Source organism: Stenotrophomonas sp. YJH_SMC_37, from assembly GCF_059370035.1.
In genome coordinates, this window is the sequence record NZ_JCAFTG010000005.1 from 115,343 (window position 1) to 171,016 (window position 55,674).

54 protein-coding genes, 1 tRNA gene and 1 other RNA gene (2 of these 56 only partly in view) are annotated in these 55,674 nt (G+C 67.0%); 31 read left to right on the top strand and 25 right to left on the bottom strand.

All coding sequences use genetic code 11. From position 1 onward, the window contains the following. The 10 genes from AC5P8J_RS09355 to gmk form a co-directional block, all read right to left on the bottom strand. Window positions 1-59, bottom strand: partial view of a NirD/YgiW/YdeI family stress tolerance protein gene (locus AC5P8J_RS09355; protein WP_021203707.1) — the start only. The gene continues 304 nt to the left of window position 1, outside the view; the window shows 59 of its 363 coding nt (coding positions 1-59); the start codon lies at window positions 57-59; its stop codon lies off the left edge, out of view. A gap of 350 nt (window positions 60-409) precedes the next feature. Continuing rightward, window positions 410-1,474, bottom strand: a complete 1,065-nt coding sequence (locus tag AC5P8J_RS09360) for a hypothetical protein (RefSeq protein WP_227854031.1) — start codon at window positions 1,472-1,474, stop codon at window positions 410-412. 292 nt (window positions 1,475-1,766) lie between these two features. Next, window positions 1,767-3,044 carry a citrate synthase gene (locus AC5P8J_RS09365; RefSeq protein ID WP_049453347.1) on the bottom strand — a complete coding sequence of 426 codons (1,278 nt, stop codon included), beginning with the start codon at window positions 3,042-3,044 and terminating at the stop codon, window positions 1,767-1,769. A gap of 296 nt (window positions 3,045-3,340) precedes the next feature. Then, the gene (locus AC5P8J_RS09370; RefSeq protein ID WP_005410871.1) at window positions 3,341-3,583 is read right to left on the bottom strand and encodes a type B 50S ribosomal protein L31; all 243 of its coding nucleotides are present in this window, start codon (window positions 3,581-3,583) and stop codon (window positions 3,341-3,343) included. A gap of 88 nt (window positions 3,584-3,671) precedes the next feature. After that, window positions 3,672-4,610 carry a nucleoside hydrolase gene (locus AC5P8J_RS09375; protein WP_021203710.1) on the bottom strand — a complete coding sequence of 313 codons (939 nt, stop codon included), beginning with the start codon at window positions 4,608-4,610 and terminating at the stop codon, window positions 3,672-3,674. 337 nt (window positions 4,611-4,947) lie between these two features. Next, window positions 4,948-7,059, bottom strand: coding sequence for an ATP-dependent DNA helicase RecG (recG, locus tag AC5P8J_RS09380; protein ID WP_021203711.1), 2,112 nt, complete (start codon window positions 7,057-7,059; stop codon window positions 4,948-4,950). A gap of 7 nt (window positions 7,060-7,066) precedes the next feature. Then, window positions 7,067-7,453, bottom strand: coding sequence for a RidA family protein (locus AC5P8J_RS09385; RefSeq protein ID WP_005410875.1), 387 nt, complete (start codon window positions 7,451-7,453; stop codon window positions 7,067-7,069). 177 nt (window positions 7,454-7,630) lie between these two features. Beyond that, on the bottom strand, window positions 7,631-9,793 hold the full coding sequence (locus AC5P8J_RS09390) for a RelA/SpoT family protein (protein WP_010484045.1): 2,163 nt from the start codon (window positions 9,791-9,793) through the stop codon (window positions 7,631-7,633). A 105-nt stretch (window positions 9,794-9,898) separates the two neighbouring features. After that, complete coding sequence (gene rpoZ, locus AC5P8J_RS09395; RefSeq protein WP_005410877.1) at window positions 9,899-10,198, bottom strand: DNA-directed RNA polymerase subunit omega; 300 nt, start codon at window positions 10,196-10,198, stop codon at window positions 9,899-9,901. A gap of 110 nt (window positions 10,199-10,308) precedes the next feature. Further along, entirely contained in the window at window positions 10,309-10,974 is a 666-nt protein-coding gene (gene gmk, locus AC5P8J_RS09400) for a guanylate kinase (RefSeq protein WP_019661981.1), read from the bottom strand. Window positions 10,975-11,265: 291 nt separating this feature from the next. Between gmk and fdnG the strand changes: the two genes are divergently transcribed. The 8 genes from fdnG (at window position 11,266) to selD (ending at window position 22,022) form a co-directional block, all read left to right on the top strand. After that, on the top strand, window positions 11,266-14,334 hold the full coding sequence (fdnG, locus tag AC5P8J_RS09405; protein WP_146256820.1) for a formate dehydrogenase-N subunit alpha: 3,069 nt from the start codon (window positions 11,266-11,268) through the stop codon (window positions 14,332-14,334). A 10-nt stretch (window positions 14,335-14,344) separates the two neighbouring features. Then, window positions 14,345-15,262 (top strand): formate dehydrogenase subunit beta, encoded by a 918-nt coding sequence (fdxH, locus tag AC5P8J_RS09410; RefSeq protein WP_134731821.1) that lies wholly within the window; start codon window positions 14,345-14,347, stop codon window positions 15,260-15,262. Then, window positions 15,259-15,906, top strand: a complete 648-nt coding sequence (locus AC5P8J_RS09415) for a formate dehydrogenase subunit gamma (protein WP_021203714.1) — start codon at window positions 15,259-15,261, stop codon at window positions 15,904-15,906. Before fdxH ends, AC5P8J_RS09415 begins: the two co-directional genes overlap by 4 nt. Before the next feature lie 549 nt (window positions 15,907-16,455). After that, window positions 16,456-17,439 (top strand): formate dehydrogenase accessory protein FdhE, encoded by a 984-nt coding sequence (fdhE, locus tag AC5P8J_RS09420; RefSeq protein ID WP_134731817.1) that lies wholly within the window; start codon window positions 16,456-16,458, stop codon window positions 17,437-17,439. 4 nt (window positions 17,440-17,443) lie between these two features. Next, the gene (selA, locus tag AC5P8J_RS09425) at window positions 17,444-18,868 is read left to right on the top strand and encodes an L-seryl-tRNA(Sec) selenium transferase (RefSeq protein WP_134731815.1); all 1,425 of its coding nucleotides are present in this window, start codon (window positions 17,444-17,446) and stop codon (window positions 18,866-18,868) included. Next, window positions 18,865-20,796, top strand: a complete 1,932-nt coding sequence (selB, locus tag AC5P8J_RS09430) for a selenocysteine-specific translation elongation factor (protein WP_134731813.1) — start codon at window positions 18,865-18,867, stop codon at window positions 20,794-20,796. The genes selA and selB overlap by 4 nt, the downstream gene beginning before the upstream one ends. Window positions 20,797-20,820: 24 nt before the next feature. After that, window positions 20,821-20,916 (top strand) — tRNA-Sec (locus tag AC5P8J_RS09435). A 26-nt stretch (window positions 20,917-20,942) separates the two neighbouring features. Beyond that, on the top strand, window positions 20,943-22,022 hold the full coding sequence (selD, locus tag AC5P8J_RS09440) for a selenide, water dikinase SelD (protein WP_495216772.1): 1,080 nt from the start codon (window positions 20,943-20,945) through the stop codon (window positions 22,020-22,022). 57 nt (window positions 22,023-22,079) lie between these two features. Here the strand turns inward: selD and AC5P8J_RS09445 are convergent, their stop codons facing one another. Beyond that, on the bottom strand, window positions 22,080-22,940 hold the full coding sequence (locus AC5P8J_RS09445) for a YicC/YloC family endoribonuclease (protein WP_021203951.1): 861 nt from the start codon (window positions 22,938-22,940) through the stop codon (window positions 22,080-22,082). Between the two features lie 124 nt (window positions 22,941-23,064). Here AC5P8J_RS09445 and rph point away from each other — a divergent pair, with 124 nt between their 5' ends. From rph to pepQ, 7 genes are all read left to right on the top strand, one after another. Continuing rightward, window positions 23,065-23,790, top strand: a complete 726-nt coding sequence (rph, locus tag AC5P8J_RS09450; protein WP_014648280.1) for a ribonuclease PH — start codon at window positions 23,065-23,067, stop codon at window positions 23,788-23,790. Next, window positions 23,787-24,176 carry a VOC family protein gene (locus AC5P8J_RS09455; RefSeq protein ID WP_188250306.1) on the top strand — a complete coding sequence of 130 codons (390 nt, stop codon included), beginning with the start codon at window positions 23,787-23,789 and terminating at the stop codon, window positions 24,174-24,176. Before rph ends, AC5P8J_RS09455 begins: the two co-directional genes overlap by 4 nt. Further along, window positions 24,173-24,769: an RdgB/HAM1 family non-canonical purine NTP pyrophosphatase gene (gene rdgB, locus AC5P8J_RS09460; RefSeq protein ID WP_005410891.1), complete on the top strand. Its 597-nt coding sequence runs from the start codon at window positions 24,173-24,175 to the stop codon at window positions 24,767-24,769. The genes AC5P8J_RS09455 and rdgB overlap by 4 nt, the downstream gene beginning before the upstream one ends. A 56-nt stretch (window positions 24,770-24,825) precedes the next feature. Further along, complete coding sequence (gene hemW, locus AC5P8J_RS09465; protein ID WP_227852094.1) at window positions 24,826-26,052, top strand: radical SAM family heme chaperone HemW; 1,227 nt, start codon at window positions 24,826-24,828, stop codon at window positions 26,050-26,052. Between the two features lie 195 nt (window positions 26,053-26,247). Further along, window positions 26,248-28,527 carry a DUF1631 family protein gene (locus AC5P8J_RS09470; protein ID WP_495216773.1) on the top strand — a complete coding sequence of 760 codons (2,280 nt, stop codon included), beginning with the start codon at window positions 26,248-26,250 and terminating at the stop codon, window positions 28,525-28,527. Further along, window positions 28,524-28,898: a PilZ domain-containing protein gene (locus AC5P8J_RS09475; protein WP_010484030.1), complete on the top strand. Its 375-nt coding sequence runs from the start codon at window positions 28,524-28,526 to the stop codon at window positions 28,896-28,898. The genes AC5P8J_RS09470 and AC5P8J_RS09475 overlap by 4 nt, the downstream gene beginning before the upstream one ends. A gap of 75 nt (window positions 28,899-28,973) precedes the next feature. Beyond that, on the top strand, window positions 28,974-30,305 hold the full coding sequence (gene pepQ, locus AC5P8J_RS09480; RefSeq protein WP_495216774.1) for a Xaa-Pro dipeptidase: 1,332 nt from the start codon (window positions 28,974-28,976) through the stop codon (window positions 30,303-30,305). A gap of 585 nt (window positions 30,306-30,890) precedes the next feature. On the opposite strand, the gene AC5P8J_RS09485 is transcribed toward pepQ, so the two are convergent. Both AC5P8J_RS09485 and AC5P8J_RS09490 read right to left on the bottom strand, forming a co-directional pair. Beyond that, window positions 30,891-32,213: an aminopeptidase P N-terminal domain-containing protein gene (locus AC5P8J_RS09485; RefSeq protein WP_029379908.1), complete on the bottom strand. Its 1,323-nt coding sequence runs from the start codon at window positions 32,211-32,213 to the stop codon at window positions 30,891-30,893. Window positions 32,214-32,218: 5 nt separating this feature from the next. Continuing rightward, window positions 32,219-32,767 carry a YecA/YgfB family protein gene (locus AC5P8J_RS09490; protein WP_138969839.1) on the bottom strand — a complete coding sequence of 183 codons (549 nt, stop codon included), beginning with the start codon at window positions 32,765-32,767 and terminating at the stop codon, window positions 32,219-32,221. A gap of 153 nt (window positions 32,768-32,920) precedes the next feature. On the opposite strand from AC5P8J_RS09490, the gene AC5P8J_RS09495 reads away from it, so the two are divergent. From AC5P8J_RS09495 to AC5P8J_RS09530, 8 genes are all read left to right on the top strand, one after another. Continuing rightward, window positions 32,921-33,142: a TIGR02449 family protein gene (locus AC5P8J_RS09495; protein ID WP_005410898.1), complete on the top strand. Its 222-nt coding sequence runs from the start codon at window positions 32,921-32,923 to the stop codon at window positions 33,140-33,142. After that, the gene (locus AC5P8J_RS09500; RefSeq protein ID WP_010484026.1) at window positions 33,139-33,435 is read left to right on the top strand and encodes a cell division protein ZapA; all 297 of its coding nucleotides are present in this window, start codon (window positions 33,139-33,141) and stop codon (window positions 33,433-33,435) included. Before AC5P8J_RS09495 ends, AC5P8J_RS09500 begins: the two co-directional genes overlap by 4 nt. Before the next feature lie 97 nt (window positions 33,436-33,532). Next, window positions 33,533-33,718, top strand: a non-coding RNA gene (gene ssrS / locus AC5P8J_RS09505) — 6S RNA. An 83-nt stretch (window positions 33,719-33,801) separates the two neighbouring features. Further along, window positions 33,802-34,395 carry a 5-formyltetrahydrofolate cyclo-ligase gene (locus AC5P8J_RS09510; protein WP_478436030.1) on the top strand — a complete coding sequence of 198 codons (594 nt, stop codon included), beginning with the start codon at window positions 33,802-33,804 and terminating at the stop codon, window positions 34,393-34,395. Next, entirely contained in the window at window positions 34,392-34,871 is a 480-nt protein-coding gene (locus AC5P8J_RS09515) for an EVE domain-containing protein (protein WP_227854037.1), read from the top strand. Before AC5P8J_RS09510 ends, AC5P8J_RS09515 begins: the two co-directional genes overlap by 4 nt. Before the next feature lie 22 nt (window positions 34,872-34,893). Next, window positions 34,894-35,541 carry a ribose-5-phosphate isomerase RpiA gene (rpiA, locus tag AC5P8J_RS09520; RefSeq protein ID WP_227854038.1) on the top strand — a complete coding sequence of 216 codons (648 nt, stop codon included), beginning with the start codon at window positions 34,894-34,896 and terminating at the stop codon, window positions 35,539-35,541. A 21-nt stretch (window positions 35,542-35,562) separates the two neighbouring features. After that, window positions 35,563-36,009 (top strand): DUF192 domain-containing protein, encoded by a 447-nt coding sequence (locus AC5P8J_RS09525; protein ID WP_014648292.1) that lies wholly within the window; start codon window positions 35,563-35,565, stop codon window positions 36,007-36,009. Between the two features lie 157 nt (window positions 36,010-36,166). After that, window positions 36,167-37,012: a SirB1 family protein gene (locus tag AC5P8J_RS09530; RefSeq protein WP_019662001.1), complete on the top strand. Its 846-nt coding sequence runs from the start codon at window positions 36,167-36,169 to the stop codon at window positions 37,010-37,012. Window positions 37,013-37,071: 59 nt separating this feature from the next. Here the strand turns inward: AC5P8J_RS09530 and AC5P8J_RS09535 are convergent, their stop codons facing one another. Beyond that, complete coding sequence (locus AC5P8J_RS09535) at window positions 37,072-37,263, bottom strand: rubredoxin (protein ID WP_012512010.1); 192 nt, start codon at window positions 37,261-37,263, stop codon at window positions 37,072-37,074. Window positions 37,264-37,330: 67 nt separating this feature from the next. Here AC5P8J_RS09535 and thiE point away from each other — a divergent pair, with 67 nt between their 5' ends. Beyond that, window positions 37,331-37,957: a thiamine phosphate synthase gene (thiE, locus tag AC5P8J_RS09540; protein ID WP_021204574.1), complete on the top strand. Its 627-nt coding sequence runs from the start codon at window positions 37,331-37,333 to the stop codon at window positions 37,955-37,957. Window positions 37,958-37,973: 16 nt separating this feature from the next. Continuing rightward, on the top strand, window positions 37,974-39,263 hold the full coding sequence (hemL, locus tag AC5P8J_RS09545; RefSeq protein ID WP_019662003.1) for a glutamate-1-semialdehyde 2,1-aminomutase: 1,290 nt from the start codon (window positions 37,974-37,976) through the stop codon (window positions 39,261-39,263). 71 nt (window positions 39,264-39,334) lie between these two features. On the opposite strand, the gene azu is transcribed toward hemL, so the two are convergent. Continuing rightward, window positions 39,335-39,784, bottom strand: a complete 450-nt coding sequence (gene azu / locus AC5P8J_RS09550) for an azurin (RefSeq protein ID WP_111098760.1) — start codon at window positions 39,782-39,784, stop codon at window positions 39,335-39,337. A 123-nt stretch (window positions 39,785-39,907) separates the two neighbouring features. Here azu and AC5P8J_RS09555 point away from each other — a divergent pair, with 123 nt between their 5' ends. After that, on the top strand, window positions 39,908-40,510 hold the full coding sequence (locus AC5P8J_RS09555; RefSeq protein WP_111101884.1) for an HAD-IA family hydrolase: 603 nt from the start codon (window positions 39,908-39,910) through the stop codon (window positions 40,508-40,510). Window positions 40,511-40,603: 93 nt separating this feature from the next. On the opposite strand, the gene AC5P8J_RS09560 is transcribed toward AC5P8J_RS09555, so the two are convergent. Next, a complete protein-coding gene (locus tag AC5P8J_RS09560) occupies window positions 40,604-41,830 on the bottom strand; it encodes an acetylornithine transaminase (protein WP_227854039.1) in 1,227 nt (408 codons plus the stop codon). 63 nt (window positions 41,831-41,893) lie between these two features. On the opposite strand from AC5P8J_RS09560, the gene AC5P8J_RS09565 reads away from it, so the two are divergent. Next, window positions 41,894-42,766 carry an ion transporter gene (locus AC5P8J_RS09565; RefSeq protein ID WP_021203637.1) on the top strand — a complete coding sequence of 291 codons (873 nt, stop codon included), beginning with the start codon at window positions 41,894-41,896 and terminating at the stop codon, window positions 42,764-42,766. Window positions 42,767-42,868: 102 nt separating this feature from the next. Here the strand turns inward: AC5P8J_RS09565 and AC5P8J_RS09570 are convergent, their stop codons facing one another. The 3 genes from AC5P8J_RS09570 to AC5P8J_RS09580 form a co-directional block, all read right to left on the bottom strand. Next, entirely contained in the window at window positions 42,869-43,810 is a 942-nt protein-coding gene (locus AC5P8J_RS09570; protein ID WP_021203636.1) for a YiiG family protein, read from the bottom strand. Between the two features lie 160 nt (window positions 43,811-43,970). Then, window positions 43,971-44,963 (bottom strand): YiiG family protein, encoded by a 993-nt coding sequence (locus tag AC5P8J_RS09575; RefSeq protein ID WP_021203635.1) that lies wholly within the window; start codon window positions 44,961-44,963, stop codon window positions 43,971-43,973. 93 nt (window positions 44,964-45,056) lie between these two features. Beyond that, window positions 45,057-45,875: an SDR family oxidoreductase gene (locus AC5P8J_RS09580; RefSeq protein WP_207048897.1), complete on the bottom strand. Its 819-nt coding sequence runs from the start codon at window positions 45,873-45,875 to the stop codon at window positions 45,057-45,059. 108 nt (window positions 45,876-45,983) lie between these two features. On the opposite strand from AC5P8J_RS09580, the gene AC5P8J_RS09585 reads away from it, so the two are divergent. Then, complete coding sequence (locus tag AC5P8J_RS09585) at window positions 45,984-46,667, top strand: hypothetical protein (RefSeq protein WP_483698192.1); 684 nt, start codon at window positions 45,984-45,986, stop codon at window positions 46,665-46,667. Here the strand turns inward: AC5P8J_RS09585 and AC5P8J_RS09590 are convergent. From AC5P8J_RS09590 to AC5P8J_RS09600, 3 genes are all read right to left on the bottom strand, one after another. Continuing rightward, window positions 46,607-47,104 (bottom strand): DUF4288 domain-containing protein, encoded by a 498-nt coding sequence (locus AC5P8J_RS09590; protein ID WP_242542406.1) that lies wholly within the window; start codon window positions 47,102-47,104, stop codon window positions 46,607-46,609. The genes AC5P8J_RS09585 and AC5P8J_RS09590 overlap by 61 nt on opposite strands. 157 nt (window positions 47,105-47,261) lie before the next feature. Further along, complete coding sequence (locus AC5P8J_RS09595) at window positions 47,262-47,750, bottom strand: DUF2867 domain-containing protein (RefSeq protein ID WP_456115445.1); 489 nt, start codon at window positions 47,748-47,750, stop codon at window positions 47,262-47,264. A 14-nt stretch (window positions 47,751-47,764) separates the two neighbouring features. Beyond that, window positions 47,765-48,427: a serine/threonine-protein kinase gene (locus AC5P8J_RS09600; protein WP_019662012.1), complete on the bottom strand. Its 663-nt coding sequence runs from the start codon at window positions 48,425-48,427 to the stop codon at window positions 47,765-47,767. 85 nt (window positions 48,428-48,512) lie between these two features. On the opposite strand from AC5P8J_RS09600, the gene AC5P8J_RS09605 reads away from it, so the two are divergent. Next, complete coding sequence (locus AC5P8J_RS09605; protein ID WP_227854040.1) at window positions 48,513-50,540, top strand: bifunctional DedA family/phosphatase PAP2 family protein; 2,028 nt, start codon at window positions 48,513-48,515, stop codon at window positions 50,538-50,540. A gap of 145 nt (window positions 50,541-50,685) precedes the next feature. Here the strand turns inward: AC5P8J_RS09605 and AC5P8J_RS09610 are convergent, their stop codons facing one another. The 3 genes from AC5P8J_RS09610 to AC5P8J_RS09620 all read right to left on the bottom strand — a co-directional run bounded on the left by AC5P8J_RS09610 (window position 50,686) and on the right by AC5P8J_RS09620 (window position 53,519). After that, complete coding sequence (locus AC5P8J_RS09610) at window positions 50,686-51,264, bottom strand: LON peptidase substrate-binding domain-containing protein (protein WP_021203629.1); 579 nt, start codon at window positions 51,262-51,264, stop codon at window positions 50,686-50,688. Then, entirely contained in the window at window positions 51,261-52,625 is a 1,365-nt protein-coding gene (gene mpl / locus AC5P8J_RS09615) for a UDP-N-acetylmuramate:L-alanyl-gamma-D-glutamyl-meso-diaminopimelate ligase (RefSeq protein ID WP_191863595.1), read from the bottom strand. Before mpl ends, AC5P8J_RS09610 begins: the two co-directional genes overlap by 4 nt. Window positions 52,626-52,955: 330 nt before the next feature. Next, a complete protein-coding gene (locus tag AC5P8J_RS09620; protein WP_019662016.1) occupies window positions 52,956-53,519 on the bottom strand; it encodes an adenylate kinase in 564 nt (187 codons plus the stop codon). Window positions 53,520-53,655: 136 nt separating this feature from the next. On the opposite strand from AC5P8J_RS09620, the gene AC5P8J_RS09625 reads away from it, so the two are divergent. After that, the gene (locus AC5P8J_RS09625; RefSeq protein WP_494540076.1) at window positions 53,656-54,912 is read left to right on the top strand and encodes a 6-phosphofructokinase; all 1,257 of its coding nucleotides are present in this window, start codon (window positions 53,656-53,658) and stop codon (window positions 54,910-54,912) included. Between the two features lie 164 nt (window positions 54,913-55,076). Further along, window positions 55,077-55,674, top strand: the 5' portion of a protein-coding gene (locus tag AC5P8J_RS09630; RefSeq protein WP_021203626.1) for a hypothetical protein. The gene runs 197 nt beyond the window's last position; 598 of the gene's 795 nt are visible here — the first part of the coding sequence; the start codon lies at window positions 55,077-55,079; the stop codon falls past the right edge of the window.

Genomic DNA, 55,674 nt, shown 5'->3' on the forward strand with positions numbered 1-55,674 from the left:
TGCGGGCTCAGCAGGGCAAGCGGCGTGGCGATGAGGGCGATGGCAAGCAATCGGTTCATGGTGTTCTCCGCGAAGGGATGAGTACCCTCAGGTTCTATCGCCCTCCGTGTGATGCCCATGCAATAGATCCGAAAAGATGTGAACGCGACATCCATTGTCAGAATGCATTCAGATCCTGAAGCGAGTCCCTGTGGAACCGCGCCCGGGCGCGGCTGCTGTCCGCGCTGCGCACGGGAGTCGAGCATGGGTCGACTCTACAGATATCAGGCCGCCTTTCGGCGGCCTGATGAGACATCGCGTTGGCGCCCGATCAGAAGAAGATCGCGTACAGGATCAGCAGCGGAATCGGCACGCCCAACAGCCAGAGCAGAATCATTTTCATGGCAGGTCTCCTTGCACGGTAGGCGGGTTACAGGTCGCGGCGGCGGCCGCCCCAGGTGGCGCTGAGGCTGGCGAAGAACGCGCCGATCAGCAAGGTGATGAACAGCCACAGCGCGGCATACGCTGCTGCCTTGCGGGCATCGTCGGCCGCCTGCTTGGCGGTGCTCTTCGCCTTCTCCAGCGCGGCACGCATGCGCGTCTGCACATCGGTCACACGGGCCTGCGCTTCGGCCTGGCTCATGCCGGTTTCGCGCGCGATCAGCTGCGACAGGTACTGGGTGTCGGCCGGATCCAGGCCATCGCCCTGCAGGCTGTTGACGATGATGCGGTTCACTTCGGCACGGACTTCGCGGCGGTCGCCCATCAGGCCGTTGCCCGGCATAGGGCGCGGCGGCGGGCCCATGCGCGCGTCGCGTGGGCCGACGCTTGCGGCCGGCGGCGGTGGGGCATTCGGATCCATCGGTGCACCCGGCGGCGGCACTGCAGGATCAGACGGCCCTGCGCTGGTGGTGCTGCGGAACAGCGAATCGACCCAGTAGTTGAGGTCGCCTTCCGGAGCCGCGGCGGCAGCGCTGCCGGCGCCCGCAGCGGCAACACCGGCCGTGGATGCGGCAGCGCCTGCGGTGGCGCCCGCCACCTTTGCACCGGCGCCCAGCACGCCACCGATGGTGGAGGTGAGCAGGCCCGCAGTCAGCAGCGTGGCCACCGCCCACGATACGAAGCCGTGTGCGGTGTCGCGGAAGTAGGTTTCATCGCCATGGATCTGCGTCCACTTGGTGCGCAGGCGGCCGGCCAGATAGCCACCCAGGCCGGACGCGGCCAATGCGGTGAAGGTGAGCCAGATGATGCTGGACCAGCCGAAGGTTTCCTTGCTGACGCCTTCGAACGACCACGGCGACACCGACGACAGGCCGAGGCCAACGCCCAGGATCAGCAGGATGAGGGAGAGCGCAGCGGCAGCGGCGGCACCGGCGAAGATCGCGCCCCAGGACACGGCGCTTTCGCTGGGAGGGGTGACGATAGGGGCGGTGACGACAGTGGCGACGTCGGGACCAAGCGGGCCGCGCTCGGGTGGGTCGAATCGGGTACTCATCGGGATGGACGCTCCATTTCAGGTGCTGCGGATGCAGCTGGCGTCCTGAGGCTGCGCGAGCGCTTGTGAAGCTGGTGAGACCCTTGAATCACGCGGTCTTGGCGCGGTGAAGCGCGTGCCAACCAAGGTTGGCACCTACCGAAGGCGGATGCGGTGGTAGATCCACGCCATGCGTGGATGATTTTTCGCAGGCGCCGAAATCGTGCGGACCAACGGTCCGCACCTACCAAGTCCGCGCAAAAAAAAACGCCCCGCGGATGCGGGGCGTTCTCGGCACAACCTACGCGGGCGATCAGCCCTGATAGTCGCGCACGTCGCTGCCGGTGTAGACCTGGCGCGGACGGCCGATCTTCATTTCCGGGTCGACCTGCTGTTCCAGCCAATGCGACACCCAGCCGGAGGTACGGCCCAGGGCGAACATGACGGTGAACATCTCGGTCGGGATCTGCAGCGCCTTGTAGATGATGCCGCTGTAGAAATCGACGTTCGGGTACAGCTTGCGGGCGACGAAGTACTCGTCCTGCAGCGCGGCCTGCTCCAGCTTCACGGCCACGTCCAGCAGCGGATCCTGCACGCCCAGCTGCTTGAGCACCTTGCTGGTCATCTCGCCGATGACCTTGGCGCGCGGGTCGAAGTTCTTGTAGACGCGGTGGCCGAAGCCCATCAGGCGGAAGCCGGAGGTCTTGTCCTTGGCCTTGACCACGGCAGACTCGACGTTGTCGGCAGTGCCGATTTCTTCCAGCATCTTCAGCACGGCTTCGTTGGCACCGCCGTGGGCCGGACCCCACAGCGCGGTGACGCCCGCAGCGACCGACGCGTACGGGTTGGCACCGGTCGAACCGACCAGGCGCACGGTCGAGGTCGAGGCGTTCTGCTCGTGGTCGGCGTGCAGGATGAACAGCAGGTCCAGCGCCTTGACCACGTCCGGGTTCAGATCGTACTGGCCGTCAGCCGACTCGAAGGTCTGCTTCAGGAAACGGCTGACGTAGTCCAGGGAGGTGTCCGGCTTGTTGGCCGGCAGGCCCTTGCCGTGGCGGTAGATCAGCGCCGACAGGGTCGGCACCTTGGCGATCAGGCGCACGGCGGCCTGGCGGCGCTGTTCGGCGTCGGACAGGTCCAGCGAGTCGTGATAGATGGCCGACAGCTGCGCGATCGCAGCGGCCAGGATGGCCATCGGGTGGGCATCCTTGGCGAAGCTGCCGATCAGGGTGTTGATCGACTCATCGACGTTGGCTTCGGCGGTCAGCTCATCGGTGAAGGCCTTCAGCTGCTCGGCGCTCGGGCGCTCGCCGTTGATCAGCAGGTAGGCCACTTCGACGTAGCTCGACTTTTCCGACAGCTGTTCGATCGGGTAGCCGCGGTACAGCAGCACGCCCTTGTCGCCGTCGATGTAGGTGATGGCGGACTTGCAGCTGGCCGTCGCGGTGAAGCCGGAATCGTAGGTGAAATACCCCGTTTCCTTGGTCAGCTTCGCGATGTCGACGCAGTCGTTGCCAAGGGTGGGTTTGATGACGGGCAGAACGACCGACTTGTCGCCGGCGTTGAGCGTGACCTGATCAAGATCGGACACTGTGTGCGCTCCTTCATGGGAAGGCGCCTGCCCAAGCGCATTGGTCAGGCACGTGAATGACGTCCTCGGCCTGTGCCGGGGATCAGGTCATTATCGCACAGCAGCATTTGCCCGGCGCTAGACAGAAGTCGTATACGACAGGCAGCCAGACGCCGGCCGTTGAGCGGCCCGGATCGGCAAAAGCCTTGTCACACGAACGCAGTGTTCCGTCCATCCAAACGCCCGTTGGGTTGGCGTTGGGGAAAAACAAACGGCCGCGCAGAGCGCGGCCGTTGGTTCGAAGCTGGATCGACAGATCAGCGCGCGTAGCGCTTCTGGAACTTGTCGATACGGCCCGAGGTGTCGATGACCTTGTGCTTGCCCGTGTAGAACGGGTGCGAAGCCGAGGAAATTTCAACCTTGACCAGCGGGTATTCGTTGCCGTCTTCCCACTGGATGGTTTCCTTCGTCGCCATGGTGGAGCGGGTCAGGATCTTGAAATCGGAGGTGACGTCATGGAAGACGACGTCGCGGTAGTTCGGATGGATATCGGCCTTCATGGGCTCACACCGTAAATGGGCTGGTGGTCAAGAGCGGCATTATAAGCACCGGTTGCCGCCCGGGGCAACCGGTGCCGGGTAATGGACGTCAGTCCGCGCCCAGGGCCTGGCGCACCAGGGCCTCGAAACGCTGCTGGTCGTAGGCCATCAGCAGATCGCAGTTGTCCGGCTGGCCGGTCTGGCGGTTCCAGTCGACGATGGTGGCGCCGCGGCTGAACGTGCCGTTCAGCTCCACGTTCAGCGGGCGCGACTCGACCCGCAGCTGCCCTTCGGGGTTCAGCGCCCAGGCCATGGCCACCGCATCGGCGGTGTACCAGCGGCCGCCCTTGCTGTCTTCGGACAGGCCCCGGGTCTTGCGCGAGATCAACTCGTAGAAGCGGGCGCGATCGGAATCGGCCTGCAGCCACTTCTCGGCGTCCTGCAGCGGCAGGCCATGGGCGACGGTGGCCTCCCAGTCCGACACCAGCAGGTGCTTGAACGAGGTGAACACCACGTGCGCCGCTTCCGGGTCGAACGCAATGTTGAATTCGGCCGCCGGGGTAATGTTGCCGTGGCAGGTGACCGCGCCGCCCATCACCACGATGCGCTTGATGCGCTCGGGCAGGGTCGGGTCCAGCTTCAGTGCCAGGGCCAGATTGGTCAGCGGGCCCAGCATCACCAGCATCAGTTCGCCGGCGTGCTCGTGCGACAGGCGCAGGATGGCCAGTGCGGCGTGCTCGGCTTCGGCCTGGCGGCTGGGCGGCGGCAGGTCCACGTCGCCGTAGCCGTCACGGCCATGCACGTGGGCAGCGTCGACGGAGGGATGCAGCAGCGGATCCGGGCTGCCGGCAAACACCGGCACGTCGGCGCGGCCGACGATGTCGCAGAGCTTGAGGGCGTTGCGAACGGTGTACTCGAGGCCGACATTGCCGGCGGCGATGGTCAGGGCGACCACGTCGTGCCGTTCATCGGCGAAGGCCATCAGCAGGGCCAGGGCGTCGTCCACACCGGGGTCGGTGTCGATCAACAGCGGGATCTTGTGGGTCATCGTTGCCGTCTTCAGATCGGCAACGAAGTGTGGACCGGGTTGATGACCGTTGCAAGTACGGGGTGTTGGGGTTCTGGCAGGGCTGCGTTCTGCACCCGCCGAAGCGGTAGTGCCGGCCGCTGGCCGGCAACTTCAACAGCAACGTCAAAAGCGGGTCTCCCGCGGATGGCGGGGAAGAGCTCTCTGTAGAGTCGGGCCATGCTCAACTCCCGCGCGCAGCGCGCACAGCAGCCGAGCGTGGGCTCGGCTCTACAGTGGATCCACGCCGTGCGTGGATGTGCGTCCCCGAAATGGGGTTAGAGCCCTTTGCTGTGCAAAGGGATCCGCCCCCCGGCACTTACGCCGAGGCGTAACGCACGGCGGTGCCGATCCAGCGCTGCACCACACGATCAGCCAGCGCGGGTTGCTGGTCCAGCAGGCGCTCCGCCAGGTCATGCACGCCGGGCAGCAGGCCGGCGTCGCGGGCCAGATCCGCGATGCGGAAGCCGGCCAGGCCGGTCTGCCGCGTACCCAGCAGTTCGCCGGGGCCACGCAGCTCCAGATCTTTTTCGGCGATGACGAAACCATCGTTGGTTTCGCGCATGGTCTGCAGGCGCTCGCGTGCCATCTGCGAGAGCGGTGCCTGGTACAACAGCACGCAGCGCGACACCGCCGAACCGCGGCCAACACGGCCGCGCAGCTGGTGCAGCTGGGCCAGGCCGAGGCGTTCGGCGTTCTCGATCACCATCAACGAGGCGTTCGGTACGTCCACGCCCACTTCGATCACGGTGGTGGCCACCAGCAGGTCGATGTCGCCCGCCTTGAACGCCACCATCGTCGCCAGCTTTTCGGCGGCTTTCAGGCGGCCATGCACCAGCCCGACGCGTACGCCGGGCAGCAGTGCCTGCAGTGATTCGTAAGTGGCCTGCGCGGGGGTTGCATCCAGCTCTTCGCTTTCCTCGATGAGCGTGCACACCCAATACACCTGCCGCCCTTCCTGGCAGGCCAGCGCAATGCGCTCGATCAGCTCCGGGCGACGGTCATTGTTCAGTGCGACGGTCTGCACAGGCGTGCGGCCCGGTGGCAGCTCGTCGATGGCCGAGACATCCAGGTCCGCGTATTCGGACATCGCCAGCGTGCGCGGAATCGGTGTTGCGGTCATCACCAGCTGGTGCGGCACGCTGTTGCCGCCTGCGCCCTTGTCACGCAGCGCCAGCCGCTGGTGCACGCCGAAGCGATGCTGCTCGTCGACGATGGCCAGTGCCAGATCCTGGAACACCACCGCCTCCTGCATCAGCGCGTGGGTACCCACCACCACCTGCGCTTCGCCGCTGGCGACCTGCTCCATCACCTTGGCGCGCGCCTTGCCGGTGACCTTGCCGGCCAGCCAGGCGATGCGCACGCCGAGCGGTTCCAACCAACCGCGCAGGTTGTTGAGGTGTTGCTCGGCCAGCAGCTCAGTCGGTGCTGCCAGCGCAACCTGTTTGCCCTGCTCCACCGCCAGCATCGCCGCCAATGCGGCGACCACGGTCTTGCCGGAGCCGACATCGCCCTGCACCAGCCGCAGCATCGGGCTGGGGCGCGCGAGGTCCTCGCGGATCTGCTTGAACACCCGCGCCTGCGCGCCGGTCAGCGCGAACGGCAATTGCTTCAGCAGCGCCTTGGCCAGCTTGCCGGGGCCGGCCAGCGGCGGTGCATGGTGCGCCTGCAGCGCGATACGCTGGCGACGCAGGCTGAGGTGGTGGGCCAGCAGCTCTTCCATTGCCAGGCGACGCTGCGCTGGATGAGTGCCGGCCGCCAGCGCGGCCAGGTCGGCATCGGGCGGCGGCCGGTGCACGGTCAGCAGCGCGCTGCGCAGCGACGGCAGGCCGAGGCCATCGAGCCAGCCGCTGGGCAGCAGTTCCAGCGTGCTTTCCTCCGGCAGGCGGTCCAGGGCCTGGCCGATCAGCTTGCGCATCGTCATCGGGCCCACGCCTTCGACGGAGGGATACACCGGGTCGAGGCGGTCGCCGAGTTCGGGATCGTCGTTGCGGCCCAGCACCTGGTAGCTGGGATGGACGATTTCTAGGCCGAGGTGGCCCGGCTTGGGCGTGCCGAAGCAGCGCAGCCGGTTGCCGACCGCGAACTGGCCGACCTGCTGCTGGCGGAAATGGAAGAAGCGCAGCACCAGGGTGCCCTGCCCTTCGTCTTCCACCGCTACTTTCAGCATCGGCCGGTGGCGCATGCCGCGCTCGACCGCGACCACCCGCCCTTCCACCTGCGCCGGCACGCCGTTGCGCAGGTCTTCGATGCGGGTCAGCCGGGTCCGGTCTTCATAGCGCAACGGCAGATGAAGCCAGAGATCCTGCAGGGTGGCCAGGCCACGCGCCTGCAGTTTGGCGGCCACGGCCGGACCGACGCCCGCGAGCATCGCCAGGGATGCTTCGCCGGACGGTGACAGGACCGGGGTGACCGCCGCCTTGCGTGCCACGTGGCGGTCAGTCGATGACCATCACCGCGTCGACCTCGAAGTTGGCGCCCTTCGGCAGGCCGGAGACTTCGATGGTGGAACGGGCCGGGTACGGGGCCTGGAAGTAGTCCTGCATGACCGCGTTGACCTTGGCGAACTCGCCCAGGTCGGTCAGGTACAGGCCCAGGCGCACGACCTTGTCCAGCGAGCCGCCGGCGGCTTCGGCCACGGCCTTGAGGTTGTCGAAGGCGCGGCGGGCCTGTGCTTCGACGTCACCGGCGCCGACGATGTCGCCGGTGGCCGGGTCGAGCGGGATCTGGCCGGAGAAGTACACGGTGTTGCCGGCGCGCACGGCCTGCGAGTACGGGCCGATGGCAGCGGGGGCCTTTTCGGTGTTGATGATCTGGCGGGACATGGGTCGCTCCGGTGCTTGGGGGAAAACAGAGCGGTGATTGTACCGGGTGGGGGTGCATCCACGCATGGCGTGGATCTACCGCGCCGCTCCGGTAGTGCCGGCCGCTGGCCGGCAACCTCATGAACGTCGGAAGCACCGCGAAATTGCCGGCCAGCGGCCGGCACTACCGGGTTCGCGTTACTGGCGGCGTACCGACTGCACGACCGACAGACGGCGCAGGCGGCGCATCACTTCGGCCAGGTGGTTGCGGTCGCGTACCTGGATGTTGAACGCCAGCACGGCGGCGTTGAAGTCGCGGTCCAGGTAGTCCACGCGCTCGATGTTGGAATGGCTCTGCGCGATGGCAGCAGCCAGCTGCGCCAGCACACCGGTGCCGTTCTCTACTTCCACCACCAGCGAAGTGTCGTAGTCGCCGGAAACGGTGGTGTCCCAGCCGATCGGCACCCAGCGCTCGGGCGACTTGCGCAGCTCGGCCAGGTTCGGGCAGTCCATGCGGTGCACCACGATGCCCTTGCCGGCGGTGTGGTAGCCCATGATCTCGTCGCCGGGAATCGGCTGGCAGCAGCCGGCGAAGGTGACCACGCCGCGCTCGCTGCCGTTGATCAGGATCTTTTCCTGCGAGTGGTGGCGCGAATGCGGGCCGCCACGCAGTTCGGCGTAGGCCATCAGCGCCTGCGCGGCCTGGGTCGGCATCCAGTTGCCCAGTGCGACCTCGGCCAGCAGCGCCTCCAGGCGTGGGAAACGATGCTCGGCCAGGAACGCATCCAGGCGCCCCTTCGGCAACCGTTCCAGCGACGAATCCATCGCCTCCAGCGCACGGTCGAGCATGCGGTGGCCGAGCTGCACGGCGTCCTCGTGCTCCAGCTGCTTGAGCTGGTGGCGGATGGCAGTGCGCGCCTTGCTGGTGACCACGAATTCCAGCCACTGCGGTTTCGGCGTGGCCGAGCGTGCGGTGATGATCTCCACCGACTGCCCCGACACCAGCTTGGTGCGCAGCGGCACCAGTTTCTTGTCCACGCGGGAGGCCACCGCCATGTTGCCGACGTCGGTATGCACGGCGTAGGCGAAATCGAGCGCGGTGGAATTGCGCGGCAGGGCCAGGATCTTGCCCTTCGGCGTGAACAGGTAGACCTCGTCCGGGAACAGGTCGACCTTGACGTTGTCGAGGAACTCCAGCGAGGACCCGGCGGCACGCTGCGAGTCGATCAGCTCGACGATCCACGCGTGGGCACGGCTCTGTGCGCTGTTGGGCGAATCGCCGCCGAACTTGTAGGTCCAGTGCGCGGCCACACCGCGTTCGGCGATCAGGTCCATTTCCTCGGTGCGGATCTGCACTTCGATCGGCGAGCCATACGGCCCGAACAGCACGGTGTGCAGCGACTGGTACCCGTTGGCCTTGGGAATGGCGATGAAATCGCGGAAGCGGCCATCCAGCGGCTTGAAGGTGGCATGCACCGAACCCAGCGCGTGGTAGCAGCTGGGTACGCTGCGCACCACCAGGCGGAAGCCGAACACGTCCATCACCTGGTCGAACGATTTGTTCTCGTCGCGCATCTTGTTGTAGATGCTCCACGGCGTCTTGATGCGGCTGACCAGGCGATGCTCGATGCCTTCCTTCGCCAGCCGCTGCGACAGCTGCACTTCCACCTGTGCCAGCGCTTCACGGCGTACCACCGGCTGGCTGCGGATGTGCTTTTCCAGGATCGCGTGGCGCCACGGATACAGCGCCTTGAAGCCCAGGTTCTGCAGTTCGCTCTTGACCAGGCTCATGCCCAGGCGCTGGGCGATGGGCGCGTAGATCTCCAGCGTCTCGCGGGCGATGCGGCCGCGCGCTTCGCGGCTCTGCGCGCCCAGCGTGCGCATGTTGTGCAGGCGATCGGCCAGCTTGATCATGATCACGCGCAGGTCGCGCGACATTGCCAGCAGCATCTTGCGGAAGCTCTCGGCGGCCGCTTCCTGGCGGTCGCGGAACTTCAGCTTGTCCAGCTTGGTCACGCCGTCGACCAGCTCGGCCACGGCTTCGCCGAACTCGGCGGCCAGCGCCTCACGGGTCAGCGGTGTGTCTTCGATGGTGTCGTGCAGGATCGCCGCGATCAACGCTTCCACGTCCAGGCCAAGCTCGGCCAGCACCTGGGCCACGGCCACCGGATGGGTGATATAGGGCTCGCCCGACTTGCGCGTCTGCCCGGCGTGCGCGGCGGCTCCGACTTCCCAGGCGCGGCGCAGCAGCGGCAGCTGTTCCGGCGGCAGGTAATGGGCGGCGCGTTCAAGCTGGAGGACGTAGTCGGGTACGGCGGCAGCGGGGGCTGCGGCGACCTTGGCAGTGGGGCCTGGGTTCATGCCCGAAGCCTATTCCAGCGCGACGTTTACGGCAAATCCTGAATGCGAAACAGCCCGCACGGGGCGGGCTGTTCGGCGATCCAGCAACGACGTTGATCGATGCGATCAATCGTCGTTCTTGGACATGTCTTCGTCGGCGACCACTTCGGCGGCGGCCCACTCCAGCGCTTCGCGCTCGGCGCGCTCACGCTCGGCCTTCTCGACTTCGTCGATCAGCGCGTTGTCGATCTTGCGGGCGGCGATTTCGCGCAGCGCCAGCACGGTCGGCTTGTCCTCGGTCTCGCTGTTGTCCAGCGTGGCCTGCACGCCGTTGGCGAGCTGGCGGGCACGCTTGGATGCCATCATGACCAGTTCGAAACGGTTGTTAACGACTTCCAGGCAATCTTCTACGGTGATGCGGGCCATACGGGCTCCCGGCGACCGGTCGGCCGCTCAGTCGAATGAGGGAAAGGGGACGGAGTGTACTGGCAGGAGCTGGACAAAATCAAGCCAACCCCCACCCGATTCTTTTGGAATCAGTCAGTTGCACCCGGATCGGGGGTCAGCAACGCCTGGATCAGGCTGGCGTGGCGGACCTTCTGGGCCTCCCGTCGCAGGCGGCTGGCGGTGAAGATGGCGCACAGCTCGTCCACGGCAGTGTCGAACACCTCGTTGACGATGACGTAGTCGAACTCGTTGAAGTGCAGCATCTCGTCCCGGGCCGCGCCCAGGCGCTGGGCGATGACGGCTTCGCTGTCCTGGCCGCGCTTGCGCATGCGGTCCTGCAGGGCCTGCTTGGACGGCGGCAGGATGAACACGGTGACCGTGCCCGGCACCAGCTGGCGCACCTGCTGCGCGCCCTGCCAGTCGATCTCCAGCAGCACGTCCTGGCCGGCGGCCAGCTGCGGCTCCACCGATTGGCGGGCCGTGCCCTTCCAGTCGCCGTGCACCCAGGCGTGTTCGAAGAAGTCGCCGGCGGCGATCATCTGCTCGAACTTCTCGGCACTGACGAAGTGGTAGTGCTGGCCATTCACCTCACCGGGGCGCATTGCGCGCGAGGTGAAGGAAATCGACAGGGCGATCTGCGGGTCACGCGCCAGGGTGGCATTGACGATGCTGCTCTTGCCGGCGCCAGACGGGGCGGCCACGATGTACAGCGTGCCGCGCGCAACGGTGTCCGACGGTTTCGACGGGGCGCTCATGCGGGGGATCCAACGGGTTGATTTCGCAAACTTTTTTCCTCGGTGTTCCAGGTCCGGCGCGGCGGATCGCGCCAGGACGGCGGGGGCTGCGCGGAACATCCTGGAACCAGGCCCGGCAGACGCTTCCCCGGGGTGCGGGCACGCAACTTTACCAGAGGCGCCCGTTTGCGCGCCTGCCCGGCAGGCGCCGGGCCTTGTGCCACATGGGTATGCGGGTGCCTGTGCTATAACCGGGCCGTACCCAACGACAGCCCGGAGGCCTGCGCCTCCCCGCCATCCCAGGAGAACGGCATGCCATCGATGAGCCGCCGCCAGTTCCTGAAAGTGACCGGGACAACCCTGGTCGGCTCCAGCCTGGCACTGATGGGCTTCGCGCCCGGCATCGCGCTCGCGGAGGTCAGGCAATACAAGCTGACCCGCGCGACCGAGACCCGCAACACCTGTACCTACTGTTCGGTGGCCTGCGGCATCCTGATGTACAGCCTCGGCGATGGCGCCAAGAACGCCGAGCCGAGCATCTTCCATATCGAGGGCGACCCGGACCATCCGGTCAACCGCGGCACGCTGTGCCCGAAGGGTGCCGGCCTGGCCGACATCATCCACAGCAAGTCGCGCCTGCTCTACCCCGAGTACCGGGCACCGGGCTCGAACGAGTGGAAGCGGCTGAGCTGGGACGATGCGCTGGATCGCATCGCGCGGCTGATGAAGGAAGACCGCGACGCCAACTTCGTGCAGAAGAACGAGGCCGGGCAGACGGTCAACCGCTGGCTGACCACCGGCATGCTGGCGGCCTCGGCCACCAGCAATGAAACCGCGGTGCTGACCCACAAGGTCGTCCGCTCCCTGGGCATGCTGGCATTCGACAACCAGGCACGTGTCTGACACGGCCCGACGGTGGCAGGTCTTGCCCCGACGCTAGGCCGTGGTGCGATGACGAATCACTGGGTCGACATCAAGAATGCCGACCTGATCCTGATCATGGGTGGCAATGCCGCCGAGGCACACCCGTGCGGGTTCAAATGGGTGACCGAGGCCAAGGCACACAACAAGGCCCGGCTGATCGTGGTCGATCCGCGCTTCAACCGCTCGGCCGCGGTGGCCGACGTGTACGCGCCGATCCGCACCGGTACCGATATCGTGTTCCTGGGGGGTCTGATCAACTACCTGTTGACCGAGGACCGCATCCAGCACGAGTACGTGCTGAACTACACCGACATGTCGTTCCTGGTGAAGGACGAGTTCGCCTTCAAGGACGGCCTGTATTCGGGCTACAACGAAGAGAAGCGCAGCTACGACCGCTCCAGCTGGGACTACGCCTACGGTGACGATGGCTTCGTGCGCAGCGACCCGACGCTGAAGGACCCGCGTTGCGTCTACAACCTGCTCAAGCAGCACTACGCGCGCTACACCGTGGAGATGGTCGAACGCATCTGCGGCACGCCGGCCGACAGCATCCGCCAGATCTGGGACATGATCGCGTCCACCGCCGTCAAGGACAAGGCGATGACCATCCTGTACGCGCTGGGCTGGACGCAACACTCGATCGGTGCGCAGAACGTGCGTGCCGGCACCATGGTGCAGCTGCTGCTGGGCAACATCGGCGTGGCCGGTGGTGGCATGAACGCGCTGCGCGGGCACTCCAACATCCAGGGCCTGACCGACATCGGCCTGATGTCCGACCTGCTGCCCGGCTACCTGACGCTGCCGAAACAGGACGAACAGGACTACGACGCCTACATCGCCAAGCGCACGCAGAAGCCGCTGCGCGCCAACCAGATGTCGTTCTGGCAGAACTACCCGAAGTTCCACGTCAGCCTGATGAAGTCGTGGTGGGGCGACGCTGCCACCGCCGACAACAACTGGTGCTTTGATTACCTGCCCAAGCTGGACAAGCCGTACGACATGCTGCAGGCGTACGAGCTGATGAACGAGGGCAAGATCCATGGCTACATCTGCCAGGGCTTCAACCCCCTGGCCTCGGCGCCGAACAAGGGCAAGCTGATCAGTGCGTTCTCCAAGCTGAAGTTCATGGTCAGCATGGACCCGCTGGAAACCGAGACCATCGCCTTCTGGCAGAACCACGGCGCACTGAACGACGTCGACCCGAGCACGATCCAGACCGAAGTGTTCCGCCTGCCCACCACTTCCTTCGCCGAGGAGAACGGCGCGGTGGTGAATTCCTCGCGCTGGCTGCAGTGGCACTGGAAGGGGGCCAACCCACCGGGCGAAGCACGCAGCGACATCGAGATCATGTCCGAGCTGTTCCATCGCATCAAAGCGTTGTACGAGAAGGACGGCGGTGCGTGGTGGGAGCCGGTGCGCGACCTGGCTTGGAACTACGCCAACCCTGAGGTACCCACGCCCGAAGAACTGGCGATGGAATACAACGGCAAGGCGCTGGCCGACGTGTTCGATCCGAAGGACCCGACCAGGCTGGTGCGCAAGGCCGGCGAGCAGCTGGCCGCATTCGGCGACCTGCGCGACGACGGCAGCACCGCCTGCGGCTGCTGGATCTACATCGGTGCCTGGGGCCCGACCGGCAACATGATGGCGCGGCGTGACAACAGCGACCCCACCGGCATCGGCAACACGCTGGGCTGGGCCTGGGCGTGGCCGGCCAACCGCCGCGTGATGTACAACCGCGCCTCGTGCGACGTGGCCGGCCAACCGTTCGATCCGCGCCGCACGCTGCTGGCCTGGAACGGGAAGAACTGGGGCAACGTGGACGTGCCGGACTTCAAGGCCGACGAAGATCCTGCCGGTGGCATGGGCCCGTTCATCATGAACCCGGAAGGCATCGCCCGCTTCTTCGCCAAGGCCGGCATGGCCGAAGGCCCGTTCCCGGAGCACTACGAACCGTTCGATACCCCGCTGCGCAGCAACCCGCTCAGCCCCGGCCAGGCACTGACGCTGAACAACCCGGCAGCGCGCGTATTCGCCAGCGATCGTGCACAGATCGGTTCGCCGGACGAGTTCCCGCATGTGGCCACCACCTACCGCCTGACCGAGCATTTCCACTTCTGGACCAAGCACGGCAAGCTCAACGCCATCATCCAGCCCGAGCAGTTCGTCGAGATCGGCGCGGCGTTGGCCGACGAGCTGGGCATCAACAACGGCAGCCGCGTGCGGGTCAGTTCCAAGCGCGGCCACATCGAAGCGGTCGCCATGGTGACCAAGCGCATCAAGGCCCTGCAGATCGATGGCCGGACCGTGCACCAGGTGGGCGTGCCGATCCACTGGGGCTTCCTCGGTGCGGCCAAGCCCGGATACATCGCCAATACGCTGACCAACGCCATCGGTGACGGCAACTCGCAGACGCCCGAATCGAAGTGCATCCTGGTCAAGGTCGAGAAGGTGTAGGAGACACGCCATGTCACTGCAATCGCTGGACATCATCCGCCGCTCGGCCACCACCACGCCCTCGCCGGAGGCGCGTGGTGCGCACACCGGCCAGGTCGCCAAGCTGATCGATGTGAGCAAGTGCATCGGCTGCAAGGCCTGCCAGGTCGCCTGCATGGAGTGGAACGATCTGCGCGACGAGGTCGGTAGCTGCGTTGGCAGCTACGACAACCCACCCGACCTGAGCGAACAGTCGTGGACGGTGATGAAATTCCGCGAGTACGAGGACGAGAAGGGCAAGCTGGAGTGGCTGATCCGCAAGGAAGGCTGCATGCACTGCAGCGATCCGGGCTGCCTGAAGGCCTGCCCGTCGCCCGGTGCCATCATCCAGTACGCCAACGGCATCGTCGACTTCCAGGAAGAGAACTGCATCGGCTGCGGCTACTGCGTGACCGGTTGTCCGTTCGACGTGCCGCGCATCTCCAAGAAGGACCACAAGGCCTACAAGTGCACGCTGTGTTCGGACCGGGTGGCGGCGGGCCAGGAACCGGCCTGCGTGAAGACCTGCCCGACCGGCGCGATCACCTTCGGCAGCAAGCAGGCGATGACCGAGCACGCGGCCGGACGCGTGGAAGACCTGAAATCGCGCGGCTACGAGAATGCTGGCCTGTACGATCCGCAGGGCGTCGGCGGCACCCACGTGATGTACGTGCTGCAGCATGTGGACAAGCCCGAGCTGTACGCCGATCTGCCCAAGGACCCACGCATCAGCCCGATGGTGGAGGTCTGGAAGGGCGTGGCCAAGCCGCTGGGCGTGCTGGCGATCGCCGCCACCGCCTTCGCCGGCTTCCTGCATTACATCGGCATCGGCCGCAATACGGTCAATGACGAGGAAGAAGAGGAAGCCGAGCACGAGGCGAAGAAGATCGAAGAGGAGCAGCGGCCATGAAGTACGCCCCGCACCCGCGCCAGATCATCCGCTACCGCGCGCCGACCCGCATCAACCACTGGATCGTGGCGATCTGCTTCGTGCTGACCGCCTTGTCAGGGTTGGCCCTGTTCCACCCTGCCCTGTTTCCGCTGACCCAGCTGTTCGGCGGTGGACCGTGGACGCGCATCCTGCATCCGTTCATCGGCTTGGCCATGGTGGTGGGCTTTGCAATGCTGGCGTTCCGCATGTGGCGCGACAATCTGCCGACCGCTGACGATCGCGCGTGGATGCGCGGCATGCGCGATGTGCTGCGCAACGAGGATGAGAAGTTGCCGCCGGTGGGCCGCTTCAATGCGGGCCAGAAGCTGCTGTTCTGGGCCATCATCGGCTGCCTGTCGGCGCTGCTGCTGACCGGCTTCGTGATCTGGCGGCAGTATTTCAGCCACTTCTTCCCGATCGGGGTGATCCGCTTCTCGGTGCTGGCCCATGCGCTGTTCGGCTGGGTGCTGATCTGCGCGATCGTGGTGCACATCTATGCGGCGATCTGGATCAAGGGGTCGGTGCGGGCGATGACCCAGGGCAAGGTGACCTATGGGTGGGCGTACAAGCATCACCGGCAGTGGTTCCGGGACATCCTGCGCGGACGTCGGGAAGAGGGGTAGCGGCAGGGCCTGCGGCCCTGCACCCACTTCAAGCCAAGGCAACAGCAACAGCGGCTATCCGTGGGATGGCGGGGTGGATCCGGTTGCGGGGGACGCTGCAAGTACCCCTCCGGGGCCCGGCCCAGCCGCTGGCGGCTGTGCGTTCGGGCGCTTGCGAAGCAGTGCTTCGCAAGCAAAGCGCCCTCACCCATGTAAGCTCGGTCGCCGCTTGCTCGTGTGCGCTGTCCTGCGCACACGGCAAGACCGGGGTTGGGCGTCCTGCCCAACCCGCCCGAAGCATGCCTCGGGCCCATGCGGCTCACGCCCCCGCAACCGGCTCCACCCCGCCCTCGACAGTTGGCCGCGATCTGTCGGTGGGTGCCGACCGTTGGTCGGCACTGATCGAATCCCGACCAACGCTCGGGATCCACTTTCAACCAACCGATGGGGTCAGATCCGTTTTCCTGTGGAAAACGGATCTGACCCCAACCTTTCAAATGGCCGGCAACACGCTGGACGCCAGCACTGACAACGGCGAGGATGGAGCCTGGTTCTTCTGGCTGGCCCTGCATGGCGCAACGCATCCTTGAACCCGGTGAGATCGAGACGCTCGCCTCGCGCGATGTTCCGCGCATCATCCTGCCCGATGTCACATCACTGTTCGCTGAGCGCGCGACGCGCCTGCGCAGCCTGGCCGCGCACAGTGCCATCGGCGGCTACCTGCAGCTGCTGGCGGCGTTGGCCGATGCACAGCAGGCGCTGCTGGACGGGCTGACACCGCAACAGCGCGAGGCACTGCAATGGCAGGCACGTGCGCAGCAGTCGAGTGCGGCGGCCGGTGCCGGCATGCCGTTGCGGCCGGCCAACACGCTTCAGCTGGATGGATGCTGGCGCGACTGGCTGCGCACGCTGTGCCAGCACTGTGCCGACGAGGCCGGGCTTCCGGTGGAAACCCGCCAGGAGCTGCATCGCGTCGCCGCGGCCGACGATGCCTGGCTGGATGCGCAGGCCCATGCCGTGCTGGAGCGTGATGACGCGCCATCGGTGGATGCGGTCGCTGCACTGCTGGTGATGAACGCACTGCAGGTTTACTGGGCGGTGCTCGCAGCCAGCTTCCGCCCTACCGACCTGAAGCCGCTGGCTGATGCGCCAGGGCTGTGCCCGCTGTGCGGCACGTTGCCGGTGACCAGCGTGGTGCAGGCACGCCCACCCTATGCATCCTACCGTTACCTGTCGTGCTCGCTGTGCGCCTGCCAGTGGCACTACGTGCGCGTGCAGTGCAGCCAGTGTGGTGCCGCCGGCAAGGACATCGCCTATCGCGCCCTGGCCGATGTGGACGGCGACAGCGGCGAGGCGGTGCGCGAGAGCGCGGTGCGTGCCGAGACCTGCGACCACTGCCACAGCTATCGCAAGATCCTGTATCTGGAGAAAGACCCGTCACTGGAGCCGGTGGCCGATGACCTCGGCACGCTGGCGCTGGATCTGCTGCTGGCCGAGGAAGGCTATGCGCGTGCCAGCCAGAATCCGCTGCTATGGCAATCCGACGGCGATTGAGGCGATGACAGCCATGCCCCCCGCCCCGGCATCGGCCGCCGCCCTGCCCTCGCTGGACCGGGTGCTGCGCCTGCCTGCACTGGCGCCACTGATCGAAGGCCACGGTCGAAGCCGCATCACCCAGCTGCTGCGTTCGCACCTGCAGGTGCTGCGCGACCGTATCAGCGCCGGTCAGTTGTCGACCGCGCAGCTGCAGGAAGCGGTCGACGGCCCGGCGCTGGCGACGGCAGTCGAGGCCGCACTGGCAGCCGATGCACGGCTGGACCTGCAACCGATGTTCAACCTGACCGGCACCGTACTGCATACCAACCTGGGTCGCGCATTGCTGCCCGAGGCTGCGGTGCAGGCCGTCACCCGCGCGATGACCGCGCCGGTGGATCTTGAGTTCGACGTCATCCGTGGCCGTCGCGGTGACCGCGATGCGCGGGTGCAGGCATTGATCTGCGAACTGACCGGCGCCGAAGCCGCCACCGTGGTCAACAACAATGCGGCGGCGGTCCTGCTGCTGCTCAACAGCCTGGCCAACCGCCGCGAGGTGGTGGTGTCGCGCGGCGAACTGGTGGAGATCGGCGGTGCCTTCCGCATCCCCGATGTGATGCGCAGCGCGGGCGCGCGGCTGCTGGAAGTGGGTACCACCAACCGTACCCATCCGGCCGACTTCACCAACGCCATCGGCGCGCGCACAGCGCTGCTGATGGAGGTGCATGCCAGCAACTACGCGATCACCGGATTCACTGCCAAGGTCGACACTGCGGCAATGGCTGCGATCGCGCACGAACATGGCCTGCCGCTGGTGGTGGACCTGGGCAGTGGCAGCCTGTGCGAGCTGGCGGCCTTCGGCCTGCCGCACGAGCCCACCGTGCAGGAAGCACTGGCGGCCGGCGCCGATCTGGTTTCGTTCAGTGGCGACAAACTGCTGGGCGGGCCCCAGGCCGGGATCATCGCCGGCCGCGCCGACCTGATTGCACGGATCAACCGCAACCCGCTGAAGCGGGCACTGCGCATGGACAAGATGGGCCTGGCCGCACTGGAAGCGGTGCTGGCCCTGTACCGCGAACCCGAGCTGCTGGCACAGCGGCTGCCGACACTACGCACGCTCTCGCGCACGCAGGAGCATATCGATGCGCAGGCCCAGCGCCTGCTGCAGCCGATGCGTGCCTCGCTGGCGGCGGACTACACCCTCGAGCCTGCTTCGATGCACAGCCAGATCGGCAGCGGCGCGCAGCCACAGGCGCAGCTTGCCAGCGCCGGACTGCGCATTGCCAGCGCACGCCGGGGCGGACTGGATCGCCTGGCCAAGCGCTTGCGTCAGCTACCGCGCCCGGTGCTGGGCCGCATTGCCGATGACGCGTTGTGGCTGGACTTGCGCTGCCTGGAACCCGCCGACGAAGCGGCCTTCTTGGCCCAATGGAGCATGCTGCAGGCATGATCGTCGGCACCGCCGGGCATATCGACCATGGCAAAACAAGCTTGGTACGCGCACTGACCGGCATCGAAACCGATCGCCTGCGGGAAGAGCGTACGCGCGGCATATCGATCGAACTGGGCTACGCCTATGTCCCGGTGGAAAGCGGGGACGTCGAAGGTCCGGCCGCGACGCTGGGCTTCGTCGACGTTCCGGGCCATGAGCGCTTCGTGCACACGATGGTGGCCGGCGCCACGGGTATCGATGTCGCCCTGCTGGTGATCGCTGCCGACGACGGCGTGATGCCACAGACCCGCGAGCATCTGGCCATCCTGCAACTGCTGGGCGTGGACCGCGGTGCGGTGGCGCTCACCAAGATCGACCGTGTGGATGCGGCGCGCCTGGCCCGGGTCGAGATCGAGGTCGCTGCCCTGCTGGCCGGCACGCCGCTGCAGGATTCCCCTGTGTTCACCTGCAACAGCACCGCACCCGACGATGCTGGCACCAACGCGCTGCGTACCCAGCTGCACGCTTGGGCGGCGGACGACGCCAGCACGCGCCAGGCCGAACTGCGCAGCGAGCTGTTCCGCATGCCGGTGGACCGCGTGTTCTCGCTGGCCGGCCACGGCACGCTGGTGACCGGCGCAGTGCACGGCGGCATCGCCGCGGTGGGTGAGCATCTGCAGCTGATGCCGGCCGCCACTGAAGTGCGCATACGCAGCATCCACGCGCAGAACCAGGCCAGTGACCACGCGATGGCCGGGCAGCGCTGCGCGCTGAACCTGGCGGCCATCGCCCGTGATGACATCCGCCGCGGTGACTGGATCGCCGACGCACGCGCACTGCTGGCCACCACCCGCGTTGATGTGCGGTTGCGGCTGTCCGCGTTGGCCGCACCGTTGCGCGACTGGGCACCGCTGCATATCCACTGGGGCACGATGCACCGGCAGGCCCATGTGGTGCTGCTGGAGAACCATGACCACGGTGATGGGCAGTTGGTGCAGCTGGTGTTCGATGCTCCGGTCTGCGCGATGTGTGGCGACCGCTTCATTGCCCGCGATTCAGCGGCCACCCACACGCTGGGCGGCGGCCTCGTGCTCGATCCGGACCCGCCACAGCGGCGCCGACGCAGTCCTGCACGGCTCGCATGGCTGGGAGCACTGGAGCAACTGGCCGCGGGTGCGGGAATCGGCCCACTGTTGCAGCAGGCGCCCTTCGGTGTTGCCATGGCCGCGCTGCAGCGCTACTGCCGGCGCGCCGCCGACCGGATCGTTCTTCCCGCAGGCGCACAGCGCGTCATCACCCGCGAAGACACGGTGGTCATCCTCGCCTCGCACTGGCAGCTGCTGCGCGAGCAGGTAGTCACCTCACTGCGCAGTTGGCATGAGCGACGCCCCGACGAACCCGGTGTCGACAGCGGCCGCCTGCAGCGCAGCACCCTGCCCTCGCTTGCAGCGAGCCTCTGGAATGCCCTGCTGCAGGAGCTACTGGACGACGGCAGTGTGCAACGCGTGGGTGCCTGGTGGCGCCTGCCCGGCCATGACCATGCGCCACCGGAACGCGAGCGTCTGCTGCTGGAACGCGTGCTGCCGCAACTGCACGCCGGGGGCTTCGATCCACCGTGGGTGCGCACCCTGTCCGCGGAGATCGGAATGGCCGAAGACGAGATCCGCGCCGTCCTGCGCCGCGCCACCGCACGTGGCGAGCTGTTCCAGGTGGTGCCGGACCTGTTCTATGCACCCGCACGCATTGCCGAACTCGCCGCGATCGTCGCGCAGCTGTCACAGGCCAGCGGCACGGTGGATGCGGCCACCTTCCGCGATGCCATCGGCCTGGGCCGCAAGCGCAGCATCCAGATCTTGGAGTTCTTCAACCGCGTTGGCTACACTCGACGCGTCGGTGACCAGCATCGGCCGCGTGGCGACCTGCAGTGGAACGCAGCCCGCGACTGAGCCCACCGCTACCGCCGTACTTTCGGAAGGCATGCGCATCCGGGCATGCGGCTGGGCTTCAAACCCAGTAGGGGGCGTCGATCGTTCCCTGGTAGGTTCGACTCCTGCTGCCTTCCGCCATTCGTGTTTCCGCAGGAGATGTCGGCATGGCCACGCACGCGCAGTCCCCCGCCCCTTCAACGGCCGATGCCCCGCAACGACTGACCTCTCTCGCGCATGGCGGCGGCTGCGGCTGCAAGATCGCGCCGGGCGTGCTGAGCGAACTGCTGCGCGGCGTTCCAGCACTTCCGGCACCGGCCGAACTGCTGGTTGGCCGCGAGACCAGCGACGACGCCGCGGTGTACCGCCTCGATGATCGCCAGGCGATTGTCGCCACCACCGATTTCTTCATGCCGATCGTCGACGATCCGTTCGATTTCGGCCGCATCGCCACCACCAACGCGTTGTCGGACCTGTACGCGATGGGCGCGCGCCCGCTGTTCGCGCTGGCCATCGTCGGCATGCCAATCAACAGCCTGCCGCAGGACACCATCCGCGGCATCCTGCAGGGCGGCGAACGTGCCTGCGCCGATGCCGGCATCGTGGTGGCCGGTGGCCACAGCATCGATTCGGTGGAACCGATCTATGGCCTTGCCGCGATCGGCGTGCTCGATCCGCAGCGGCTCAAGCGCAATGCCGATGCCCGCGCCGGCGATGTGCTGGTGCTGGGCAAGCCGCTGGGCGTGGGCGTGTATTCGTCAGCACTGAAAAAAGAAGTGCTGGATGCCGACGGCTACCGGCAGATGATCGCGTCGACCACCCGACTTAACACCGTGGGCGTGCCGCTGGCCGCGCTGGACGGCGTGCATGCCATGACCGACGTGACCGGTTTCGGCCTGCTCGGCCACCTGCTGGAAGTGTGCCGTGCCAGTGGCGTTGCCGCCGAGGTGGACAGTGCACAGGTGCCGCTGCTGCCGCAGGCACTGGAGCTGCTGCAGCGTGGCTGCGTGACCGGCGCCTCCCACCGCAACTGGGCTTCCTATGGCACCGAGGTGCGCTTCGCCGAGGGCTTGCCAGCACATTGGCAGCCGCTGCTGACAGATCCGCAGACCAGTGGCGGCCTGCTGGTGTCCTGTGCCCCGGAAGCGGTGGACGCGGTGCTGGCCTGTTTCCACGACGCAGGGTTCGTCCAGGCGGCCGTGATCGGCCGCTTGAGCGCTGCAACACCGGGCGTCAGCGTGCGCTGATGCGCTGGAACGACAAGGGCGCCCGAAGGCGCCCCTGCTGTATCGCTGGATGCAACATCATTCGATGTTCTGCACCTGCTCGCGGATCTGGTCGATCAGCACCTTCAGCTCCACCGCGGCATTGGACGTGCGGCTGTCCACCGACTTCGAGCCCAGCGTGTTGGCTTCGCGGTTGAACTCCTGCAGCAGGAAGTCCAGGCGGCGGCCGACCGGCTCGCGCTGCTTGAGCACACGGCGGATCTCGACGATGTGGCTGCCGAGGCGGTCCAGCTCTTCATCCACGTCCAGCTTCTGCAGCCACAGCACCAGTTCCTGCTCGGCGCGGCCGGGGTCGACCGGGTGCGGCAGGTCGGCCAGGCGTGCGGCCAGCTTGCTGCGCTGGCCGTCGCGAATGGCCGGAATCAGCGTGCGCACTTCGGTGGCGATGCGTTCGATGCCGTCCACGCGCTCACTGATAGCCGCCGACAACTTGCCGCCTTCGCGCTCACGGGCCTCGACGAAACCTTCCAGCACCTGGTCCAGCAGCGCCAGTGCCTCGGCCTGGAGAGCGGCGGCATCGGTGGCCTCGCCACGGGTCACGCCCGGCAGCTGCAGCAGGTCGGTGAAGCTGACCTGCAGGTTGGGGAAATCGGAGGTCAGGCGGTGCGCCAGGCGGCCCAGCTGGCCCAGCAGGGCCTCGTCCACCTGCAGGTTGGCCGCCGCTTCCGGCGCGCGCAGGCGCATCACCAGATCCAGCTTGCCACGGCTCAGGCGCGCGGCGATGCGCTCGCGCAGCTGCGGTTCGAGCGCCCGCAGTTCCTCGGGCAGGCGGGTGCCGACCTCCAGGAAACGGTGGTTGACCGAGCGCAGCTCGCAGCCCAACGTGCCCCACGGGGTGACCCGCTCGCCGCCGGCATAGGCGGTCATGCTTCGAATCATGGATTGTGTCCGGTGCGTGCAAAGGGGGAATGGTACCCTAGCGCCCTCACCAGAGCCCCCTTGCCCGCCCCGTGAAGGCCGCGGGCGTGGCGGCGTACTCCCTTGCCATTACGGAACCCGCACCATGTCCGATTCCCGCCCCAGCGGCCGCCAGCCCGACCAGCTCCGCCCGGTCGTCATCCAACGCGGCTTCACCCGCCACGCCGAAGGTTCGGTGCTGGTGTGCTTCGGTGAAACCCGTGTGCTGTGCACCGCCAGCGTCGAGAACCGCGTGCCGGGCTTCCTGCGCGGCAAGGGCGAAGGCTGGGTCACCGCCGAGTACGGCATGCTGCCGCGCGCCACCCATACCCGCAGCGACCGCGAAGCGGCCCGTGGCAAGCAGGGCGGCCGCACGCTGGAGATCCAGCGCCTGATCGGCCGCAGCCTGCGTGCCTGCGTGGACCGCAATGCGCTGGGCGAACGCACCATCACCCTCGACTGCGACGTGCTGCAGGCCGACGGTGGCACCCGCACCGCCGCCATCACCGGCGCCTACGTGGCCCTGGTCGATGCGGTGAACGTGCTGATGAAGCGTGGCGACATCAAGCGCAACCCGGTCCTGGGCGCAGTGGCTGCCGTGTCGGTGGGCGTGTACCGCGGCACCCCGGTGCTGGACCTGGACTACGCCGAAGACAGCGACTGCGACACCGACATGAACGTGGTGATGAACGACGGTGGCGGCTTCATCGAGCTGCAGGGCACCGCCGAAGGCCACGCCTTCCGTCGCGATGAACTGGACGCGCTGCTGGGCTTGGCCGAGAAGGGCGTGGCCGAGCTGCTGGCCGCGCAGCAGGCGGCGCTGTCGGCATGAACCGCCGCATCGCCCTGACCACCCTGGTGGTGGCCGACTATGACGAAGCCATTGCCTGGTACACCGGCAAGCTCGGCTTCGCACTGTTGGAGGACATCGACCAGGGCCACAAGCGCTGGGTGGTGGTCGGCCCGACAGACGGCAGCGCCGCCGCCCTGCTGCTGGCCCGCGCCAGCGACGAGGAACAGCGCAGCCGCATCGGCAACCAGACCGGCGGCCGCGTCGGCTTCTTCCTCAACACCGACGACTTCGGCCGCGACCACGCGGCGATGGTCGCCGCCGGCGTCGAGTTCCTGGAAGCGCCGCGCGAAGAACCCTATGCAACGGTTGCGGTATTCCGCGATCTGTATGGCAACACCTGGGACCTGCTGGAGCCCCGTCAATGAAGAAACTGGTACTGGCCAGCCACAACGCCGGCAAGCTGGTGGAGATGCAGGAGATCCTTGCCGATCTGCCGCTGCAGATCACCTCGGCCGCCGAACTGGGCCTGGGCGATGTGGAAGAGACCGGCCTGACCTTCGTCGAGAACGCGCTGCTGAAGGCACGCGCGGCCTGCGAAGCGACCGGCCTGCCGGCGCTGGCCGATGATTCGGGCCTGATCGTCGATGCCCTCGGCGGTGCGCCGGGCCTGTACAGCGCACGCTATGCCGGCCACCCGACCAATGCTGCGGCCAACAATGCCAAGCTGCTGGACGCGATGGCCGACATTCCCGATGGCCAGCGCAGCGCCCGCTTCTATGCGGTGATCGTGCTGCTGCGCCACGCCACCGACCCGCAGCCGTTGATCTGCGAAGGCCGCTGGGAAGGGCAGATCATCCGCGAACTGCGCGGCACCAATGGTTTCGGCTACAACCCGGTATTCCTGGACACCACCCATGGCCTGACCGCCGCGGAAATGGAGCCGGCACTGAAGAACGCCATCAGCCACCGCGCCATTGCCCTGCAGCAGCTCAAGCAGCAACTGGCGACGCTGTACTGACGCCACCCGATCGACCCAGGGAAGCCGGCCAGCGGCCGGCACTACCGAAGAAGCCCATGCCGCACGCCCACGACCACTGCAACCACCTGCCCGGCGAAGCCTGCTCCGCCGACCACGACAACCCGCCGCGGCTGGTGCCGCCACCGCTGTCGTTGTACGTGCACCTGCCGTGGTGCGTGCGCAAATGCCCGTACTGCGATTTCAATTCGCACCAGGCCAAGGGCGAGCTGCCGTTCGACGCTTATATCGATGCGCTGCTGCGCGACCTCGACCAGGACCTGCCGCTGGTCTGGGGCCGGGTGGTGCACAGCGTGTTCTTCGGTGGCGGCACGCCCAGCCTGTTCCCGCCGGAGGCGATCGACCGCTTCCTGCAGCAGGCCAGCGCGCGCCTGCGCTTTGCCCCCAACGCCGAAATCACCCTGGAAACCAACCCGGGCACCGCCGAGCATGGCCGCTTCGACCGCTACCGCGCGGCAGGCGTCAACCGCCTCAGCTTCGGCATCCAGAGTTTCGACGATGCGATGCTCAAGCGCCTGGGCCGCATCCACGACAGTGGCGAAGCCGAGCGCGCGGTAAAGATGGCGCAGGACGCGGGCTACGACAACGTCAACATCGACCTGATGTATGCGCTGCCGGAACAGACCCTGGCCGGTGCCGAGGCCGACCTGGAACGCGCGTTCGCGCTGCAGCCGGCACACATCTCCCACTACCAGCTGACCCTGGAACCGAACACGGTGTTCTTCGCGCGGCCGCCGCAGGGCATTCCCGACGAAGACAACGCCTGGGACATGCAGGAACACTGCCAGGCATTGCTGGCACAGGCCGGTTTCGGCCAGTACGAGGTCAGCGCCTATGCGCGCCCCGGCCGGCAGAGCGCGCACAACCTGAACTACTGGCGCTTCGGCGACTACCTGGGCATCGGTGCCGGCGCGCACGGCAAGATCAGTTCCGGCGCCGAGCAGCATGTGCTGCGGCGTTGGAAGCTGAAGCACCCGCAGGCCTACCTGGACAGCGCCGGCACGCCCGCCTCGTTGGGCGGCGACGACGTGATCGCGCCGGAGCGCCTGCCGTTCGAATACATGCTCAACCTGCTGCGCCTGCACGAAGGTTTTGGCCTGCGCGATTTCGAGTCGCGCACGGGGCTGCCGCGCAGCGTGCTGGACGCTCCCCTGGCCGAGGCCGTGCAGCGCGGCTGGCTGGACATGACCGATGGCCATGTGCAGCCGACCGAGCTGGGCCGCCGATTCACCAACGATGTGGTGAGCCTGTTCCTGGAGGAGTGATCTTCGCTTGGCAGAGGGTAGTGCCGGCCACTGGCACTCCGGTAAAGACAGCGCTGCCGGCCAGCGGCCGGCAGTACCGCACATCAGGGCCATACCGGGCGGATGCGATTCCCGTTCAGCCTAAAGTAGCGCCGACTGCGGCCGACACGGTAGATTCACAAGATCGATCCGCGGGAATCCGGATACCGCCTGCCGATGTCAGCTGTCTTTTCCCTCACCTCCGCCGACAAAGCCCGGCTCGCCGCCAGCAACCTGTCACCGCGGGTGCGCGAGTTGTTGGGTGCGTTGATCGGCCTCTGCCGACAGACGCTGGCCGCGCCGCTGATCCTGACCGTCGAAGCGTTGGAGCAGACCCTGCTGCACGATGCCGATCGCGCACGCAATCCGCAGCAGCAGGCCGAGCTGATGGCCCAGCGTGGGCAGCTGCATGCGTTCTCCGGCCACTTCGCCGACCGTATGCTCGACGCCGTGGCCGATGCGCTGATACGGCTGCGCGAACCCATGGCCCACCTCAGCCCCGGTTCCACGCCACCGCCGCTGCCCGGCATGCTCGGGCTGTCGCTGGTCGATGAACATGAAGTGGACCGCGACCTGCTGCTGACCGAGATGGTGCGGCGGGAGACGCTGCGTTCGACCAACACGCTCAACTTGCTGGGCCAACGCCTAGGCGTACTGGCGGCAGCACCGGCCTTCGAGGCCGACACCCTGCCACTGGCACCGCAGGCACTGTGCGCCATGCTGCGCCGGATTGCCGAACAGGATTCGCTCACTGTCGACGTTCAGCTGGCGCTCTACCGCAGCTTCGAACGCCAGGTGCTGGAACGCCTGGGCGACATCCTCGACCGTGCCAATGCCCTGTTGGCCCAGCACGGCGTGCTGCCCGGCCTGGTCTACACCCCCTATCTGGCGCGTTCATCGAGCACCCGGCGGATCATCACCCAGTCGGTGGGCGGTGGTCGCGCCACGCAGCCGGCAAAGCGTGCCGCCGCGCCACTGACCGGCTGGAACGGATCGGCACCGGCCGGCTCCTGGTCGAGCCTGGTGCAGGACGCTTTCCAGGATGACAGCACAGCCGGCGCGGCCTCGCCGGGCCTGACCACCTCCACGGGCAGCGCGCTGCATGCGCTGCTGCAGCAGGCACGCCATGCCAGCGCAGCACCTGCGGATCGCGATGCAGTGCCGAGCGCGGCCGTGGATGCGGTTCTCGCACGCCTGCAGGCGCAGTCCAGCGCCGCCACCGGCGTAGCCGACCTGCAGGCGGCCGTGGTGGCGCAACTGCGCAGCGAGCATGGCACGCAGGCCCAGCTGGGCAGCCACGACCGTGACAACCTCGACCTGCTGCGCATGCTGATGCAGCAGGTGCAACAGCAGCAGCGTCCCGATCCGGTGCCGGCCGCCCTGCTGGCGCGCCTGCAGGTGCCCCTGGCACGCGCGGCCATGGCCGACCCGGGCTTCTTCGTGCGCGACGAACACCCTGCGCGTGAGCTGCTCAACCAGATCGCCGAAGTCGGCGCCAACTGGCTGGGCGATGACGATGTGGACCCACAGCTGCTGCAGCGCATGGCGCAGAGCGTGCAGGGCCTGCTGGGGCAGGATGCACGTGCGCCGGAGGCCTTTGCCGCCGCCAACGAAGACGTGCAGCAGCACCAGCGCGCGGCGGCCCATCGTGCCGAACTGGCCGAGCGCCGCCATGTGGAAGCCGCCCGCGGCAAGGAGCGATTGGAACTGGCCCGCCGCCAGGCCACCGCACAGATCGACCAGTGCTGCGACACGCAGTCGCCGCCGCGCTTCGTGCAGACCCTGCTGCGCCAGGCCTGGGCCGATGCACTGACCCTCACCCGCCTGCGCCATGGCGACGATTCGCCACAGTGGCAGGAGCGCCTGCAACAGACCGAGCGCATCGCTGCCATCACCGCACAGGCCATCGACGCCCCTGGCGGCACCGATACCGCGCTGGCAGCGGACGTGGAGGCCGCACTACTGCAGGTCGGCTACCACGCCGAGGAAGCCGCCGCCGTCGCGCGCAGGCTGGCCACGCCCGGCGGCGAGGATGAAAGCACCTCGCGTACCGAGCTCAGCGCACGCCTGAAGGCACGTGCGCGCCTGGGCGAGCACGCCGGCACGAACAGTGGCACCGCGCCTGCCACACCGCGCAGCAGTGCTGAAGAAGCGGCCTACCAGCAGCTGTCCACGCTGCCGTTCGGCAGCTGGTTCGACATCGACACGGGCGCTGGCACGCTGCGCCGCCAGCGCCTGTCCTGGTACAGCCTGCTGACCGGCCACGCGTTGTTCGTCAATGCGCGCGGGCAGAAGATCACCGATACCGACCTGGATACGCTGGCACGGCAGATCAGTGCTGGGCGCGCGCAGCTGGTCACCGAAGACAAGGGCCGGCTGGTCGACCGTGCCTGGGAAGCCAGCCTCGGTGCGCTGCGTGCACTGGCCACGGGCCGCGCACAGGAGACCCCCGCATGAAAGCCGTACCGCCGCAGGACACCCGCCGCGCGCCGCGCCGCCAGGTCTCGGACCTGGTGCCGGTCACCGACCAGATGCGCGAGTGCGTGGTCGGACGCCTCGGCAATGTCTCCGAAACCGGCATGCTGATGCTGGCCAGCGTGCCGCTGCGCGAGGATGCGCTGTACCAGCTGCGCTTCCCGTTGCCACTGGGTGATGGCCGCCAGCAGGCCATCGACGTGGGCGTGCATCTGCTATGGAGCGAGCCCGCGCACGTACCCGGGCAGAGCTGGACCGGCTTCCGCTTCCTCACCCTGTCACGCGAGCATCGGCAGCTGCTGCGGCAGTGGGTGGGCGAGGACAGCGACGAGGGACCGGTTTCGACGGCCTGAGTGCCGGTTCCGGCACAGCGGTTTTTCGCGGTATGCGGCAGAATCTAGGGCCGTTTTCCGTGTCGAGCCACCGCAATGATCCAGCAAGACCCCGGCGCCCTGTATTCCGACCACCTGGCCGTGCTGTGCCGACGTGCCGAACAGGCGCTGGCCCGCGGTGGCTTCGATCACCTGGTGGTGCCCAGCGGCACCCTGCACTACCAGGTGTTCGACGACCGCGACTACCCGTATGCGGTCAATCCTCAGTTCAAGGCCTGGCTGCCGCTGACCCGCGTGCCCAACAGCTGGATCGTGTTCAACCCGGGCAAGCGCCCGGCCGTGATCTTCCACCAGCCCTTCGACTACTGGCACGTGGTGCCGGACGCCCCCAGCGGCTGGTGGGTGGAGCACTTCGACATCCACATCATCCGCAAGCCCGAAGAGGCGCTGGCCCTGCTGCCGGCCGACCCGGCGCGCTGCGCGATCCTGGGCGAGCCACAGAGCGCGCTGGGCAACTACGTGCCGAACAACCCGGCGCCGGTGGTGAATTACCTGGAATGGCACCGCGGCAGCAAGACGCCGTATGAGATCGCGCTGATGCGCCAGGCGCAGGTGCTGGGCGTGCGCGGCCACCGCGCCGCCGAAGCTGCGTTCCGCAACGGCGCCGACGAGTTCAGCATCCACATGGCCTATTGCCAGGCCGTGGGCCAGGATGCCAACGAGCTGCCGTACGGCAACATCGTGGCGTTGAACGAACACGCCGCCGTGCTGCATTACACCGAGCTGGGCCGCAAGGCGCCGCAGCCGCTGCGCAGCTTCCTGATCGATGCCGGTGCCAGCGCCTACGGCTACGCCAGCGACATCACCCGCACCTACGCCGCACAGGGCCACGACGAGTTCGCCGCGATGATTGCCGCCGTCGACGCCGCCCAGCAGCAGATGTGCGCAGCGGTGCGGCCGGGCTTTGACTACAAGCAGCTGCACGTGGACGCGCATCTTTCACTGATGGGCGTGCTGAAGGACTTCGGCGTGATCAAGGTGTCGCCGCAGACCGCGTTGGAGACCGGCGTCAGCGCCGCGTTCTTCCCGCACGGCATCGGCCACCTGATCGGCTTGCAGGTGCACGACGTGGCGGGTTTCGCGGCCAGCGACGAAGGCGGCCGCATCGAACGCCCGGCCGGCCACCCTTACCTGCGCCTGACCCGCGTGCTGGAACCGGGCATGGTGGTGACCATCGAACCGGGCCTGTACTTCATCGACATGCTGTTGAACGAAGTGAAGGACGCCGGCCATGGCGACGCGATCAACTGGGAGCGCGTGGACTTCTTCCGCCCGTATGGCGGCATCCGCATCGAAGACGAAGTGCTGTGCACAGAGGGCGAGGCGGACAACCTGACGCGGCCGGAGTTTGCGGCGGCCAACGGCTGAGCCCCTCGTGGTTGCCCGTTGAATCAAAAGCCGCGCTTGGCCGGGCGGGGTGGGTTTGCAGGACACGCCGTAAACCCATCCATGGGGGCTCGATGGCGCCATCCATGGCGCCAACGGTCCTGCAAACCCACCCCGCCCAGCCTTTGACAGTTTCCTGCCGCGTCCAACCACGGAAAAGAAAAAAGAAAAGCAGAAGCGGGTCGCTCGCTGCGCTCGCTCTGTGTCGACCAGGGTCGACACCTACCAATCGTCGTTCGTTCCAACAACCGCAATTGCCAGTAGATCCACGCCATGCGTGGATGATTCATTCGATGTCTGACAGATGTGCCGACCAACGGTCGGCACCCACCAACAGCCCCGTGAACCTGTCGAAGGCGGGGTACTGTGGGTTTGCGGGGTGTGAGCCGCATGGATGCGGCGACCAAGCCTCCACGGACGGATTCACGGCGTCCCCGCAAACCCACAGTGCCCCGCCATCCCACGGATAGCCCGCTGTTGCTGTTGCTGTCACTGTTGCTGTTGAGGTTGCCGGCCAGCGGCCGGCACTACCGCGGGTGCAGGGCTGCAAGCCCTGCAGGACACCCCTTACCCCGCCATCACCGCTTCGATTTCGTCGGCGCTGCGCGCCAGGCCTTCGGTCAGCACACGATGTCCGTCATCGGTAATGAGCACGTCGTCCTCGGTACGGATGCCGATGCCGCGCCAGCGCGGCTCCACCGTCGTGTCGTCCACGCCGATGTACAGCCCCGGCTCGATGGTGAACGCCATGCCCGGCTCCAGCAGGCGTGAATCACCGGCGAGGCGGTAATCGCCTACATCGTGCACGTCCAATCCGATCCAGTGCCCGGTCTTGTGCCGGTAGAAACGCTGGTACAGGCCCTCGGACAGGTTCTTTTCCAGCGTGCCCTTCAACAGGCCCAGCCGCAGCAGGCCTTCGGTCAGGGTCTGTACCGCCGCCAGGTGGCCAGCCTCATACGGCACGCCCGGCTTGGCCTGGGCCAACGCAGCGGCCTGTGCATCGCCGACCAGGTCGTGCAGTGCACGCTGCTCGGCACTGAAGCGGCCATTCACCGGGAAGGTGCGGGTGATGTCGCTGGCGTAGCCGCGGTATTCGGCACCGGCATCGATCAGCACCAGCTCACCATCGCGCGAACGCGCGTTGTTGTCGCGGTAATGCAGGATGCAGCCGTTGCGGCCGGCACCGACGATGCTGCAGTACGCCGGCACGGCATCGTTGGCGCGGAACACACGCTCCAGCTCGGCCTGCAGTTCGTATTCGTGGATACCCGCCTTGGCCACCTGCATCGCAGCCAGATGCGCACGCACGCTGATCTGCGCGGCGTGGTGCATCAACGCGACTTCCGCACCCGACTTGAACAGGCGCTGCTCGTGCAGCAGGTGGCCCAGCTCCAGAAACTCATGCGGTGGCTGCGCACCGTGGCGCACCTGCGAACGCACGCGGTTGACCCAGCCGATCAGCTTCAGGTCGAAGTCGGCATCGCGGCCGAAGTGGTAGTAGACGCGCGAGCGCCCTTCCAGCAGGCCCGGCAGGATGTCGTCCAGATCGTCGATCGGGTAGGCATCGTCCATGCCGTACTGCGCCACCGCGCCTTCCTGGCCGGCGCGGCTGCCGTCCCAGGCCTCGCGCTCGGCATCACGCTCGCGGCAGAACAGGATGGCCTCGCCGTGGCGGCGGCCCGGAATCAGCACCAGCACCGCTTCCGGCTCCGGGAAGCCGCTCAGGTACTGGAAGTCCGAATCCTGGCGGAACGGATAATGGGTATCGAGGCTGCGCACCTTCTCGGCTGCGGCCGGCAGTACCAGGATCGCGTCCTCGCCGGCCATGTCCATCAGCTGGCGGCGGCGACGCTTGTATTCGCCGGCCGCGATGCCGGTGCGCTGCTTGATGTCCATCAGTTCAGGCGCTGCCGATGGCGCGAGGCCAGCACCACGTCACCGTGCAGCAGCAGCACCGCCACGCGGATGAATTCCTCGATCTCCGACAGGGCTTCGTCGTCATCATCGCCGCCGGCCTCGAAATCCTCGCTGGAGGCGCGGGCCAGGCTGGCCATGTCGGTCAGCGCTTCCTCGCCCTCTTCGGACAGGGCTGGCCGGTTGCCACCACTGCCCAGACCGAAGCCGCCCAGGAACGAGCGGGTCCAGCTGAACATGGCATCGGCCTGCGCGGACACGTCATCGTTATCGGTCAGCAGCAGTTCGAAGGCGAAGTCACGGTCTTCCAGCTGCTTGATGGTGACCTGCAGCAGCTGCGCCAGCACGCTGTCGGCAGCCACCGGCGCCAGGCTGTCGTCGGCCAGCACGCGCGCCGGCCAGTCGTTGCCGGGGGCGCCGCCGGCGGCCAGCCAGCCACACAGCGCGCCGTGCAGCTCGGCAGCGGTGGCGCCCAGGCCCAGTTCCTGGCTGGCGCGGGTAACGTCGTCGACGGAGGGAAGTTCGGTCATCGTGCGGCTCGTTCGGAAAGGAAACCCGGGGCGCGCACGCGCGCGCCCGTGAGACCCCGTAGTGTAGCAACCCGACGGCATCCTCTCCGCAGCCGTCCAGCCTTGCTGCGACAACGCTTGACCGCCCTTACCCGGCTTGCCTATCGTGCCCGTATGGAACCCGCTGATCCCCTTGCCCAGCTGCAGGACTTCGCCGCCCGCGTGGAAGCGTTGCTTGAACGCAACCAGCGCCTGGCCGAGGAGAACCGCAGCCTGCGCCACCAGCAGGAACAGCTGGTGGCCGAGCGCTCGACGCTGCTGGCCAAGAATGAGCAGGCACGTTCGCGGGTGGAAGCAATGATCAGCCGGCTCAAATCCCTGGAGCAGCACACATGAGCGCCGAACCGGTCAGTGTCCGCATCCTCGATCGTGAATACACCGTGGGCGTCGGCGGCGATGAACGCGACAGCCTGATGGCCGCCGCGCGCCTGCTGGATGCGCGCATGCGCGAGATCCGCGGCAGCAACCGCATGGCCGCGGTCGATCGCGTCGCCGTGCTGGCCGCGTTGAACCTGGCCCACGAACTGCAGCTGCTGCGCGACGAAAACGCCCGCCAGGCGGTGGCCCTGCAGCAGACGCTGGCCGACCTGAACCGGCGTCTGGACCGCGCCATCGACGGCAACGCCTGAAGGTCGTGCACAACGCGTCTTCTCATATCTGAATTGGCACGGACTGTTGCCGACGAACGGCCTATCCAGATCCTGCGTGCTGGCTATAATGGCCACGCGTTCTCTGCGGTACTCGACGGCATGTGCAAACATTCGCCTTGTCCCTTAAGAACGACACCGGGAGCGCGACAGCGCCGGGAGTGCAGGTCCGCCTTGTAGCGGGAAGCCCGATGGTTCTCCAGCGTTCCCACTTGAGCCCCCGGGTTCAAGGTCGTTTCGCATGCATCGACATTGCGGAGAATGCAATATTCCAGCAAGGGCGGCGTCTTCGGGCGTCGCCCTTGTTCTTTGCGGCACAATGACGGCTGATCCTTGCCGCACGCTGCCATGACCGACCCGCGCCAGGCCCTGCGCCACGACCTGCGGCAACGCCGCCGTGACCTTTCCGCCGCTGAGCGCATCGCCGCCGCCGAACCCCTTGCCGATGCCCTGCTGGCGCTGCCGTTCGCCCCGCGCGAAGGCGCCGTGGCTGGCTACTGGGCGCTGGATGGCGAAATCGCCCTGCACCGCTGGCAGCTGCAACTGCCCGAAGGCCTCACCTACTGCCTGCCGGTGCTGGCCGGTGAGGTGCTGCGCTTCGCACCGTGGCGGCCGGGGCAGCCGCTGACCAGCAACCGCTACGGCATTCCCGAACCGGACGTGGCGCTGGAAGACACCCTGGAACCGGCGCAGATGGCGCTGGTGGTGACCCCGCTGGTGGGTTTCGACGCGCAGTGCCGACGGCTGGGCATGGGGGGCGGCTGGTATGATCGCAGCTTCGCCTTCCGCCACGATCGGCCGGCGCCGCCCTGGCTGGTCGGTGCTGCGTTCGCGGTGCAGCAGGTCGAGGCCTTGCCGGTGGCGTCGTGGGACGTGCCCGTGGACGCGATCTGCACCGAAGACGGCACCCTGTTCCCCTCCGCTGCCCCCGTGAACGCATGACCGCCCGCAAGCGCTACTGGCTGATGAAGTCCGAACCGGACGCTTTCTCCATCGATGATCTGGCCAAGGTCAAGGTCGAGCCCTGGAACGGGGTGCGCAACTACCAGGCACGCAATTTCATGCGCGATGGCATGCAGGTGGGCGACGGCATCCTGTTCTACCACTCCAATACCAAGGTGCCCGGCATCGTCGGCCTGGCCACCGTGGCCAGCCCGGCCTACCCGGACGACACCCAGTTCGATCCGACATCCGACTACCACGACCCCAAGAGCACGCGCGAGAACCCGCGCTGGATGCTGGTGGACGTGGCCTTCGACCGCAAGCTCAAGCAGGTGATCGCGCTGGACGAGATCAAGCTGCACGCCGAAGAGCTCGGTGAAGGCTTCCCGCTGGTTGCCAAGGGCAACCGCCTGTCGGTGTTCCCGGTGACTGCTGCGCAGTGGAAGCTGCTGCTGTCGCTGGAAAAGAAATCCTGATTCCCTGCCTGAGAGTTCTCCCATGTCCGAAGCCAAGCGCCTGGCCGCCGAGAAAGCCATCGAGTACGTTGAAGACGGCATGATCGTCGGTGTCGGCACCGGTTCCACCGTGGCCTATTTCATCGATGCCCTGGCCCGCATCCAGCACCGCATCAAGGGCGCCGTGTCCAGCTCCGAGCAGAGCACCGCGCGCCTGAAGCAGCACGGCATCGAAGTGATCGAGCTGAACCACAGCGGCAACCTGTCGCTGTACGTGGACGGCGCCGATGAGTGCGATCCGAACAAGTGCCTGATCAAGGGCGGCGGCGCCGCACTGACCCGCGAGAAGATCATCGCCGAGGCCAGCGAGCGCTTCATCTGCATCGTCGACCCGAGCAAGCAGGTGCCGGTGCTCGGCAAATTCCCGCTGCCGGTGGAAGTGATCCCGATGGCGCGCAGCCTGGTCGCCCGCCAGATCCGCGACATGACCGGCGGCCAGCCGACCTGGCGCGAAGGCGTGGTGACCGACAATGGCAACCAGATCCTGGACATCCACAACCTGCAGATCACCGATCCGGAAAAGCTGGAGCGCGAGCTCAACCAACTGCCGGGCGTGGTCTGCGTGGGCCTGTTCGCGCGCCGCCGCGCCGATGTGGTGATCGTCGGCGGCAAGCCGCCGGTCGTGCTCTGACCCTTTCGAAGGATCCTGACGATGTCGCTGTTGCGTTCGCTGCTGATGCTCCCGCTGTTGGCCCTGGCTGGCTGCGCCACCGACGCGGCCCGCCACTGGGTCGAACTGGATGGCGCCCGCTACCAGGTCGAGCTGGCCACCAACGATGAAACCCGCGCGCGCGGGTTGATGTTCCGCGACCAGATGGCGGCCGACCACGGCATGCTGTTCATCCACGACCGCGAGGAAATGCAGGCGTACTGGATGAAGAACACCAGGATCGCGCTGGACATCCTGTACTTCGACAGCCAGCGCAGGCTGGTCAGCCAGCAGCGTGATGTGCCGCCGTGCTCGGCCGGCGACATGTGCCCGCCCTACCCCAGCGGTGGCCCGGCACGTTACGTGCTGGAGCTCAACGCCGGCCAGGCCGAGAAGCTGCAGTTGAAGGACGGTACGGAGCTGAAATTCGGCCCGGGCATCGAAAAGTAAGGTGCGGCCGGGCTGCGCCCGGCACGCGCTGTAGTGCCGGCCGCTGGCCGGCACCCCTGCAGGGGTCAGATCCCATTCGCTCACGAAAGGGATCTGACCCCGGATTTTTCACGCGACACCGCTTGAAACCGCCTGCGAATGACGCCAGTCTGTGGCCATGCAGGACCGGATCACACTCCCCGACTGGGATGCACTGGCCGACCTCGAAGACGAGGCGCTGCCACTGTTGCCGACCGCGCTGCTGATCGCGCGCGATGAATACCCCGATCTGCAGCCGTCGACCTACGACGCGTTGATCCAGAGCCACGTCGACCACCTCCGCTCGGAAGTGGAGAGCATCGACAACAGTCCATTGAAGATGGCGGCGATCAACCGCCACCTGTTCGACGAGCTGGGCTACAGCGGCGACCACGACAAGTACTACGATCCGCGCAACAGCTATCTCAACCAGGTGTTCGAGCGGCGCCTGGGCAACCCGATCTCGCTGGCGCTGGTGCAGATGGAAGTGTCGCGACGGCTGGGGATCCCGCTCGACGGCGTGTCCTTCCCCGGCCACTTCCTGGTGCGCCTGCCGGTGGACGACGGCGTGCTGGTGATGGACCCGTTCAATGGTGGTCGCCCGCTGGACGTGGACGAACTGCGCGAACGCGCCAAGTCACACCTGGGCGGGCAGATGCCCGACGACCAAGTGCTGGCGCAGATTCTCGACCCGGCGCCGGCGCGCGCGATCCTGATGCGCATGCTGCGCAACCTGCACGGCGTGTATGCCGAGGCCGGCGAATGGGATCGCGCCGCGCGCAGTGCCGACCGCCTGCTGAAGCTCGCCCCGGAGCAGGACGATGCGCTGCGTGACCGTGGCCTGGCCTATCTGCAGCTGGAATATCTGGCCGGTGCCCGCCATGACCTGGGGCAGTACCTGAAGCGCAATCCCGAGGCCAGCGATGCGCAGTGGCTGCGCGAGAAGCTGATCGACCTCGGCGGGCCGATGCCGCGGCTGCATTGAGGGCGTCGGTGTGTGGACCAACGGTCCACACCCACCGGATGGGCCGGGTGGACCTCCAGTCAATCGACTTCGACCATCTCGAAATCGGCCTTGGTCACCCCGCAATCGGGGCAGGTCCAGGTCTCGGGAATGTCCTCCCAGCGCGTGCCCGGCGCGATGCCCTCTTCCGGCAGACCCTCCGCTTCGCTGTACAGGAAGCCGCAGACCACGCACATCCAGGTGCGCAAGGTGGTGGGGGTGGCATCGCTCATCGGATAATCACGGCTGGATTCACGGGCCGCCATTGTCCCATCGCGGCCCACGCACCGGTAGCCATCGATGACTTCTGCTTCCCCGGCGCCCCGCGGCGTCTACCTGATCACCCCGGACGAGCCCGATACCGCGCGCCTGCTGGCCCGTACCGCGCCGCTGCTGGCCGCTGGCGCCACCTGGCTGCAGTACCGCAACAAGACCGCCAGCGACGCACTCCGGCAGGAGCAGGCAATCGCGCTGCAGGCGCTGTGCGCGGAGCGCGGCGTGCCGCTGATCATCAACGACGACCCGGCGCTGGCCAAGGCCGTGGGCGCGGCCGGCGTGCACCTGGGCGGCACCGACGGTGACATCCCCAGCGCGCGCGCCCTGCTCGGCCCCGACGCCATCATCGGCGCCTCCTGCTACGACCAGTTGGCCAATGCCGAGAAGGCCGTGGCTGCCGGCGCCAGCTACGTGGCCTTCGGCGCGTTCTTCCCGACCACCACCAAGATCACCACCAGCCGCGCCCATACCGACCTGCTGCGGCAAAGCGCCGCACTGGGCGTGCCGCGGGTGGCGATCGGCGGGCTGACGCCGGACAATGTCGGTCCCATCATCGACGCCGGCGCCGACCTGGTGGCCGTGGTCAGCGGCATTTACGCCGCGCAGGACCCGGTCGCGACCCAGCGCGCCTACCTCGCCCAGTTCGCGTAACGCCCAGGAAAGCCCCATGAACCACGACCAGTCCCACGCCCTGTTCTCCCGCGCCCAGCAGTTGCTGCCGGGCGGCGTCAATTCGCCGGTGCGCGCGTTCAAGTCGGTCGGCGGCGAGCCGTTCTTCGTCGAACGCGCCGACGGCGCCTACCTGTACGACGTCGACGGCAACCGCTACATCGACTACGTCGGTTCCTGGGGCCCGATGATCGTCGGCCACAACCACCCGGCCGTGCGCCAGGCGGTGAAGAAGGCGATCGACAACGGCCTGTCCTTCGGTGCGCCGTGCGCGGCCGAAGTGACCATGGCCGAAACCATCACCCGCTTGGTGCCATCGTGCGAGATGGTGCGCATGGTCAACTCCGGCACCGAGGCCACGCTGTCGGCGATCCGCCTGGCGCGTGGTGCCACCGGCCGCAACCGCATCGTCAAGTTCGAAGGCTGCTACCACGGCCACGGCGACTCGTTCCTGGTCAAGGCCGGCAGCGGCATGCTGACCTTGGGCGTGCCGACCTCGCCGGGCGTCCCGGCCGGGCTGAGCGAACTGACCCTGACCCTGCCCTACAACGACTTCGAAGCCGCCACCGCGCTGTTCGAACAGCAGGGTGGCGACATCGCCGGCCTGATCATCGAACCGGTGGTCGGCAACGCCAACTGCATCCCGCCGCGCGAGGGCTACCTGCAACACCTGCGTGCGCTGTGCACGAAGCATGGCGCGCTGCTGATCTTCGACGAAGTGATGACGGGCTTCCGCGTCGCCCTCGGCGGTGCGCAGGCGCACTACGGCATCACCCCGGACCTGACCACCTTCGGCAAGATCATCGGCGGCGGCATGCCGGTGGGCGCCTACGGCGGTCGTCGCGAGCTGATGCAGCAGATCGCCCCGGCCGGCCCGATCTACCAGGCCGGTACGCTGAGCGGCAATCCGGTGGCAATGGCCGCTGGCCTGGCGATGCTGGAGCTGATCCAGCAGCCGGGTTTCCACGCCGACCTGGCCGAGCGCACCGCACGCCTGTGTGCGGGTCTGGAAGCGGCCGCCGCCGACGCAGGTGTGGCCGTGACCACCACCTGCGTGGGTGCGATGTTCGGGCTGTTCTTCACCAGCGAGAAGGTGGAGACCTATGCGCAGGCCACCGCCTGTGACATCCCGGCGTTCAACCGCTTCTTCCACGCGATGCTGGAGCAGGGCGTGTTCCTGGCCCCGTCGGCGTACGAGGCCGGCTTCCTGTCCAGCGCCCACGACGATGCCGTGATCGAGGCGACGCTGGCCGCAGCACGCGTGGCGTTCAAGGCCGCCAAGGGCTGATCGCAAAAAAGGGGACGGAGGGGATTAAGTCGTTTGTGCACAAACGACTTAATCCCCTCCGTCCCCTTTTTTCAACCGAAGACGAATTTGCCCCTCATCATCGCGAAGTGGCCGGGGAACGAGCAGAAGAAGGTGTAGTCACCGCCCTTCTGCAGGCCCTGGGTAGAGAAACGCACGCGTGTGGTTTCGCCACCGCCGATCACCTTGGTGTGCGCCAGCACGCGCTTGTCGGCCTTCGGCAGGTAGCTGTCAGCCAGCGTCATGCGCATGCCCGCCATCGCCACCGGCTGGTAATCGGCAGTGCGGGTCAGCACCCAGTTGTGGCCCATCGCGGTAGCGGCCAGCTTGCCGGTGTGGCGCAGGGTCAGGTCTACGGCGGTGCAGTCGGCGGCGACCTTGATCTCGCGGCTGCTGAAGCTCATCTGGTCGGTGCTGTCGATGCTCACCGCACACACCCGCGCCATCGCCGACGGCGCCAGCATCAGCGCGCCCAGTCCCACTGCCACCACCCAAGCCTTCATCGTTGCATCTCCTGCGGATTCGAGCGCCATTCTAGGCAGGCCTATGCCCGCCCGGCTGCGACCGTCTGTCGCATGGCAGCTCCAGGGTTTCCCGCGCACTCATCGCAATGGCATGCTCGGCCGATGCGGATCGATCTGTTGCTGCTGGATGTGGATGGCGTGCTGGTGCAGTACCAGCGCGCGCAGCGCGTGCTGCACCTGGCCCAAGCACTGCAGGTTCCGACGCAGGCCGTGCAGGCCGCGTTGTATGACAGCGGCCTGGAAGCGGCACATGACAATGGCACGCTGGATGGCCCGGCCTATCTGGCGCAGCTGGGAGAGCTTCTGGGCACGACTGTCGAAGTGGCTGCATGGACCGCGGCGCGACGGGCCGCCAGCCATCCTCAGGCGGCCGTGTTGCAACGATTGCAGGCCCTGCAGCTGCCAATCGCGGTGCTGACCAACAACGGCGCGCTGATGCAGCAGGCATTGCCCACCCTGCTACCGGAACTGTTCCCTGCGCTGCAGGGCCGCGTGTTCTGCAGCGCGGAGTTCGGTCTGCGCAAACCGGCGCCCGCGGTGTTCCTGCGCACGCTGGAAGCGCTGGGCGTGGCGCCTTCGCGCGCGCTGTTCGTCGATGACCTGTTCGCCAATGTGCGTGGCGCGCGCGCTGCCGGCCTGCACGCGGAAACCGTGCGCGATGGCCGGGGATTGGGCAAGGTGTTGAAGCGCTATCGGATCGCGTGACGCGCTGTAGAGCCGAGCCCATGCTCGGCTCCTGTTGCCTGACATCGCGATGAGCCGAGCGTAGGCTCGGCTCTACAGATGCCTCTGCAGGCTTCAGCGCGCGGCGATGAACGCGGCAATCGCCGCGCGCAGGCGCTTCAGGCCTTCGGCCACTTCTTCGTCGGTGATGTTCAACGACGGCACGAAGCGCAGCACGTCCGGGCCGGCCTGCAGGGTCAGCAGGCCCTGCTCGGCGGCATGGTCGAGGATCGCCCCGGCCTGGCCGGCGAAGTCCTCGCCCAGCACCGCGCCCAGCATCAGGCCGCGGCCACGCACGTCGCTGAACACGCCGAATTCTTCGTTGATGCGCGCAAAGCCATCGCGCAGCGCCTTCGACTGGCGGCTGACATTGGCGGCGATCTCCGCCGAGGCCAGCTTGCGCAGCGCAACGCGTGCGACCGCAGCGGCCAGAGGGTTGCCACCGAAGGTGGTGCCGTGCGCACCGAACTGCATGGTTTCGGCCACCTTCGGGCCGGCCAGCATCGCGCCGATCGGGAAGCCGCCACCGAGTGCCTTGGCCAGGGTGACCATGTCCGGCACCACGTCGTCCTGCCAGTGCGCGAACAGCGTGCCGGTGCGGCCCATGCCGGCCTGGATCTCGTCCAGCACCAGCAGCGCGTTGTGCTGGTCGCACAGTTCGCGCACGCGCTTGAGGAAGCCGGACTTGGCCGGCATCACGCCGCCCTCGCCCTGGATCGGCTCCAGCATCACCGCCGCCACGTCACCGGCGGCCATCGCGGTTTCCAGCTGCACCTCATCGTTGAAATCGATGTAGCGGAAGCCACCGGGCAGCGGCTCGTAGCCTTCCTGGTACTTCGGCTGGGCAGTAGCGGTCACCGCGCCAAGGGTGCGACCGTGGAAGCTGCCGCGGAAGGTGATGATCACCCGCTTGTCGGCCGGGCGGCCTTGGCTGGAGGCCCACTTGCGGACCATCTTGATCGCCACTTCGTTGGCTTCGGCGCCGGAATTGCACAGGAACACGCGCTCGGCGAAGCGGCTGGCCTTGACCAGCTCCTCGGCCAGGTGCAGCGGCGGCGCGCTGTAGAACACGTTGCTGGTGTGCCAGAGCTTGCCGGCCTGCTCGACCAGCGCGGCCACCAGGTCCGGATCGTTGTGGCCGAGGCCACACACGGCGATGCCGGCGGCCAGATCGATGAACTCACGGCCCTGGCTGTCCCACACACGGGCGCCCTGGCCGCGCTCCAGTACCACCTGGCGGGGCTTGTAGACCGGCAGGTAGTAGTGTGAAAGGGAAATCAGCGGATCGGTCGCGGCGGTCATGGCAGTCGGCAGGGTTCAGGAATGCCCATTCTCGCGCCGGAACCCCTGCGGCACAATGCGCCCATGCGACCGTTTTCCGCCCCCCAGCTCAACCCCGCAACCGAGACCGGCTGGCGCCGTCGGTGGTTCGACATCATCTACCGCCATGACACCCGCCCTTCGCGCAATTTCGACCTGATCCTGGTGGTGGCGATCGTCGCCAGCATCCTGGTGGTGATGATCGACAGCGTGCAGCACCTGCATGCCGAATGGTCCACCGGCCTGTACATCCTGGAATGGGGCTTCACGATCATCTTCACCGCCGAGTACCTGCTGCGGCTGGCGGTTGTCAGGCGCCCGCTGCGTTACGCGGTGAGCATCTGGGGCATCATCGACCTGCTGTCGATCCTGCCCGCCTACCTGTCGATGTTCATCCCGGGTGCGCAGAGCCTGCTGGTGGTGCGCGCGCTGCGCATCCTGCGGGTGTTCCGCATCCTCAAGCTGACCCGCTACATCGAGGAAAGCGGCGTCCTGATGACGTCACTGTGGCGCAGCCGGCGCAAGGTGCTGGTGTTCCTGTTCACGGTGATCACCATCACCATCATCGCCGGTGCGCTGATGTACGTGATCGAGGGCCCCGAACACGGCTTCACCAACATCCCGGCCAGCATGTACTGGGCGGTGGTGACCATGGCCACGGTCGGCTTCGGCGATATCGTGCCCCAGACCGTGCTCGGCCGCTTCGTCACCTCGGTGCTGATCCTGATCGGCTACAGCATCATCGCCGTGCCCACCGGCATCTACACCGCCGAACTGGCCAGCACCATGCGCGAGGCCGAACTGGCCGCGCGCCGTGATGCCCGCGGCTGCCCGCATTGCGGGCTGGAGGGGCATGAACCGGATGCGCGGCACTGCCGCAAGTGCGGTGGTGAACTGCCGGACGCATTCAGCCATTGAGGCACATGCCGGCCAGCGGCCGGCACTGCCAACCCCGCAGGGTGCGCGCCGGGCATGGCCCGGTGCCGCCGTGGACGGGTCCACGCCCTGTGTGGATCGCCCTCAGCGCATGCGGTTGCTGGTGGTCACCAGGTCGTTGTAGGCGTCCAGGATCGTCGACTGTGCCCCTTCAGGATCGGTGGTGAGCCAGCTGCCCGACGCCTTGCGCTCGGCGGCCAACGCATCGGCGGTGATCGGCTTGCCCTGCTCCAGACGCTCGACACCGCGACCAGCGGTACGCACCAGCTTGTCGGCCGAACGCTGCACATGGCCCCACATCGGGTCGTCCTTGCCGACACCACTGTTCTGGATTTCCGTCACCAGCGCCTGATAGTCGGCCAGCTGGCCGCGCAACGCCGCAACATCCGGCGCGTCGCTCTGGAACGCCATCGCCAGCTGCTTGCCATCGCCGACAAGGCGCAGGTGGTAATAGGCCAGCGAGCGGCCTTCGCTTTCCTCGATCTGCTTCAGCTGGGCGGCGCGGCGATCGTTCTCGTTCTTTTCCAGCGCCGCATCCATTGCTTCGCTGGCCTTGAAGAAATCAGCATAGGCCTGCATCAGCGGGGCATGCTGGCTGCGCATCCCTTCGCCACCATCGCGACGATAGTCCTCGCGGGTGAAGTACCCATCGGCACGCTCGATCAGGGTGTTCAGTGCCTGGAATGCCTGCTGGTACTGTCGCGCGGGTGCATCCAGCGGCGTGGCAGGGGTCTTTGCCAGCGCATCGGTCAGCGGCTGGCCGCAGTACTCGACGCGGTGCGACAACAGCTTGCCCGGTGAGCGCGGCTGCGCTTCCTTGCCGGTCGGCCCCGCCTTGGGGTCCTTCATCCAGCCCGTGTAAGTCTGGAAGCCTTCGTGGATGGGCTGTTCGACGCCGTTGTAGCACTCGATGTAGGCGTTCACCTTCTCCAGCCCGGGGTCGGCGACCGCCAGCCCCGCCGGGCTGTTGCAGCCGGCCAGCGCGCCGAGCAGGAGAACGGGAATCAGGCGTGTGGATGCGTTCAAATCAGTTCCTTGCACCAGTGAAAACTGCAGCCATCGTCCTGCATGGCGCGAGCGCGCGCTCCAGCACCTCGGGAAGGTGCTGGCATTCGGGGCTGCGGGGCGTGTCATGTCGCGATCAACCTGCTCGATCGCGACAAAAATAGCGCGTTGAGCTTCCCGCCTACTGGCGGTTGCTCTGGAAAACCAGCGAGTTGTATTCCTGCATCAGCTTGCTGGCAGAGCCGCTCGGCGCCATTGAGGGCGAATCCAGCATGCGCCGTTCGAAATCGGTATAGGGCGTGTTCTCGCTGACGCGCTTCAGCCGCTCCTTGCCTTCGCGCCGGAAGTTCTCGGCCTCACGCTCGAAGCTGTTCCAGTCCAGCTTGCCCGGCTCCTGATCAGCCACCTTCGCATGCGCTTCGTCGGAAATGCGGTTGAACGCATCCAGACGCTCGCGCGCCTTGGCCTGGTCGAAATCGTCCTCGCTCATCAGATCCATGATGGCCTTGGCTTCCAGCATCATCGCCAGACGGTAGTACTCGCGCGTGCGCCCCTCGGCCTGTTCCAGCGCCTTGAGCTGCTCGCGCTGGGCGGCGTCGTTCTGGCGCTCCAGCTCGGCGTTGAACGTTGCGCTGGCAGCCACGAACTCCTTGAAGGCGGCCATCAAGGGCGCATGCAGCTGCTTGCCCTTGGCGAACCGGTCATCTTCGTAGTCCTGGCGATCGTAGTAGTCGTGCGCCTCCTTGCTGATCGGCACCAGTGCCTTCAGCGCCTGCTGGTAATGGCCAGCAGCGGCATCGAGCTCGGCCAGCGCCGGCTTGGCAGCCATCGCCTCGGTCACGGGGCCATCGCACTGCTTCATGTCGTAGTCGCTGATCTCGAACGGACCGTACACCTGGGTCTCGCGCCCGGTCGGGCCGGCCTCGACGTCCTTGATCCAGCGCGTATAGGACTCGATGCTGCCGTGGGTCTTCGAATCAAGCGTGTTGAAGCAGCCGATGTAGGCGTTGAGCTTGGCGGTCAACTGCTGCTGTGTGTCCGACGGCGCCGCGCTGGCGTCGGGCGTGCTGGAAGGGCCGGCGTCGCCAGCGGTTGCAGGCGCCTTGCTGCCGCAGGCAGCCAGGACAATCGACAGCGAAGCGGCCAGCGCCGCGACGGAAAGAGTGCGTGACATGGGTTCACGTCCTTGTTGAAAACGATTACAGCCGCGCATTCTAACGCAGCAGGCCGAAGGTCGCAGCCCTCGGCCTCTGCCGGCGACGCGCGATCACTCCAGGAACAGATCCGGCAACAACGGACGCGATGGATCCACCGCATAGCCGGACAGATCGGTAATACCCGCCTGCGCCAGCACGTCATCGTCGATCAGGAACTGGCCGTGGAAACCCGCCGCCTCGCGCACCAGCACCGCGTGCGCAGCATCGGCCATGATCTGCGGCGTGCGGCAGCCGGCCGCATCCACGCCCGGAATCATGTTGATCGCATCGGTGGCGATCACCGTGCGCGGCCACAGCGCGTTCACCGCCACACCCTGCGGGCCGAATTCCGCGGCCAGGCCGAGCGTGACGAAGCTCATGCCCATCTTCGCCAGCGTGTAGCCGGTATGCGCGCCCCACCACTTCGGCTCCAGGCTCGGCGGCGGTGCCAGGGTCAGGATGTGCGGGTTCGGCGCCTGCAGCAGGTACGGCAGGCAGGCCTGCGCGCACAGGAAACTGCCGCGCGCATTGACCTGCTGCATCAGGTCGAAACGCTTCATCGGCGTATCCAACGTGCCGCGCAACCAGATCGCGCTGGCGTTGTTGATCAGGATGTCGATGCCACCGAATGTGTCGACCGTGGCCGCCACCGCCGCCTGCACCTGCTCTTCCTCCCGGATGTCGCACTTCAGCGCCAGGCCCTGCCCGCCTGCAGCCGTCACCGCTTCGGCGGCGGTGTGGATGGTGCCCGGCAGCTTCGGATTCGGCACCGACGACTTGGCCGCGATCGCCACGTTGGCCCCGTCGCGCGCGGCGCGCAGTGCGATGGCCAGGCCGATGCCACGCGAGGCACCGGTGATGAAAAGCGTTTTGCCCTGCAGACTGCCCACGTTCCGCACTCCAGCGTATGCAATGAGCCGCTAGTATGCCGCGCCGACGCGGAGTTCACCCGCCCTTGACGATACTCGGGCCTCCAGACAACGCACGAGGTCCACGCCATGCGCCGTTCCCGCCTGTTGCTGCCTGCCCTGGGGCTTGTCCTGCTGACCGCCTGCCAGGGCCGTTCGCCGGAACCCGGCAAGGAGCCGCCCGCCGGTGACGCGCCCAGTGCGGAGAAGGCCGCCGCCGACGGCAAGATGCGCTGGAGCGAGGCGGTGGTCTGGGATGGCGACCTCAACGCCTGCCGCCAGGGCGAGAACGCGGCCACCCGGGATTGCCTTCGCGACGCGATGCGCGCCGGTGGCGCCAGTGCCGAGGCCATCACCGCCGCCGAGCAGTTGTCCACCGGCGGTGAGTTGGCCTATGTGACCGCATGGCACGAGAACGAAGGACTGGGCATTGCCACGGTCGAGTATCCGTTCCGCGCCAACACCAATGAAGGTACCCGTCTGGTCGATGCCAGCGGCAAGCGCATCGATGTGGATGCCGTGCAGTTGGACGACACCCTGCGTGCCGACCCCACTGTGCAGGAACTGCTGAAGGCCAACCCGCAAGCCACGCCGTTCGCACCGGCGCAGTCGGCCGGCGCCTCGCCATTGGATAACGGCGGCATCCGGCTGCTGTACCGCACACCGCTGCGCGACTGCCACGCCTGCCCGGATGTCGGGCAGTTGCAGATCGCCTACGACTTCGACGCCAAGCGCAACTTCATCGGCCAGCAGGTCGTGCCGGCAACGCCGTAAGGCCACCGGCCTCTGTAGAGCCGAGCCCTGCTCGGCTCATTGAATGCAGCCGAGCATGGCTCGGCTCTACATTTCCATTCCTGGTACAGCACTGCCACGCCATCACCACGGGCAAGCCGCTTCACCTGATCCAACGTGTCCACCGCCATGACGGAGTACGTGACCTCCACGCCAGAGTGCAGGCGCCCCTCGGCAGAGTCCTGATCAATCGCCACTGATATCAGCTTGCGGATTCCGGCGAAACGATAAAGATACGCCCTACCGTCTTCACCCACCAGGCGGCCGGTCAGATCCTCATACCCGGAAGCAAGTGCTTCTGCATTCTCAAGAGCGTGTTCATCGTTGTCGGCACTGATCAGGTACACGTTCTCATGCACCAGGAACGATTCCTGCCCTTTGCTCTCGTAATAGAAAATGGCGTGTGCGCAGTACCACATGCATCACCTCAATGATTCCCTTGCCGGTTGTCCCTGGCTTGGATGTCGCGAGTCTTCTGCTGCCAGCGGAATCCACATTTATGCGGCACTTGGCAATGAGCCGTTTAGCCGTTAAGCAGCCCGCGGATCACAAACCGCATCCACGCATGGCGTGGATCTACCGGTACAACTGCACCTGCTTTTTCAACAGATGCGGCACGATCAATCGATGCACCGGGGCAACCGGCAGCATGTACGCGCGCCCGAAGGCGTTATGCGTATGCACCACGGTCGCCACTTCCAGCACGTCGCCCTGCCACTGCAGCGCCAGCTGCACGCGAAGATGGCGGTCGTCGTCTTCCAGCACGATGGCATCGTCATCCATCGACTGCAGGGTGAAGATGCCGAGCCGCTGGCCGGGTTGAGGATCTTCAACAACCTGCACTGCACGCAACGAACCCAGATGCTTCATGCCCAGCAGGCGCATGCCGTGGTTGCGCAGCGCCATCAGCCCATCGAACCAGCCGGGAATGGTCGCCGCCATGTCGCGGTAGGCCTGCAGTGCGGTACGCCCGTCGCGCCGGGTGGTGGCCTGACAGGCGTGCACGAAGTCGGCACCAGGCAACTGCGCACGCAACACATTGCCCGCGCTCGGCGGGCCGGTCACTATCCGCGAAGCCTTCACGGCTTGGGCCCCTGCCCTTCGTTGTCTTCCCAATGCAGGATGCGGCGGGTGACGAAGCGGTAGACCGGCTTGCCGGTAGCAAACCACAGTTCGCGCACCCACGAGGTGCGCTTGAGCAACCGCTTCTCCACCGGCGTAAGCGATTCACGGCAGTACATGCGCTTGTGCTTGAGCAGGTGGCGCAGGTCCTCGCGCGCCAGCAGCCGCATCCAGCGCGAGCGCGGGTTGCCGATCACCGCCAGCTGGAAGTCGATCAGCGCCGGCCGTCCATCTTCAGTGACCAGCCAGTTGGCCTCCTTGGCCAGATCGTTGTGGGCCACGCCGTTGCGATGCAGCTGCTGCAGCAGCCGGCGCGCGGAACGGAACCAGGCCAGGTCGCCGCGCGGTGGGCGCTGGTACATGGCGTCGCCGGCCATGAAGCTGCGATCCAGGTGATGGCCATTCCAGGCCAGCAGCTGCGGCACATCGGCCATGCCGTGAATGTGCTGCAGCGCGCGGGCCTCGCGGCGGGCCAGCCACCATGCAGGCAGCCGCAACCACAGCGGCGTGGCACCAAGATCACGGCGCACAAAGGGACCATCGGGCCCTTTCACAAGGAGGATCCGGCCGAAGCTGTCGGCCTTCAAAGCATGCGGTTGAGCGTCGGGCGTATGCGGCATGGGCCCATTCTAGGCGATGGCACTGGTTGCAAACGGTCACCAAGCGGCTGGGAACCAGTCACCTTCACGCCCCTATAATCGGGCAATGGACTCTTCATGGATCGACGCCACGCTCGCGTGGATTGCCGCTCACCCCGTGCTGGCGGGCGCCGTTATCTTCCTCATCGCCTTCTGCGATGCGGTCATCATTCTTGGCGCCATCGTGCCGGCGCTGCCACTGCTGTTCGCGGTGGGCGTGTTCATCGGCCTGGGCCAGATCTCCGGGCCGTACGCGGTGGCGGCTGCGGCATTGGGTGCGTTTGCCGGCGATGGCATCAGTTACTGGATCGGCCGCCGCTGGGGCGACCGCCTGCGCGGCGTGTGGCCGTTCAGCCGTTACCCGCAGCTGCTCGACCGCGGCGAAAACCTGTTCCGCCGCAATGCCTTCAAGAGCATCCTGGTGGCACGCTACGTCGGCGCGATCCGGCCATTCGTGCCCGCCATCGCGGGCATGATGAAGATGCCAGCCAGCCGCTATGTACAGGCCAGTGGTATCGCCAGCATTTCATGGGCGGTCCTGTTCCTGGCCCCCGGCTGGATTCTTGGCGAGGCCTATGACGCGGTGGCGGCGGTGGCCGGTCGGCTGGTGGTGGTGGTCGGCCTGCTGGCGGTGATCCTCGGCCTGGTCTGGGCCATCGTGCTGTACGGCTACCGCTGGTCGGCCGCGCGCATGGACAACTGGTTGGCACGCCTGCTGGACTGGTCCAACCGCCACCCCACGCTGGGCCGCTATACCGTCGGCGTGCTTGATCCCAAGCGCCGTGAATCGGTGCCGCTGGCGATGCTGGCGTTGATGCTGCTGGTACTGGGCTGGGGCTGGTTCGCATTGTTGACCGTGGTGGTCGCGCACGGCGAGCCGCTGGCGATCGACCTGCTGGTGCACCAGGCCATGCTGGCGCTGCGTAACCCGCTGGCCGATTACCCGATGGCCGCGCTGGCGTCGCTGGGCGCCTGGCAGGTACTACTGCCGGCCACCGCTGCAGCGATGGGCTACCTGATCTGGCGCCGGCGCTGGATGGCGGCCGCCCACTGGCTGGCCGCGCTGGCGTTCGGCCTGGCGCTGACCATGCTGCTCGGCGCTACCGTCGATGTGGTGCGCCCGGTCGACGCCAGCAGCGGCTTCGGCTTCCCGTCGGTGTCGGTGACGATGGCCACCATCACCTTCGGCTTCTTCGCGGTGCTGATCGCCCGCGAGATGCCCGGCCGTACCCGCGTCTGGCCGTACCTGGTGTCGGGCATCGTGGTCAGCCTGATCGGCTTCTCGCGCCTGTACCTGGGTGCGCATTGGCTGAGCGACGTGATCGGCGGCATGCTGTTCGGCACGTTCTGGCTGCTGGTGCTGGGCATCGCCTACCGCCGCCGCTTCAACCGCTCGTTCTGGGTGAAACCGGTGGCCTGGCTGTTCTATGGCGTCTTCGCCGTCGCCGCGATGTGGTACGCACCGCGCAACATCCCGGTGAAGCTGGAACGCTTCGAGCCGACCCTGCCGGCCCCGCAGGCAATGGACACGCAGGCCTGGTGGCAGCACGACTGGGCCACGCTGCCGGCGCGCCGCAACGAGTTCGACGACGACCAGCGCTGGCCGCTGGACGTGCAGGTGGCCGGTCCGTTGGCACCGCTGCAGGCGCAACTGGAAGCGCGCGGCTGGAAGCGACAGGAGCAGGCCGGCTGGCAGCAGGCGCTGCTGATGCTGGACAAGAACACCGGCGCCGATGACCTGCCGGTGCTGCCGGCGACGCTGGACACCCGCGTGGAAGCGCTGTTGATGGTGCGCCAGGGTGCACATCGCGATGAGCGCTACGTACTGCGCCTGTGGCCAGCCCCTGCACAGTTGCAGCCGGGCAATACGCCACTGTGGCTGGGCAGTGCGCAGACCCTGCGCTACCAGCGCCATTTCGAATGGATCGGCATGTGGCATCCACTGCGCGGCGTCGACCCGGCATTGAACGCGGTGAAGGACGCCGTGCAGGAGCTTCCGCAACGCGAGGACGTGCACAGCGAAACCGGGTTGCCGGTGCTGCGGTTGAAGACCACGGCGCCCCGACCGGCACCGGCACGCAGCCACCCACTGTAGAGCCGAGCCCATGCTCGGCTGCCTTCGCGGGAACCATCAAGCCGAGCATAGGCTCGGCTCTACAGTAGATCCACGCCATGCGTGGATGGCATTCCCCGCATACCCCAGCGTGTGCACCAGGGCGCACACCACCCGGGGCAGGCTGTTACGGCATCCAGCCCAGCAACTGCTGCAAACGCTGGTGCGGGTCGTCCAACTGCAGCAGCTGCAACCGCTGCTGCTCGCTCAGCGGCAGCAGCTCGGCCAGCCGCCAGCCGACCCAGCTGGCCTGGTCCAGCAGCGCTGGGTTGGCCGGCGCATAGGCCTCGCCGGCCTGTTCGATGATGTGCCCCAGCACCGTGGCCAGCAGCGCATGCTGCGGCCGCAGTTCGTCGTCGGGGTCTTCATCGCACCAGCGCACGTCGGCTACCACCAGCCCGTTGTCACGCACGCGCGTGCGCTCGACATGGAAACGGCGGGTGCCGCGCAGACGCAACTGCAGCACGCCGTCGGCGCCGACATCGAAGTCTTCGATGCGTACCTGCACGCCATACGCGGCCGGCGTTGCCGGGGCTCCCACTTCCTGGCCGTCGAGGATCAGGCAGACACCAAAGCCCTCACCACTGCGGCCGCTGTCGCGCACCAGATCCAGGTAGCGCCGTTCGAACACGCGCAGGCCCACCGCCGCACCTGGCACCAGCGTGGTGTGCAGCGGAAACAGCGGCAGCGAACCGTCGACGCTCATCGTGCCTGCAGCGCGGCAAGGAAGCGGCGCGGTGCGCCGTCGAAGCCACCGTTGGACATGAACACCACGTGGTCACCCCTGCGCGCGCTGGCCTGCAATTGCGCCAGCAGCGCGTCGGTATCGGGCACCGCGTGCGCTTCGCCACGCACTGCGGCGATCACCGCAGCAGCATCCCAGGCCAGTTCCGGGCGATGCAGGAACACCACTTCATCGGCCAGCGCCAGCGAGGGGGCCAGCGCCTGCGCGTGTGCGCCCAGCCGCATCGAATTGCTGCGCGGCTCCATCGCGACCACGATGCGCGCATCGCCCACCTTGGCGCGCAGCCCTTCCAGCGTGGTGGCGATTGCGGTCGGGTGGTGGGCGAAATCGTCATAGACGGTGATGCCCTCGTGGCTGCCGATCACTTCCATGCGGCGCTTGACGCTGCGGAAGCGCGCCAGCGCCGGGATCACCTCGGCCGGCGCAACACCCACCGCATGTGCGGCTGCCAGCGCCGCCAGGCCGTTGAGCACGTTGTGGCGGCCCAGCAACGACCACTGCACATCACCCAGTGCCTGCCCGCGGTGGTGCACGCGGAACGCGCTGCCATCGGCAGCCAGCAGCTCGGCATGCCATTCCAGCGACGGATCGAATCCGAAACGCTCAACCGGGGTCCAGCAGCCCATCGCCAGCACTTCGGCCAGATGCTGATCCTCGCCATTGACGATCAGTCGGCCACGCGCCGGCACCGTGCGCACCAGGTGATGGAACTGGCGCTGGATCGCGGCCACGTCCGGGAAGATGTCGGCGTGGTCGTATTCAAGGTTGTTGAGGATGGCCACCAGCGGCCGGTAGTGCACGAACTTGCTGCGCTTGTCGAAGAAGGCGGTGTCGTACTCGTCGGCCTCGACCACGAACTCACGGCCCTGGCCCAGGCGGGCGGAGACGCCGAAATCCTCGGCCACGCCGCCGATCAGGAAACCGGGAGAACGACCGGCACTTTCCAGCAGCCAGGTGAGGATGGTGGTAGTGGTGGTCTTGCCGTGGGTGCCGGCCACGGCCAGCGTGTCGCGGCCCGGCAGCACCTGCTCGGACAGCCACTGCGCACCGGAGATATAGCGCTGGCCGGCGTCGAGCACGGCCTCAACGGCGGCATTGCCGCGCGAGAGTGCGTTGCCGATCACCACGTCGTCGGTGCCCGGTGGCACGCTGTCGGCGCGGTAGCCCTGGTCCAGGGTGATACCCAGCTGCTCGAGCTGGGTGGACATCGGCGGATAGATGGCCTGGTCACTGCCGCTGACCGTATGGCCCAGTTCCCGCGCCAGGGCGGCCACGCCGCCCATGAAGGTGCCGGCAATTGCAAGGATATGTACGCTGCTCATGACCGAGGATTGTGACCGATGACGGCTGTATAGGGCCAATGTCCGCTCTTGGGTAAGACAAGTCCTACACAGGATGTGAGGAAACTCCAATCATCTGTCAGGGAAATCCCGATAGCGATGTTCTGTGAACCCGGACACAATTCGAACTGCCAGCCGCAGTACCCGAACCGGTCCTACTCCCCAAGAGGCCATCCCCAAGGGAGCTCATGCTGCGGGGCCCTGAGCAAGCCCTCTGCTGGCGCCTATCAAACGACACAGGCCTGATCCTCACGGACCAGGCCTGTGTTTTTTCTGCGCCCATGCGGCCGGCAGCACGCCGGCCCCGCCGGGTCAGGCGTTGATCGCCGCCAGGATGCGGGCTTCGATCTCGTCCAGCTCACCGACGCCGTCAACCCGGGCCAGGGTGCCGCGGCCAGCGTAGAAGTCCACCACCGGGGCGGTCTGCTCGTTGTAGACCTGCAGGCGCTGGCGCACCGCTTCCGGGTTGTCATCGGCGCGGCCCTGCTCCTTGGCGCGGCCGGCGATGCGGTCCACCAGCAGTTCGGTGGGCACGTCCAGCTGCACCACCGCGTCCAGCGGCTGGCCGATCTTGGCCAGCAGGCCGTCCATCGCATTGGCCTGGGCCACGTTGCGCGGGTAGCCATCGAGGATGAAGCCCTTGGCGACATCAGCCTGGGTCAGGCGCGACTCCAGCATGCCCAGCAGGATGTCGTCCGACACCAGGTTGCCGGCATCCATCACCGTCTTGGCCTGCTTGCCCAGTTCCGTGCCCGCGGCGATTTCCGCGCGCAGCATGTCACCGGTCGAAATGTGGGCGATCCCCAGCTTTTCCTTCAGGCGCGTCGCCTGTGTCCCCTTGCCCGAACCGGGCGGTCCCAACAGAACCAATCGCATTGACCTGACTCCAACGTGTTGAAAACAAAGAAGGTTCGCGTCCCGGACGGACCGGTATCGCTGCACCGCAATAGCGCCACTTTACCGCATCCGGGTAATGTCCCTGCAATGTCCCCTCCCCCGAGCAGGTAGAAGCATGCGCAACGGTACTCTCCTCTACGCCCAGTCCGGCGGTGTTACTGCGGTCATCAACGCCACGGCGGCGGCGGTGATCGAGCAGGCCCGGGCCAAGGGCATCAAGGTCCTGGCCGCCCGCAACGGCATCCTCGGCGCGCTGCGCGAGGAGCTGATCGACACCAGCAAGGAGAGCGCCGCCGCGATCCGCGCCCTGGCCCATACCCCGGGTGGCGCCTTCGGCTCGTGCCGGGTGAAGCTGAAATCGCTGGACGCCGACCGCGCCCGCTACGACCGGCTGCTGGAGGTGCTGCGCGCGCATGACGTGCGCTGGTTCCTCTACAACGGTGGCAACGACTCGGCCGACACCGCGCTGAAGGTTTCGCAGCTGGCCAAGGCCTCCGGCTACGACCTGACCTGCATCGGCGTGCCCAAGACCATCGACAACGATCTGGCGGTGACCGACACCTGCCCCGGCTTCGGCTCGGCGGCCAAGTACACCGCCGTCTCGGTGCGCGAGGCGGCGCTGGACGTCGCGGCGATGGCCGAGACCTCCACCCGCGTGTTCATCTACGAAGCGATGGGCCGCCACGCCGGCTGGTTGGCCGCGGCCGCCGGCCTGGCTGGCAACGGTGATGACGAAGCGCCGCACATCATCCTGCTGCCCGAGCGCGCCTACGACGAGGCCGCGTTCCTGACCAAGGTGAAGGCCGTGGTCGAGCGGGTCGGCTACTGCGTGGTGGTGGCGTCGGAAGGCATCGCCACCGCCGATGGCCGCTTCGTCGCCGATGCTGGCGGCGGCAAGGACTCGTTCGGTCACTCGCAGCTGGGCGGCGTGGCTGCCCACCTGGCCGCACGGGTCAAGGACCAGCTGGGCCTGAAGGTGCATTGGGCCCTGCCCGACTACCTGCAGCGCTCGGCCCGCCACCTGGCCAGCAAGACCGACTGGGAGCAGGCGCAGGCGGTCGGCAGGGCTGCGGTGCAGCTGGCGCTCAAGGGCCAGAACGGCGTGATGCCGGTGATCGTGCGCAGCGGCGACGCGCCCTACCGCTGGAAGATCGAAGCGGCGCCGCTGTCGAAGATTGCCAACCATGAAAAGAAGATGCCCGCCGGCTTCATCCGCCGCGACGGCTTCGGCATCACCGCCAAGGCGCGCGCCTACCTGTCGCCGCTGATCAAGGGCGAAGCGCCGCTTCCGTATGGCACCGATGGCCTGCCGAAGTACGTCACCCTGAAGAACGTGGCGGTGAAGCAGAAGCTGCCGGCCTTCGAAGGCTGAGGTGCACCTGCGCCCTGTGCGGAGCACAGGGCGCATTGCGGAGACCACCGAAGCGCCCCACAATCGGGCTCCGGCCCGGGGCAAAGGGGCCGCCGCAAGCCAGATTCGACGCTGCCCGGCCACGTGGCCCGGGCCTGTGCTGCCATTTCACAAGGACTGTAACCATGAAGCACCCGATCCTGATCGCCGCGCTGCTGTGCGGTGCCGCCGCACCCGCCTTCGCTGCGACCTGCGAAAGCAACTTCCAGAAGAAGGGCAACCCCTTCGTCGGCACGACCTTCACTTCATCGGTCACCCATCCGGACCTGACCGTGGCCAGTGCCATCGGCCAGATGCGGGTGATCGCCAAGAACGCCAACATGGATGTCCTCAGCGAGGACGTGGAAGGCGGCTCGATGCTGATCGAAGAGCCGGAATCCATGGCCCACAAGCCGATCCCGATGATCATCAGCGCCACTTCCGAAGGCGGCCAGGGTACCGTCGGCATGGTGGTGAAGGTCAACAAGGGCGCCATTGCCTCGGCCGACGGCGTGCGCGAAGAAATGTGCAAGCTGCTCAACCAGGTCAAGCCGGGCAAGGCTGGCGAACAGGCAGCCAAGGCCACTCCGCAGGCGTCGGTGGTAACGATCGCCGCCGACCGCTTTGGCTTCCAGCTGCGCAACCAGAACAAGGACAACCCGGCCGCGATCGAGCCGCGCTACAAGGGCAAGACCTACGCAATCACCGGTCGCATCACCACCGTGCTGCGCAGTGGCGGCACCT

Bases quoted from the DNA above. Each gene is read 5' to 3' on its own strand.
- AC5P8J_RS09360 (WP_227854031.1), bottom strand. From the start codon at position 1,474: ATGAGTACCCGATTCGACCCACCCGAGCGCGGCCCGCTTGGTCCCGAC.
- AC5P8J_RS09370 (WP_005410871.1), bottom strand. From the start codon at position 3,583: ATGAAGGCCGATATCCATCCGAACTACCGCGACGTCGTCTTCCATGAC.
- AC5P8J_RS09375 (WP_021203710.1), bottom strand. From the start codon at position 4,610: ATGACCCACAAGATCCCGCTGTTGATCGACACCGACCCCGGTGTGGAC.
- AC5P8J_RS09385 (WP_005410875.1), bottom strand. From the start codon at position 7,453: ATGTCCCGCCAGATCATCAACACCGAAAAGGCCCCCGCTGCCATCGGC.
- AC5P8J_RS09390 (WP_010484045.1), bottom strand. From the start codon at position 9,793: ATGAACCCAGGCCCCACTGCCAAGGTCGCCGCAGCCCCCGCTGCCGCC.
- rpoZ (WP_005410877.1), bottom strand. From the start codon at position 10,198: ATGGCCCGCATCACCGTAGAAGATTGCCTGGAAGTCGTTAACAACCGT.
- gmk (WP_019661981.1), bottom strand. From the start codon at position 10,974: ATGAGCGCCCCGTCGAAACCGTCGGACACCGTTGCGCGCGGCACGCTG.
- fdxH (WP_134731821.1), top strand. From the start codon at position 14,345: ATGTCACTGCAATCGCTGGACATCATCCGCCGCTCGGCCACCACCACG.
- AC5P8J_RS09415 (WP_021203714.1), top strand. From the start codon at position 15,259: ATGAAGTACGCCCCGCACCCGCGCCAGATCATCCGCTACCGCGCGCCG.
- fdhE (WP_134731817.1), top strand. From the start codon at position 16,456: ATGGCGCAACGCATCCTTGAACCCGGTGAGATCGAGACGCTCGCCTCG.
- selA (WP_134731815.1), top strand. From the start codon at position 17,444: ATGACAGCCATGCCCCCCGCCCCGGCATCGGCCGCCGCCCTGCCCTCG.
- selB (WP_134731813.1), top strand. From the start codon at position 18,865: ATGATCGTCGGCACCGCCGGGCATATCGACCATGGCAAAACAAGCTTG.
- selD (WP_495216772.1), top strand. From the start codon at position 20,943: ATGGCCACGCACGCGCAGTCCCCCGCCCCTTCAACGGCCGATGCCCCG.
- AC5P8J_RS09445 (WP_021203951.1), bottom strand. From the start codon at position 22,940: ATGATTCGAAGCATGACCGCCTATGCCGGCGGCGAGCGGGTCACCCCG.
- rph (WP_014648280.1), top strand. From the start codon at position 23,065: ATGTCCGATTCCCGCCCCAGCGGCCGCCAGCCCGACCAGCTCCGCCCG.
- AC5P8J_RS09455 (WP_188250306.1), top strand. From the start codon at position 23,787: ATGAACCGCCGCATCGCCCTGACCACCCTGGTGGTGGCCGACTATGAC.
- rdgB (WP_005410891.1), top strand. From the start codon at position 24,173: ATGAAGAAACTGGTACTGGCCAGCCACAACGCCGGCAAGCTGGTGGAG.
- hemW (WP_227852094.1), top strand. From the start codon at position 24,826: ATGCCGCACGCCCACGACCACTGCAACCACCTGCCCGGCGAAGCCTGC.
- AC5P8J_RS09470 (WP_495216773.1), top strand. From the start codon at position 26,248: ATGTCAGCTGTCTTTTCCCTCACCTCCGCCGACAAAGCCCGGCTCGCC.
- AC5P8J_RS09475 (WP_010484030.1), top strand. From the start codon at position 28,524: ATGAAAGCCGTACCGCCGCAGGACACCCGCCGCGCGCCGCGCCGCCAG.
- pepQ (WP_495216774.1), top strand. From the start codon at position 28,974: ATGATCCAGCAAGACCCCGGCGCCCTGTATTCCGACCACCTGGCCGTG.
- AC5P8J_RS09490 (WP_138969839.1), bottom strand. From the start codon at position 32,767: ATGACCGAACTTCCCTCCGTCGACGACGTTACCCGCGCCAGCCAGGAA.
- AC5P8J_RS09495 (WP_005410898.1), top strand. From the start codon at position 32,921: ATGGAACCCGCTGATCCCCTTGCCCAGCTGCAGGACTTCGCCGCCCGC.
- AC5P8J_RS09500 (WP_010484026.1), top strand. From the start codon at position 33,139: ATGAGCGCCGAACCGGTCAGTGTCCGCATCCTCGATCGTGAATACACC.
- AC5P8J_RS09510 (WP_478436030.1), top strand. From the start codon at position 33,802: ATGACCGACCCGCGCCAGGCCCTGCGCCACGACCTGCGGCAACGCCGC.
- AC5P8J_RS09515 (WP_227854037.1), top strand. From the start codon at position 34,392: ATGACCGCCCGCAAGCGCTACTGGCTGATGAAGTCCGAACCGGACGCT.
- rpiA (WP_227854038.1), top strand. From the start codon at position 34,894: ATGTCCGAAGCCAAGCGCCTGGCCGCCGAGAAAGCCATCGAGTACGTT.
- AC5P8J_RS09525 (WP_014648292.1), top strand. From the start codon at position 35,563: ATGTCGCTGTTGCGTTCGCTGCTGATGCTCCCGCTGTTGGCCCTGGCT.
- AC5P8J_RS09530 (WP_019662001.1), top strand. From the start codon at position 36,167: ATGCAGGACCGGATCACACTCCCCGACTGGGATGCACTGGCCGACCTC.
- AC5P8J_RS09535 (WP_012512010.1), bottom strand. From the start codon at position 37,263: ATGAGCGATGCCACCCCCACCACCTTGCGCACCTGGATGTGCGTGGTC.
- thiE (WP_021204574.1), top strand. From the start codon at position 37,331: ATGACTTCTGCTTCCCCGGCGCCCCGCGGCGTCTACCTGATCACCCCG.
- hemL (WP_019662003.1), top strand. From the start codon at position 37,974: ATGAACCACGACCAGTCCCACGCCCTGTTCTCCCGCGCCCAGCAGTTG.
- azu (WP_111098760.1), bottom strand. From the start codon at position 39,784: ATGAAGGCTTGGGTGGTGGCAGTGGGACTGGGCGCGCTGATGCTGGCG.
- AC5P8J_RS09555 (WP_111101884.1), top strand. From the start codon at position 39,908: ATGCGGATCGATCTGTTGCTGCTGGATGTGGATGGCGTGCTGGTGCAG.
- AC5P8J_RS09560 (WP_227854039.1), bottom strand. From the start codon at position 41,830: ATGACCGCCGCGACCGATCCGCTGATTTCCCTTTCACACTACTACCTG.
- AC5P8J_RS09565 (WP_021203637.1), top strand. From the start codon at position 41,894: ATGCGACCGTTTTCCGCCCCCCAGCTCAACCCCGCAACCGAGACCGGC.
- AC5P8J_RS09575 (WP_021203635.1), bottom strand. From the start codon at position 44,963: ATGTCACGCACTCTTTCCGTCGCGGCGCTGGCCGCTTCGCTGTCGATT.
- AC5P8J_RS09585 (WP_483698192.1), top strand. From the start codon at position 45,984: ATGCGCCGTTCCCGCCTGTTGCTGCCTGCCCTGGGGCTTGTCCTGCTG.
- AC5P8J_RS09590 (WP_242542406.1), bottom strand. From the start codon at position 47,104: ATGTGGTACTGCGCACACGCCATTTTCTATTACGAGAGCAAAGGGCAG.
- AC5P8J_RS09600 (WP_019662012.1), bottom strand. From the start codon at position 48,427: ATGCCGCATACGCCCGACGCTCAACCGCATGCTTTGAAGGCCGACAGC.
- AC5P8J_RS09605 (WP_227854040.1), top strand. From the start codon at position 48,513: ATGGACTCTTCATGGATCGACGCCACGCTCGCGTGGATTGCCGCTCAC.
- AC5P8J_RS09610 (WP_021203629.1), bottom strand. From the start codon at position 51,264: ATGAGCGTCGACGGTTCGCTGCCGCTGTTTCCGCTGCACACCACGCTG.
- mpl (WP_191863595.1), bottom strand. From the start codon at position 52,625: ATGAGCAGCGTACATATCCTTGCAATTGCCGGCACCTTCATGGGCGGC.
- AC5P8J_RS09620 (WP_019662016.1), bottom strand. From the start codon at position 53,519: ATGCGATTGGTTCTGTTGGGACCGCCCGGTTCGGGCAAGGGGACACAG.
- AC5P8J_RS09625 (WP_494540076.1), top strand. From the start codon at position 53,656: ATGCGCAACGGTACTCTCCTCTACGCCCAGTCCGGCGGTGTTACTGCG.